Annotated in this window: 60 protein-coding genes (1 of these 60 cut by a window edge); 32 read left to right on the top strand and 28 right to left on the bottom strand. The window is 67.7% G+C overall.

Annotated elements, in window-relative coordinates; all coding sequences use genetic code 11:
• Positions 1-1,258, top strand: the 3' portion of a protein-coding gene (gltX, locus tag JHN45_RS15970) for a glutamate--tRNA ligase (protein WP_236583730.1). 110 nt of this gene lie to the left of the window's left edge; 1,258 of the gene's 1,368 nt are visible here — the last part of the coding sequence; the start codon falls outside the window, past its left edge; the stop codon is at positions 1,256-1,258.
• Positions 1,259-1,284: 26 nt separating this feature from the next.
• Here the strand turns inward: gltX and JHN45_RS15965 are convergent, their stop codons facing one another.
• Genes JHN45_RS15965 through JHN45_RS15930 form a run of 8 tightly spaced genes read right to left on the bottom strand, consistent with a single transcriptional unit; the run spans position 1,285 to position 10,014 of the window.
• Positions 1,285-2,262 (bottom strand): glycosyltransferase, encoded by a 978-nt coding sequence (locus JHN45_RS15965; protein WP_201049467.1) that lies wholly within the window; start codon positions 2,260-2,262, stop codon positions 1,285-1,287.
• A complete protein-coding gene (locus JHN45_RS15960; protein WP_201049466.1) occupies positions 2,259-2,870 on the bottom strand; it encodes an HD domain-containing protein in 612 nt (203 codons plus the stop codon). Before JHN45_RS15960 ends, JHN45_RS15965 begins: the two co-directional genes overlap by 4 nt.
• Positions 2,867-4,594 (bottom strand): carbamoyltransferase C-terminal domain-containing protein, encoded by a 1,728-nt coding sequence (locus tag JHN45_RS15955; protein WP_201049465.1) that lies wholly within the window; start codon positions 4,592-4,594, stop codon positions 2,867-2,869. The genes JHN45_RS15960 and JHN45_RS15955 overlap by 4 nt, the downstream gene beginning before the upstream one ends.
• A gap of 23 nt (positions 4,595-4,617) precedes the next feature.
• Positions 4,618-5,442, bottom strand: a complete 825-nt coding sequence (locus tag JHN45_RS15950) for a radical SAM protein (RefSeq protein ID WP_201049464.1) — start codon at positions 5,440-5,442, stop codon at positions 4,618-4,620.
• A 16-nt stretch (positions 5,443-5,458) separates the two neighbouring features.
• Positions 5,459-6,559 (bottom strand): hypothetical protein, encoded by a 1,101-nt coding sequence (locus JHN45_RS15945; protein WP_201049463.1) that lies wholly within the window; start codon positions 6,557-6,559, stop codon positions 5,459-5,461.
• On the bottom strand, positions 6,556-7,677 hold the full coding sequence (locus JHN45_RS15940) for a radical SAM protein (protein ID WP_201049462.1): 1,122 nt from the start codon (positions 7,675-7,677) through the stop codon (positions 6,556-6,558). Before JHN45_RS15940 ends, JHN45_RS15945 begins: the two co-directional genes overlap by 4 nt.
• Positions 7,664-8,656 (bottom strand): D-2-hydroxyacid dehydrogenase, encoded by a 993-nt coding sequence (locus JHN45_RS15935; protein WP_201049461.1) that lies wholly within the window; start codon positions 8,654-8,656, stop codon positions 7,664-7,666. The genes JHN45_RS15940 and JHN45_RS15935 overlap by 14 nt, the downstream gene beginning before the upstream one ends.
• 2 nt (positions 8,657-8,658) lie before the next feature.
• Positions 8,659-10,014 carry a glycosyltransferase family 4 protein gene (locus JHN45_RS15930; RefSeq protein WP_201049460.1) on the bottom strand — a complete coding sequence of 452 codons (1,356 nt, stop codon included), beginning with the start codon at positions 10,012-10,014 and terminating at the stop codon, positions 8,659-8,661.
• Between the two features lie 495 nt (positions 10,015-10,509).
• Here JHN45_RS15930 and JHN45_RS15925 point away from each other — a divergent pair, with 495 nt between their 5' ends.
• A complete protein-coding gene (locus JHN45_RS15925; protein ID WP_201049459.1) occupies positions 10,510-11,970 on the top strand; it encodes a carph-isopro domain-containing protein in 1,461 nt (486 codons plus the stop codon).
• Positions 11,967-12,917 (top strand): FAD-dependent oxidoreductase, encoded by a 951-nt coding sequence (locus tag JHN45_RS15920; protein WP_201049458.1) that lies wholly within the window; start codon positions 11,967-11,969, stop codon positions 12,915-12,917. The genes JHN45_RS15925 and JHN45_RS15920 overlap by 4 nt, the downstream gene beginning before the upstream one ends.
• Positions 12,918-13,216: 299 nt before the next feature.
• Here the strand turns inward: JHN45_RS15920 and JHN45_RS15915 are convergent, their stop codons facing one another.
• Positions 13,217-14,254, bottom strand: coding sequence for a radical SAM protein (locus JHN45_RS15915; RefSeq protein ID WP_236583727.1), 1,038 nt, complete (start codon positions 14,252-14,254; stop codon positions 13,217-13,219).
• Positions 14,255-14,304: 50 nt separating this feature from the next.
• Complete coding sequence (locus JHN45_RS15910) at positions 14,305-14,985, bottom strand: hypothetical protein (protein WP_236583718.1); 681 nt, start codon at positions 14,983-14,985, stop codon at positions 14,305-14,307.
• 356 nt (positions 14,986-15,341) lie between these two features.
• Here JHN45_RS15910 and JHN45_RS15905 point away from each other — a divergent pair, with 356 nt between their 5' ends.
• Positions 15,342-15,992, top strand: a complete 651-nt coding sequence (locus tag JHN45_RS15905) for a DUF6886 family protein (RefSeq protein ID WP_374195620.1) — start codon at positions 15,342-15,344, stop codon at positions 15,990-15,992.
• An 11-nt stretch (positions 15,993-16,003) separates the two neighbouring features.
• Here JHN45_RS15905 and JHN45_RS15900 read toward each other — a convergent pair whose 3' ends face one another.
• Positions 16,004-16,738 carry an HAD family hydrolase gene (locus tag JHN45_RS15900; RefSeq protein WP_201049454.1) on the bottom strand — a complete coding sequence of 245 codons (735 nt, stop codon included), beginning with the start codon at positions 16,736-16,738 and terminating at the stop codon, positions 16,004-16,006.
• Between the two features lie 356 nt (positions 16,739-17,094).
• Between JHN45_RS15900 and JHN45_RS15895 the strand changes: the two genes are divergently transcribed.
• The 12 genes from JHN45_RS15895 (at position 17,095) to JHN45_RS15840 (ending at position 29,351) form a co-directional block, all read left to right on the top strand.
• Entirely contained in the window at positions 17,095-18,402 is a 1,308-nt protein-coding gene (locus JHN45_RS15895; RefSeq protein WP_236583717.1) for a helix-turn-helix domain-containing protein, read from the top strand.
• A gap of 108 nt (positions 18,403-18,510) precedes the next feature.
• Positions 18,511-18,951: a hypothetical protein gene (locus JHN45_RS15890; protein WP_201049453.1), complete on the top strand. Its 441-nt coding sequence runs from the start codon at positions 18,511-18,513 to the stop codon at positions 18,949-18,951.
• Positions 18,951-19,145, top strand: a complete 195-nt coding sequence (locus JHN45_RS15885) for a hypothetical protein (protein ID WP_201049452.1) — start codon at positions 18,951-18,953, stop codon at positions 19,143-19,145. Before JHN45_RS15890 ends, JHN45_RS15885 begins: the two co-directional genes overlap by 1 nt.
• A gap of 202 nt (positions 19,146-19,347) precedes the next feature.
• Positions 19,348-20,349, top strand: coding sequence for a hypothetical protein (locus JHN45_RS15880; protein WP_201049451.1), 1,002 nt, complete (start codon positions 19,348-19,350; stop codon positions 20,347-20,349).
• Between the two features lie 174 nt (positions 20,350-20,523).
• Complete coding sequence (locus JHN45_RS15875) at positions 20,524-21,963, top strand: amino acid permease (RefSeq protein ID WP_201049450.1); 1,440 nt, start codon at positions 20,524-20,526, stop codon at positions 21,961-21,963.
• On the top strand, positions 21,963-23,387 hold the full coding sequence (locus JHN45_RS15870; protein ID WP_201049449.1) for a glutamine synthetase family protein: 1,425 nt from the start codon (positions 21,963-21,965) through the stop codon (positions 23,385-23,387). The genes JHN45_RS15875 and JHN45_RS15870 overlap by 1 nt, the downstream gene beginning before the upstream one ends.
• Before the next feature lie 285 nt (positions 23,388-23,672).
• Positions 23,673-24,557, top strand: coding sequence for an aminoglycoside phosphotransferase family protein (locus JHN45_RS15865; protein ID WP_201049448.1), 885 nt, complete (start codon positions 23,673-23,675; stop codon positions 24,555-24,557).
• Positions 24,558-24,658: 101 nt separating this feature from the next.
• Positions 24,659-24,949 carry a hypothetical protein gene (locus tag JHN45_RS15860; protein WP_201049447.1) on the top strand — a complete coding sequence of 97 codons (291 nt, stop codon included), beginning with the start codon at positions 24,659-24,661 and terminating at the stop codon, positions 24,947-24,949.
• Positions 24,950-24,954: 5 nt separating this feature from the next.
• Positions 24,955-26,001 carry a phosphotransferase enzyme family protein gene (locus JHN45_RS15855; RefSeq protein WP_201049446.1) on the top strand — a complete coding sequence of 349 codons (1,047 nt, stop codon included), beginning with the start codon at positions 24,955-24,957 and terminating at the stop codon, positions 25,999-26,001.
• A 156-nt stretch (positions 26,002-26,157) separates the two neighbouring features.
• Complete coding sequence (locus tag JHN45_RS15850; RefSeq protein WP_201049445.1) at positions 26,158-28,131, top strand: ATP-binding cassette domain-containing protein; 1,974 nt, start codon at positions 26,158-26,160, stop codon at positions 28,129-28,131.
• A gap of 102 nt (positions 28,132-28,233) precedes the next feature.
• Positions 28,234-28,884, top strand: coding sequence for a Scr1 family TA system antitoxin-like transcriptional regulator (locus JHN45_RS52980; protein ID WP_236583716.1), 651 nt, complete (start codon positions 28,234-28,236; stop codon positions 28,882-28,884).
• Positions 28,866-29,351, top strand: coding sequence for a DUF6082 family protein (locus JHN45_RS15840; protein ID WP_201049443.1), 486 nt, complete (start codon positions 28,866-28,868; stop codon positions 29,349-29,351). The genes JHN45_RS52980 and JHN45_RS15840 overlap by 19 nt, the downstream gene beginning before the upstream one ends.
• 38 nt (positions 29,352-29,389) lie before the next feature.
• Here the strand turns inward: JHN45_RS15840 and JHN45_RS15835 are convergent, their stop codons facing one another.
• Positions 29,390-29,722, bottom strand: coding sequence for a hypothetical protein (locus JHN45_RS15835; protein ID WP_201049442.1), 333 nt, complete (start codon positions 29,720-29,722; stop codon positions 29,390-29,392).
• A gap of 344 nt (positions 29,723-30,066) precedes the next feature.
• Between JHN45_RS15835 and JHN45_RS15830 the strand changes: the two genes are divergently transcribed.
• The 3 genes from JHN45_RS15830 to JHN45_RS15820 all read left to right on the top strand — a co-directional run bounded on the left by JHN45_RS15830 (position 30,067) and on the right by JHN45_RS15820 (position 31,380).
• Complete coding sequence (locus JHN45_RS15830; protein ID WP_201049441.1) at positions 30,067-30,207, top strand: hypothetical protein; 141 nt, start codon at positions 30,067-30,069, stop codon at positions 30,205-30,207.
• Between the two features lie 124 nt (positions 30,208-30,331).
• Positions 30,332-30,667, top strand: a complete 336-nt coding sequence (locus JHN45_RS15825; protein ID WP_201049440.1) for a helix-turn-helix transcriptional regulator — start codon at positions 30,332-30,334, stop codon at positions 30,665-30,667.
• Positions 30,658-31,380 carry a cation transporter gene (locus JHN45_RS15820; protein ID WP_201049439.1) on the top strand — a complete coding sequence of 241 codons (723 nt, stop codon included), beginning with the start codon at positions 30,658-30,660 and terminating at the stop codon, positions 31,378-31,380. The genes JHN45_RS15825 and JHN45_RS15820 overlap by 10 nt, the downstream gene beginning before the upstream one ends.
• A 69-nt stretch (positions 31,381-31,449) precedes the next feature.
• On the opposite strand, the gene JHN45_RS15815 is transcribed toward JHN45_RS15820, so the two are convergent.
• The 3 genes from JHN45_RS15815 to JHN45_RS15805 are packed head-to-tail and all read right to left on the bottom strand — an operon-like array spanning position 31,450 to position 34,517.
• Positions 31,450-32,649: an MFS transporter gene (locus JHN45_RS15815; protein ID WP_201049438.1), complete on the bottom strand. Its 1,200-nt coding sequence runs from the start codon at positions 32,647-32,649 to the stop codon at positions 31,450-31,452.
• Between the two features lie 7 nt (positions 32,650-32,656).
• Positions 32,657-33,121 carry an ArsI/CadI family heavy metal resistance metalloenzyme gene (locus JHN45_RS15810; protein WP_201049437.1) on the bottom strand — a complete coding sequence of 155 codons (465 nt, stop codon included), beginning with the start codon at positions 33,119-33,121 and terminating at the stop codon, positions 32,657-32,659.
• A gap of 28 nt (positions 33,122-33,149) precedes the next feature.
• The gene (locus tag JHN45_RS15805; RefSeq protein ID WP_201049435.1) at positions 33,150-34,517 is read right to left on the bottom strand and encodes an NAD(P)-binding domain-containing protein; all 1,368 of its coding nucleotides are present in this window, start codon (positions 34,515-34,517) and stop codon (positions 33,150-33,152) included.
• A 146-nt stretch (positions 34,518-34,663) separates the two neighbouring features.
• Between JHN45_RS15805 and JHN45_RS15800 the strand changes: the two genes are divergently transcribed.
• Positions 34,664-35,041, top strand: a complete 378-nt coding sequence (locus tag JHN45_RS15800) for a helix-turn-helix transcriptional regulator (protein WP_201049433.1) — start codon at positions 34,664-34,666, stop codon at positions 35,039-35,041.
• Between the two features lie 57 nt (positions 35,042-35,098).
• Here the strand turns inward: JHN45_RS15800 and JHN45_RS15795 are convergent, their stop codons facing one another.
• Complete coding sequence (locus JHN45_RS15795; RefSeq protein ID WP_201049431.1) at positions 35,099-35,914, bottom strand: sulfite exporter TauE/SafE family protein; 816 nt, start codon at positions 35,912-35,914, stop codon at positions 35,099-35,101.
• A 242-nt stretch (positions 35,915-36,156) separates the two neighbouring features.
• Positions 36,157-36,546 (bottom strand): metalloregulator ArsR/SmtB family transcription factor, encoded by a 390-nt coding sequence (locus tag JHN45_RS15790; RefSeq protein WP_201049430.1) that lies wholly within the window; start codon positions 36,544-36,546, stop codon positions 36,157-36,159.
• Between the two features lie 95 nt (positions 36,547-36,641).
• Here JHN45_RS15790 and JHN45_RS15785 point away from each other — a divergent pair, with 95 nt between their 5' ends.
• Positions 36,642-38,636: a heavy metal translocating P-type ATPase gene (locus JHN45_RS15785; RefSeq protein ID WP_201049428.1), complete on the top strand. Its 1,995-nt coding sequence runs from the start codon at positions 36,642-36,644 to the stop codon at positions 38,634-38,636.
• Positions 38,633-39,040, top strand: a complete 408-nt coding sequence (locus tag JHN45_RS15780; protein WP_201049426.1) for a (2Fe-2S) ferredoxin domain-containing protein — start codon at positions 38,633-38,635, stop codon at positions 39,038-39,040. Before JHN45_RS15785 ends, JHN45_RS15780 begins: the two co-directional genes overlap by 4 nt.
• Here the strand turns inward: JHN45_RS15780 and JHN45_RS15775 are convergent.
• From JHN45_RS15775 to JHN45_RS15765, 3 genes are read right to left on the bottom strand one after another with little or no spacing between them, the layout of a single operon-like run.
• The gene (locus tag JHN45_RS15775) at positions 39,000-39,221 is read right to left on the bottom strand and encodes a hypothetical protein (protein WP_201049425.1); all 222 of its coding nucleotides are present in this window, start codon (positions 39,219-39,221) and stop codon (positions 39,000-39,002) included. The two genes, JHN45_RS15780 and JHN45_RS15775, sit on opposite strands and share 41 nt — an antisense overlap.
• 16 nt (positions 39,222-39,237) lie before the next feature.
• Entirely contained in the window at positions 39,238-40,017 is a 780-nt protein-coding gene (locus tag JHN45_RS15770) for an MIP/aquaporin family protein (protein ID WP_201049423.1), read from the bottom strand.
• Positions 40,014-40,322: a helix-turn-helix transcriptional regulator gene (locus tag JHN45_RS15765; protein WP_201049422.1), complete on the bottom strand. Its 309-nt coding sequence runs from the start codon at positions 40,320-40,322 to the stop codon at positions 40,014-40,016. The genes JHN45_RS15770 and JHN45_RS15765 overlap by 4 nt, the downstream gene beginning before the upstream one ends.
• Positions 40,323-40,413: 91 nt before the next feature.
• On the opposite strand from JHN45_RS15765, the gene JHN45_RS15760 reads away from it, so the two are divergent.
• The 7 genes from JHN45_RS15760 (at position 40,414) to JHN45_RS15730 (ending at position 45,167) form a co-directional block, all read left to right on the top strand.
• Positions 40,414-40,827: an arsenate reductase ArsC gene (locus tag JHN45_RS15760; RefSeq protein WP_189150973.1), complete on the top strand. Its 414-nt coding sequence runs from the start codon at positions 40,414-40,416 to the stop codon at positions 40,825-40,827.
• Entirely contained in the window at positions 40,824-41,819 is a 996-nt protein-coding gene (trxB, locus tag JHN45_RS15755) for a thioredoxin-disulfide reductase (protein WP_201049420.1), read from the top strand. Before JHN45_RS15760 ends, trxB begins: the two co-directional genes overlap by 4 nt.
• A gap of 16 nt (positions 41,820-41,835) precedes the next feature.
• Positions 41,836-42,159, top strand: coding sequence for a thioredoxin (trxA, locus tag JHN45_RS15750; protein ID WP_201049418.1), 324 nt, complete (start codon positions 41,836-41,838; stop codon positions 42,157-42,159).
• 132 nt (positions 42,160-42,291) lie between these two features.
• Positions 42,292-43,005, top strand: a complete 714-nt coding sequence (locus JHN45_RS15745; protein ID WP_201049417.1) for a helix-turn-helix domain-containing protein — start codon at positions 42,292-42,294, stop codon at positions 43,003-43,005.
• A complete protein-coding gene (locus tag JHN45_RS52975; RefSeq protein WP_201049416.1) occupies positions 42,998-43,660 on the top strand; it encodes an arsenate reductase ArsC in 663 nt (220 codons plus the stop codon). Before JHN45_RS15745 ends, JHN45_RS52975 begins: the two co-directional genes overlap by 8 nt.
• A gap of 410 nt (positions 43,661-44,070) precedes the next feature.
• Entirely contained in the window at positions 44,071-44,394 is a 324-nt protein-coding gene (locus JHN45_RS15735) for a hypothetical protein (protein ID WP_201049414.1), read from the top strand.
• A gap of 293 nt (positions 44,395-44,687) precedes the next feature.
• Positions 44,688-45,167, top strand: a complete 480-nt coding sequence (locus tag JHN45_RS15730) for a hypothetical protein (protein ID WP_307783114.1) — start codon at positions 44,688-44,690, stop codon at positions 45,165-45,167.
• Positions 45,168-45,309: 142 nt separating this feature from the next.
• On the opposite strand, the gene JHN45_RS15725 is transcribed toward JHN45_RS15730, so the two are convergent.
• The 5 genes from JHN45_RS15725 to JHN45_RS15705 all read right to left on the bottom strand — a co-directional run bounded on the left by JHN45_RS15725 (position 45,310) and on the right by JHN45_RS15705 (position 47,867).
• On the bottom strand, positions 45,310-46,044 hold the full coding sequence (locus tag JHN45_RS15725) for a DUF6082 family protein (protein ID WP_201049412.1): 735 nt from the start codon (positions 46,042-46,044) through the stop codon (positions 45,310-45,312).
• Positions 46,041-46,199 carry a hypothetical protein gene (locus JHN45_RS15720; protein WP_201049411.1) on the bottom strand — a complete coding sequence of 53 codons (159 nt, stop codon included), beginning with the start codon at positions 46,197-46,199 and terminating at the stop codon, positions 46,041-46,043. The genes JHN45_RS15725 and JHN45_RS15720 overlap by 4 nt, the downstream gene beginning before the upstream one ends.
• Before the next feature lie 17 nt (positions 46,200-46,216).
• Positions 46,217-46,717, bottom strand: coding sequence for a DUF6879 family protein (locus JHN45_RS15715; protein ID WP_201049410.1), 501 nt, complete (start codon positions 46,715-46,717; stop codon positions 46,217-46,219).
• A gap of 1 nt (position 46,718) precedes the next feature.
• Positions 46,719-46,874: a hypothetical protein gene (locus JHN45_RS54390; RefSeq protein WP_307783113.1), complete on the bottom strand. Its 156-nt coding sequence runs from the start codon at positions 46,872-46,874 to the stop codon at positions 46,719-46,721.
• A gap of 552 nt (positions 46,875-47,426) precedes the next feature.
• On the bottom strand, positions 47,427-47,867 hold the full coding sequence (locus JHN45_RS15705; RefSeq protein ID WP_201049408.1) for a PPOX class F420-dependent oxidoreductase: 441 nt from the start codon (positions 47,865-47,867) through the stop codon (positions 47,427-47,429).
• Between the two features lie 820 nt (positions 47,868-48,687).
• Here JHN45_RS15705 and JHN45_RS15700 point away from each other — a divergent pair.
• Genes JHN45_RS15700 through JHN45_RS15690 form a run of 3 tightly spaced genes read left to right on the top strand, consistent with a single transcriptional unit; the run spans position 48,688 to position 51,439 of the window.
• Positions 48,688-49,101, top strand: a complete 414-nt coding sequence (locus JHN45_RS15700; RefSeq protein ID WP_307783112.1) for a hypothetical protein — start codon at positions 48,688-48,690, stop codon at positions 49,099-49,101.
• A gap of 3 nt (positions 49,102-49,104) precedes the next feature.
• Entirely contained in the window at positions 49,105-50,220 is a 1,116-nt protein-coding gene (locus tag JHN45_RS15695; protein WP_201049406.1) for an MAB_1171c family putative transporter, read from the top strand.
• A gap of 22 nt (positions 50,221-50,242) precedes the next feature.
• Positions 50,243-51,439 (top strand): amidohydrolase family protein, encoded by a 1,197-nt coding sequence (locus JHN45_RS15690; protein WP_201049405.1) that lies wholly within the window; start codon positions 50,243-50,245, stop codon positions 51,437-51,439.
• Positions 51,440-51,479: 40 nt separating this feature from the next.
• On the opposite strand, the gene JHN45_RS15685 is transcribed toward JHN45_RS15690, so the two are convergent.
• From JHN45_RS15685 to JHN45_RS15675, 3 genes are all read right to left on the bottom strand, one after another.
• Positions 51,480-52,382: a helix-turn-helix transcriptional regulator gene (locus JHN45_RS15685; RefSeq protein WP_201049401.1), complete on the bottom strand. Its 903-nt coding sequence runs from the start codon at positions 52,380-52,382 to the stop codon at positions 51,480-51,482.
• 713 nt (positions 52,383-53,095) lie between these two features.
• Positions 53,096-53,653 (bottom strand): transposase, encoded by a 558-nt coding sequence (locus JHN45_RS15680; protein WP_236583720.1) that lies wholly within the window; start codon positions 53,651-53,653, stop codon positions 53,096-53,098.
• Positions 53,650-54,189: a winged helix-turn-helix domain-containing protein gene (locus JHN45_RS15675; protein WP_201049398.1), complete on the bottom strand. Its 540-nt coding sequence runs from the start codon at positions 54,187-54,189 to the stop codon at positions 53,650-53,652. Before JHN45_RS15675 ends, JHN45_RS15680 begins: the two co-directional genes overlap by 4 nt.
• Positions 54,190-54,253: the final 64 nt, after the last annotated feature.

The following is a 54,253-nucleotide window of genomic DNA, read 5'->3' as shown; positions in this document are numbered from 1 at the left end:
GCCCGAGTGGATCGACGGGATCATCAGCGCGCTCGCGTCCATCGGGATCTCCAAGGACGACCCCGCGTTCGAGGGCCCCTACTTCCAGTCGCAGAACGCCGACCGGCACAGCGAGGCCGCGCAGCAGCTCTACGCTCAGGGCCGCGCGTACTACTGCGACTGCACCCGTGAGCAGGTGCAGGAGCGGACCGGCTCCCAGCACCTCGGCTATGACGGTTTCTGCCGGGACCGGGGCCTTGAGTACGTCGAGGGGCGGGCGCTGCGGTTCAGTACGCCCACCGAGGGCGAGACGGTTGTCGTGGACCTGATCCGCGGGGAGCCGTCCTTCCCGAACTCGGCGATCGAGGACTTCGTCATCGCCCGCGGTGACGGCTCGCCGGTCTTCCTGATCGCCAACGTCGTCGACGACCTCGACGAGGGGATCACCCTGGTCATCCGCGGCGACGAGCACCTGTCGAACACGCCCAAGCAGCAGCTGCTGTGGGAGGCGCTCGGCGCGAAGCCCCCGGTGTGGGCGCACCTGCCGGTGATCGTGAACGAGAAGCGGCAGAAGCTGTCCAAGCGTCGCGACAAGGTCGCCCTTGAGGACTACCTCGCCGAGGGCTTCCTGCCCGAGGCGATGACGAACTATCTGATGCTGCTCGGCTGGGGCCCCGGAGACGACGTCGAGCTTCTCCCGTACGAGGAGCTGGAGCAGAGGTTCCGCGTCGAGGACGTGAACACCTCCCCGGCCTTCTTCGACATCAAGAAGCTGACCGCGTTCAACGGCGAGTACATCCGCGCGCTGCCGGTGGAGAAGTTCATCGAGGCCTGCGAGCCGTGGCTGCGTGCCCCGTACGCCAACTGGGCGTCCGAGGACTTCGACCAGGCCGCCTGGGAGGCCATCGCCCCGCATGCCCAGACCCGCGTGGCTGTCCTGTCGGACATCACGGCCAACGTCGACTTCCTGTTCCTGAAGGAGCCGGTGGAGGACGAGGCGTCCTGGACCAAGGCGATGAAGGGCGACCCGGCGGCCCTCCTGACCACGGCCCGCGCCAAGCTGGAGACAGCCGACTGGACCAGCCCCGAGTCCCTCAAGGAGGCGGTCCTGGCCGCTGGCGAGGAGCATGGCCTGAAGCTGGGCAAGGCCCAGGCTCCGGTGCGCGTCGCCGTCACGGGCCGCACGGTCGGCCTGCCCCTCTTCGAGTCCCTGGAGGTCCTCGGCAAGGACCGCACGCTGGCCCGGATCGACGCGGCCCTGGCGAAGCTCGCTGGCTGATCACCTCGTGATCAAGGTCCCGTCGCCTACGTGAGGAGGCGGGACCAGGCGTCGCGGAAGTACGTCGTGTCAAAGCGGGCCAGCGTCTCGTACACGGTCTTCGACTCGTCCGGCGCGGTGTTCGCCCGCTCCCGTATCTGTTGGGCCAATCGACGCGGGTCCGGGGACGGCTGTGTGGTGAGGTTCGCGAGGTCACCGAGGCCGGCGATCGGCTGGAGGAGGCAGGGCACAGCGAGGAGCAGCGCCTCCGCGGCGCACCGGCTCCACCCTTCCTGCATACGCGGTGTGAAGACCCCGACGTCGCAGGCCCGCAGCAGTTCGAGGTACTGAGGGCGCGGCAGGTCGAAGTGGCGTCCCGGGGAGCCGACGGTGTTACTGCCGGTCGTCACGAGGTGGAGTCCGGGCGTGCCCTGGATGGCGGCGGCGACTGTGTCGATGCCCTTCCAGTGCACGGCTTTGCCCGCGTACACGGAGATCTCGTCCCGCGGGAGACCGAGCCGTGCCTTGCAGTCGGCCGGGTCCAAGGCGCGTACCTTGTCGATCTCCGCGAGGTCGAAGGCGTTGTAGATCACCTGGACGTCACGCACGCCGTGGGCCCGGAGGAAGGCCGCCCAGAACGGAGCGACACAGACGACCGCGCGGCACTGGGCCAGGGCCGTGAAGAGTCTTCGCCACAGCAGCGGTTCGATGGGCCAGGAGTCGAACTGTAGTGGTTCGTAGTGGTGGAAGACGAAGACGGTCCGGGCCCGCATCTCCGGCGTGAACAGCAGGATGCTGAGGTCGTCCCAAAGGAACGTGCCCGGCTCGGTCTTGAGGTCGCGGATATGAGGTGCGAGGCGGGCGAGGTGCCGCAGTTTCCGTCCCCGACGGACGGCGTACGTCCGTTTGTAGTCCGGCAGCGTACGCCAGTCGATTCGGTCGGCCGTGACCTCGTGGATCATGCGGAGATAGACGCGGCCTCCGGTACGGCCTTGCGGCGACAGGGAGTGGATGACCGGCCTCACGTGGCCGCCTCCGCTTCCGCATGCCGCTGATGCTCGGCGGTGAGCAGCTCCCAGGCGGCCCGCAGCGGCGCACTCACGTCGCGGGACTCCGCGGCGAGCGGCAGGTAGGTGCGGGTCAGGCTGTCGAGGAAGCGTGCACGGCGGGCTGGGTCCGGCGAGTGCCGCAGGTCGCGCAGGTTGTCGATGCGGTCGGCGAGACGGACGAGCAACTCGTCCGGGCCGAGGGCCAGGACCTTGCCGTGCCAGGCGTCGGCGTCTTGTGGCTGCTTGGGGCGCCTCTCCAGGCGGTGGTCGGGGGTCATGGAACGCAGCCGCTGTGCGAACGCTCCGCCCAGGCCGGATTCGATAAGGGGCTCAGCCGAGGGGGAGATCTCCAACGCGTCGTGCAGTAGGCCGAGGATGAGCAAGTCGGGGTCGGTGACGCCGAGTTCGTTCCTCAGGATGGTCACGACGCGCACCGGGTGGTTGATGTAGGGCGTGCCTTGGTCTCGGACATGACCGGCGTAGATCCCTGTGGCGAGGCCCACGGCACGCCGGCCTCGCTCGCATTCGGGCTCCGGCCAGTCCTCGAAGCCGAGTTCGTCCGTCGCGGCGGGGGTGTTGGTCATGCGAGATCCGTTCCGGAGGCGGCCGACAGGACTGCGTCACCCCGCACGTGCGGAGCGAGGACCAGCGTGTCCTCGACAACCAGGGCGTCGAGGCCGAGCTCGACCGCGGCGTCAAGGGCCTGTTCGGCGGTGCGGAGGATGGGGGTCCCCTTGAAGTTCAGAGAGGTGTTGAGGAGCACGGGCACGCCGGTGAGCCGGTGGAACTCCTCCAGGAGCGGGCGGACTCCCGAGTGGCTGCGGCTCACGGTCTGCAGACGGGCGGTTCCGTCCTGGTGGACCACCGCGGGCATACGGTCGGACTTGCAGTGACGGGCTCGTACGACGCGGTTCATGAACGGGTCGGCGTTTCCGAGGAACCAGGCGCTGGCCTCCTCGGCGAGCGCCAACGGCGCCAGGGGGCGGAAGTCGGCTCGTTGCTTGAGGGCGTTCAGCCGGGTCTTCGTGGCCTCCTTGCCGGGGTGGGCGAGGATCGAGCGGTGGCCGAGGGCCCTCGGCCCGAACTCCATGCCGCCCTGTATCCAGCCGATGATGTGGTGGTCCGCGAGAAGTGCGGCGACCGTGGGGATCAGTCGGTCGCCGAGGTCGGAGACGCGTCGGTAGCCGCCCGCGAGGGCACCGTCGGGCAGGGCGCCGGGAGGCGGGCCCCAGTCGGTGTCCTCGGGTGTCGGCAGGAGGGGTTGCCCAAGGACGTAGTTCCAGGCGTAGAGGGCGGCGCCGACCGCGGTGCCGGCGTCGTGCGGCGCCGGGGCGACAAACAGGTTCTCGAAGCCGGACTGCTCGGCGAGCGTCCCGTTGAGGTGGGAGTTCAGGGCACAGCCACCGGAGAAGACCAGCGTGCGGGCGACCGTGAGATGGCGCAGGTGGCGTGCCACGTGGACGACTGCTTCAGCGAAGACCCGCTGTGCTGCGGCGGCCAGGTCGGCGCGCGCGTCGAGCGGCTTCGATTCGGCGGACCACGCGCTCCACACGGCGTCTTCGACGCGGAGTGGGGTGTCGGGGTCGTACGAGCCCCACGGTGCCGCGATGTGTACGTGCCCGCTGTCGCCGAGATGGACGAGGTCGCGGAGTTCCTTGTAGTAGCGGTCCGGGTCGCCGAACGCGGCCAGGGCCATCATGCTGCCCTCGGCTTCGTTGCCCGGCGGAATCACTCGGAGCGCGAGGTTGCGGTAGAAGTGGCCGAGTGAGGGGTGGGTGTGCTCGGGTCCCGACGGGCCGGGGGTGATGGTCGGTGTGGCCTGGTGGATGCGGTCGATGTGGTTCGGGCTCAGGTCGTAGCCGGTGATCCGTTCGCGTCCGGTCGCGATGTCCGCGCCGAGGGCGGAGCCACCCGCGTCGATGACGAGTCCGGCCGCGTGCTCCTCACCGGAGAGCAGATAGCCGGCGAGGACGTGCGCCGTGTGGTGGGAGATGAGTTTCAGTCGCTTCCCGAGTGCCTCGGGGAGCATGGCGGCGAGTTCCGCCCGTTCGGTGGACACCCAGGATCCGTGTCGGGGGGTGGGCCGCATGGACGGGGTCCACACGTGGTCGATGTCGTCGACGGTGATGCCGGCGGATCGCAGGCACCAGTCGAGGGCACGGGTGGGGGCGGTGAGGATGGGCTCGCGCGTGGTGCGGTTGTGCTTAATGCCGCTCCATCGTTCCTCCTCGGCGGCGTGGATACGGCCGTCGACGATGAGGCAGGCGGACGTGTCGTGGTGGAAGTTCAGGCCGAGCACTGCGGACATGGGGACCTCCGGGCAGAGGGTGGTCAGACAGAAGCCGTGCGGCGGGCGGGGACGGCGGGAGCGGGAACGATCTGGAGACCCGAGTCCTTGTACTCGTGGCACTTCAGGCAGAAGTCGTAGTGCTTGCGACGCGGCGCGAAGACCTTGGTGGCGAAGTCGTCGTCCCAGACCGTGAACTCGCTGTCGTTCTTGGCCATGGCGTTGAAGCACCGGTAGCAGTCACCGTCGACCTCGATCATGAGGTGCTGGTCGACGTTGCGGTCGCAGAGTCCGCCGAGTTCGTTGGCCGGCTGGCCGACGTCGATGTGGTGGACGTGGTTGGTGACGTGGATGGCTCCGTACTCGTCGCACAGCGAGGCCAGCTGCTTGAGGCGGTCCGGGGCGATGGCCTCCAGCACGCTGTTGATGACGACGGTCTTTCCTGCCTCCCGAAGCACGGGGATGACGGCGCGGACTTCGTCGTAGTTGTCGTGTTCCTCGTCGCAGCCGATGAGGACCTGGTCGTAGTACGCGAGGGTCGCCGCGAGGAGGCGCTCGTTGCGGGCGAGGGTGATCGCGTTGGAACCGAGCACCATGACCTGGTCCGGGAAACGGTCACGAGCCAGGCCGCTGAGGCCGCTGAAGTCGCGGTGGACGGTGGGTTCTCCGCCGTTGATGTGCAGCTGCCGGAACGGGATCTGCTCAAGTCGGTCGAGGACCTGGGTGAACGTGTCCATCGGCATGTTCTCGCCCTGGCCGCCTTCGGCGAATATGCAGAAGTCGCAGTGGCGGTTGCACTTGGTGGTGATCTTGATCTTCGCGGTCTTGAGGGTCCTTTGCGCACCGGACAGCACGGAGGACGACGTCATGGAGAGCCCCCTTTGGTCACGTGGAGTGGGCGGAGAGGAAGTCTTCGACGACGGAGCGGTGACGACCCCACAGGGCGAGGAGGTCGGGAAGGGTGCTCGCCGTGGTCGGGCCTGGTGGCAGCAGTGCCGTCATGGCCTTCACGAGCGACGCGTCGTCGCCGGAGAGTCGGTCGGCGAGGCGGGACAAGGTGTTCCGAGCGGAACCGAGTTCCTTCTCCTCGCGAGCGATCAGATAGCCGGTCACGGTCTCCGGCGGGGGGTTCAGGTAGTAGATCCAGCGTGCGACGCGTACGCGGAGCATGCCCGCGGTCGTGGTCCAGGCCGCCTTGTCCGTCCCGGGTGCTTCCGGCAATGACCTGGGGTGCGGTGTGCGGCGCAGCACGGCGTCCACGGTCGCATGGGCCGTGCGCAGTACCTGCGTGGGAGAAGGTCCCGGATCCGAGGTGGCGGCGGACAGCCGGAGGAACTCCTCTGCATGGGCTTCGAGTTCGCCGGGGTGCCACTGGTTGAGGGCCGCGGATTTTCCGGGGCAGCGGGTACGTGTGGCGAGGGCCGCGGACGCGAACCAGCACGGTGCCACGTAGTGCCAGGCGACGCAGTGCCTCCGGTAGCCGTCGAGGTCGTGGTGGACGTTGTCGGTACTGTCCTTGTCGAGCTGGTAGCGGCCTCCGATCCGTGCGTCGAGGATTCCGCGATAGAACCTCTCGTCCGCACGAGTCCACGACATCATCTGCGCACGGGATTTCCACCGCTGGAGAGTGGTCGCGTTGCCCGTGGCCAGGCTCCAGGTGGAGATTTCAGCCGGCGAGACGAGGTTTTGGTCGAGCTCACTGACGGTGAAGGCGAATCCAGGAGGATGTTCGAGCAGTCGACTGTGGGCCGGGTCCAGGAGCACCGCCTGGTGATGGGCGGTGGCCAGCCGCTCGTTCCACGCCCACCACGAGTCGGGGGCCTGGTCGAGGATGACGCGGATGTCGATGTCCGAGTGCGGTGCGATGAGGTCGCCGGCCTGCCACTTGTGCGTGAGCATGCCTGCCGCGACACCTTGGGCGGCCAGCTGATCGGCGTAGACGACACCGAGTCGCGCGTACGACGTGGTGGAGCGGGTCGTGGTCACTCGCTCTCCCCATCGGGTCCGCGGAGCGAGCAGGCACCGCCCGTACCGCTGCCCACGGGCAGAAGGGGAAGTACCGGCACACCCTGCGGCCGCTCCATGCGGTCCCACCGCAGGTCGTAGTCGACGTAGTGGAAGCCCTGCCAGGCTTCGTTGCCGTCGCGTTCGAGCATGGCGCGGAAGAGGTGGGCGTAGGCGTCAGCCATGGTGCCGTCCGCGAGGTGCGGCTTCAGGGGGATGTCGCGGTTGTGGAGGATGCATGGCCGGGCGATACCGGTGGGCGTGATCTTGATGCGGTTGGCGTCAGAGCAGGTGGCGCAGGAGGAGTTGGAGATGAACCCGATGGAGCCGGCCCAGCCGGGCGGTTGGAGGTAGCGTCCCGGGCTTCGCACGCCCAGCTCGGTTCGGGAGATCTCGCCGGCCTTCTCGAACCAAGCGTGGAGGCGTTCGCGGACCTCTGCTTCGGGCACGAACTCGGTGGGGAACAGCGCTTCCGCCGGTCCTATGCGCTGCAACTCGATCAGCCTGACAGCGATGGGGAGTTGTTTGGCGAGTTCGGCGACGCCGAAGGCGTCGTCCAGGTAGGACCGCTGGAGCACACAGTTGATCTTGACCTTGAGGCCGAGTTCCAGTGCTCGGTCGATCGTGGCACGGGAGACGCGCGGATCGCCGCCGCCCATGATCTCGGAGGATCGTGAGGGGTCGAGGCTGTGAAGGCTGATGTTCAGGTACGTGAGTCCGGCGTCGCGCAGTGTGTCCACGGTCAGGCCGCGGCGCAGGTTGCCGTGGCTGGTCATGCCGACGGTCGCCGTGTCGCCCAGACCTTCGGAGAGCGCCCCGATGATGTCGAGGATGTCGGCACGCAGCGTCGGCTCCCCGCCCGAGCAGTGCGCTTTGCGGATGCCCCAGAGCCCGGCCTCGTTCGCGATGCCCGCGTAGTCGGAGACGGTGAGCGTCTTGTCCTTGTGCCCGTAGTCGGGCATGCACCGCGGCTTGCAGAAGACGCAGTCGAGGTTGCAGATCGAGTTCAGCGTGAACGCCAGGTAGGGGTGGTTCCGACCGGTCTCGGTGAACTGCCGCAGCAGGTCGGTCCTGGACAACTGCTGGTCAGTGGGAGTCATGCGGCCCTCCGTGAGTTGGGGTTACAGCACCGTTGAGGGGCTGGCCGGCGAGGAAAAGCCGAAGGTTGTCGCGGAAGAAGGCGACCGCCTGGTCCATGTACGCGTGGCTGAAGACCGCGGTCTTCGGCGTGAGCACGATCCGTGGATGGTGGCGGAGCGGGTCGTCGAGCTCAGGTGGCTTGTGCGGCTGTACGTCGAGTGCGGCGCTGGCCAGTTCGTCCTGGTCCAGGGCGTCGAGGAGCGCGTCGTGGTCGACGGTGCTGGCCCGCCCCAGGTTGATGAAGACCGCTCCAGGACCGCATGTCTTGAAGGCGGTCTTATCGAAGAACCCGCGCGTCTCGTTGGTGGCGGGGAGCAGGTTGACGATGGCGCGTGAGCGCGCGAGTGCTTCGTGAACACGATGCGCGGGCAACCATTCGATCCCGCCGGGTTCAGAGTGAGGGGGTCTGCGTCGCACGCCGATGACGTGCATGCCGAGGGCTTGTGCGACCTCGGCGAGGCGGATACCGACAGAGCCGCACCCGACGATCGTGAGGGTCTGTCCGTACAGGTCGAAGAAGCTGTCGGCGAGGTCGTCCTTCCACCAGACCGACCGGGCCTGAAGTCTGCTGCTTTCGAACAGGCCACGCGAGAAGCCGAGGAGCAGCCCGATCGCGTGCTCTGTCATCGGTTGACCGTGGTAGCCGTAACCACGCGTGAGCATGATGCCCGCTGCATCGAGGGCGGCGACCGGCCAGTGGTCGACGCCTGCGGACGGGGTGGCCGTCCAGCGCAGCCGTGTCGGGGCCTTCAGCCATTCCGTGTCGAAGGCCCAGCCGAAGTAGACATCAGCGGCACGGATCTCGACAGGGACGTCGCGCTCCGTCGTGATGCGGAAGCGGATGTCCGGGAACGCGGACTGTAGTTGTTCCGCATGCCGGTTGGAGAACTGCCAGAAGGAGTACGGCGAGTTGAGCGATATCAGCGCGGTGGTCGTCATGCTCAACTCCTCTCAGCGGCGCTGAGCGTCATCGCCCAAGGGGTGTACTGGCACAGGTAGGAGCGGATCGTTGCCTCGTAGTCGTGCCGCGCCATGAGCAGCGCCCTGCCGCGAGCACGCATCTGCTCACGCTCTCGGCCACCGATGTGAAGCGCTCGTCTGATCGCATGGGCGAGGCCCATGGGGTCACGGGCCTCTGCCGTGAATCCGGTCAGCCCGTCGACGACGGTCTCCGTGAGTCCGCCCGCCCGCGTCGCGACCACCGGCGCCGCCCCTGAGACGAATGCTTCGAGAGGGATCCTTCCGAACGGTTCGGCACGGGAGGGCACCACCACGGCACGGAGGGCTGGACTGCGCAGCCAAGAACGGTAATCGGGTGAGAACCGCGACAGAAGCGTCGCGTCGATCGCGTAGTCACGGACCATCGCCTGGAGCCGCCGCTGGTAGTCGGTGAGATCTTCCGTGTGCGTTGTGGGCGCGAGCACAAGGTGCGGCAACCGTGTTCCACGCCTCTTGAGGAGGTGGAGGGCTTCCAGTAGGTCTTCGAAGCCCTTGCTCTCCACCGCCCGGCCCATGGCCAGCAGGAAGCCGGCTCTGGCCGGTAGTGGGAGCGGAGCAGGGGGAACGTCTTCGTGGTCGCTCAGGAGCAACCCGTTGGGGAGGTCGACGACGGCATGCCGTGGGATGTCGTAGACCTGCTCAAGGTGGCCGCGCATGTGGTGCGAGATGGCGGCAACCCGTGCGCCGCCATTCACCGCGCCGGCCAGCCCCCTGTGCTCCCAGCGGATGCGCCGCCGGTCCTCGGGTGAAGCGAGTTCGCTCGTTGACCGGGGGACGAGAAGGAGACCGAACGGATCGTCAGTGCCTTGATGCGGACCGAGGCCAAGGAAGGGGATGTCCAGGCCGATCAGTTGAGCCATGGGCGCACGGGCAAGGCGGTCCCGGGCCACTTCCATCACGCGCTCACACAGGGTTTCGCAGCCCGAGACGGTAGCGGTCGCCGCGCGACCGCCCGGCACCGGAACGACCTCGGCCTCAGCCCGCCGCACGATCCTCTCCGTCTCCGCCACCCATGCCGGGTCGTAGCTGGGATCGGAGCGTGGGATGCGAACGGGCATGACCAGGAGGCGCCCCGGGGGCAATGTCCGTGTGAGTACCTCGAGGAACGCGCGGTTGCTGAATCCCGTGCCTGACGTGCAGCCGTAGTAGCCGTCGTGCAGCGCGACGGCGATCTTCGGCTGAGTCGTGCCTAAGGCGTGCCCGACGAATTCCCCTGTGTCGCTTTGCCGTTGGAGGGTGATCGCGTCGCCGGTCGGAACGTGAATCACGTCCTGCGAGCTGCGTTGATGCGCTGCCATGGGGGGACACCTCCAGTGGGGGAGCGGTGGCTAGGGCAGGGGGAGTTGCCTGGATCGCGTCTGAGCGGCGTGGTCTATCGGAAGCTCGTGCAACGGAGCGTGAAGAGACGATTCCACTGGGAGAGTGCGGGGCGCGGACAAAGTGTCCGTAGGAATTCGACGACAGATCCTTGACAGCAACGGCCGTTCCTGTAAGGCAAGTTGAGGGGGAAGTTGTCTGGGCGTCGGGTCACGTCACCAGTGGTCGCGCCTGGGCCGTTCTTGCGGCGCCGCTGTACCCGGGCCCGAGCTCTCACGGCACACGCTCCTCCGGTCGTGGGGCCCGAACGGTGACCCCTCCGACCTCCAGAACACCGCACGCACCGGTGTCCGGAGGAGGCGATAGATCGGTCAACTGGGTCAACTGGGAAGGGTGTTGCACGATCTTGGTGAAGCCTGGGAATGCCTGAGTGTGAGGTACGGACCGCGAGTAGGCCAACCCAGGAGTGGTACGGCATGCCGAAGGCACCCGAGAGGCGCAACGAGGTCCTGTCGGGCTGTCTGGACGAACTCGGCTGGAGTCCCAAGCTGCTCGCGCGCAAGCTGAACCGCGTGTTCGGGGTGGGGACCGTCGCCGAGTCCGCGCCGTACCACTGGCGGGACGCGGGAGGCGTTCCTCGTCCTCCCCTGCCGACGATGGCGGCGTACGTCCTGTCGCAGGAACTGGGTCGCGTCATCTCCGTCGAACAGCTCTGGCAGGGAAAAGCCGCGGATACGCCCATGTTGATAGCCGCGGACGCGAGTCTGGGACACTCCTGGAACGTCCAAGGGCTCGGTCACATCGTGGAGGACTGGGTGATCGGTGGGTTGCTCGATCGACGCCGCTTTCTGGCCATCTCGGGCTCCGGGCTGCTCGCCGCTGTTTCCCACTACCTGGACGGAACGGCCGGCCGCGGGGCGTTCAGCCCCAGAATCGCCGACGCGGGGCATGCGGACCCGCTCGTCACGCTGGTCGAGCAGAATCTCCCCCTGCTGCAGCTCCTCGACGACGAGAACGGCGGCGCTCGTCATCTTCCCTACGTCGGAGCCCAGTTCAGAGCGGTCGGGCTCCTGCTTCACGAAGGCGCTCACTCGGGCACAGCCACCACACGACTCATTCGCGCCCTGGCCGAGATCGGACAGCTCGCCGGCTGGATGGCGTTCGACTCGGCGGACCACGGTCTCGCCCAGCGGTACTTCGTCACCGCACTGCGCGCCGCACACCAGGTCAACGACCGTGCGCTGTGCGCCCACATCCTGGCCGACATGTCCTTCCAGGCGGCTACCCGCCAGCATCCCGCTGACGCGATCGCCCTCGGCGAGGCTGCTCGTCGTGCGAGCGATGGAGGGACGGCAGGCGTGCGTGCTTCGGTGCTCTCGCGCCTGGCCCACGGATATGCGACGGCCGGCCGCGGTGCGGACTTCGAGCGGACAAGCGAACTGGCCCGTGAGCTGATCGAGCGGCGGTCGGACACCACACCCGAGCCCCGGTGGATGTACTTCCTGACTCCCAACCACCTGGAGTGTCAGGCCGGATACTCGTTGATCGGCCTGGGCCGCTCCAGCCTGCACCAGGGAGGCCGCTCTGCCGGGCGGGGCTTCGTACGCCGGGGCGAGGCGCTTCTGGAGACAGGAGCGTATGCCGTGGAGAGAGGAGATCCAAGCCAACGCAGGGCGCTCTTCGAAGGGGCGTGGCTCGCTCTGGGGTACAGCGCCTCAGGCGAACTGGAACGTGCCTGCGAGATCGCCAGAACGGCCGCTTCCAGGCTCGCGACCGTGCGCTCGCCGCGAAGTACCGCGCTCCTTCGGCAACTGGCCGTCGAACTGCGCCGCAAGCAGAGAAACCCACACGTCGGCACTTTCCTGCCCGAGCTTGAGGAGCAGTTGGCGAAATACGCGGGTTCGGCTGCGGGACCTCCGGATACGGTCAGAGTATGACCACAACCGGCAAGATCGTCATTGTTGGCGGAGGCGTCACGGGTCTGACCACAGGGGTGGCACTACTGGAAGCAGGCTTGCCCGTAGAGCTGGTGGCAGCGGAGATCCCCGGCCCGACGTCGGTCGCCGCGGGCGCGATGTGGGGCCCATATCTGGTCGAACCGTGGTCGAAGGTACGGCGGTGGAGCCTTGTCTCGCTCGACGTCTTTCGAGGGTTGTCAGGCGACCCCGCGAGCGGCGTTCGGATGGTCAGCGGCGTCGAGGTCGCTCGAAACGCGGTGTCCGCCCCGGAGTGGAGCACCTTGCTGCCCGACTTCCGTGAGTGCTCTCCTGGCGAACTGCCAGCCGGATTCGAGGGCGGCTATCGCTTTACGGTTCCCCTCATCGACATGCCCGTCTACCTCCAGTACCTTCTGCGGCGGTTCCGGGAGGCCGGCGGCACGATGCGGCGGCGGTTCGTCAGTTCGCTCGACGAGATCGACGACGCGTCCGTGGTTGTTAACTGCGCCGGGCTGGGCGCCGGCGATCTCGCCGCGGATGACGGTGTGCGACCGATTCGCGGCCAGCACGTGGTCGTGGAGAACCCGGGCATCACGGAGTTCTTCTCCGAGGACACGGGTCTGTCGCCGGACCTCGTCTGCATCTACCCGCACGGCGAAACGGTGGTTCTCGGGGGCACGGCGATCGACGGCGAGGCGAGTCTCCGGGAGGATCCGGTCGCGGCGAGAGCGATCGTCGAGCGATGTGCGGCGATCGATCCGCGGCTGGCGAAGGCCGCCATCGTCGCGCACCGAGTGGGAGCGCGGCCAACGCGCTCCGAGGTCCGTGTCGAGGCAGATGTCCGCGGAGATGGGGTCCCGCTGATCCACAACTACGGCCATGGTGGGAGCGGCGTCACCCTCTCATGGGGCTGCGCGCGCGAGATGGTCGGGCTTTTGCCGTCCTGAAGTTGGCGCTTGTGGCTGTGGCGGCGCCATTTTGGGACCACCGAGGCGCCTCGAAGCGGCCCCGATCTGTGAAGATCGCCGCTGGCTGAGACGGACTGCGCTGACCACACCTGGGCCTTACGGCTGCTTATTAGTGGGGCCAATGCAGGTAAGGCAAGGCTGGGCCGCGAATGAGGGCCTATTGGAGTCGCCCCGGTGGAGCCTCACGAAGTCGCCGTAGCCGGTGTCGGCCTACCCACGGTAAGCCAGAACCCTCGGAGAATTCTTTTGCAGTACTCCTTGCCTCGAATTTGATCGAGTTAGCACCCATTTTTCTTGCTTACCTTCTTATGTAATGGCGCGGCATCGCTGGACGGTGTCCTCATCTCGTGGATCAGCCATTCAGTGAAGAGTACATCCGGAATCTTTTCCATGTATCTCTCTCGGATGACCTTGCGTATCGCTTCGTCCTTGTACAGTCGCAGGCAAGCCTGGCACCGGTGAGCGTACATGCCCTCCCAAGAAATGGACTCATCATGGCCAGCAGCCCAGGCAATTATTCGTTCAGGACCTTCGGCTCGAATCCATCGTTTGAGCAAGTCCTCCTCGGCGGTGCGGATAGCATCGGCCATTGGGATCCGGCCGATCTGCCCGAGGTTTAGTTCGGGTATCAGACTTAGCCCCAAACCGCAGCATGCGCCCATTTTGCCATCAGCCTGAACAGTCAATGTTTGAAGGACGCTGTCGCAGCCGCGGCGGGCGGCCACGTTGTTGTTGTCGACAGCAACCCCAGGCGGATACTCATGCCTTCTTTTTGTATTGAGTGGCATCCACGGGCTTTCCGTGATCGTCACCATTTGGTTTGGGAACAAGCTAAGCGTTTCCCGATAGTAGGGATGCTGTTCAACGGTTTCCCGCGAAACATTACAGCCTTCGATCATCTCGACCATGACAGCTGGCGAGTAGTCAAACTTGAGGGCCGCCCGAATGGCACGCAGGACGCGAATAATTGGGACGAAGCGAGTGTGCTGGTCTCCCGTACTAAAGTTGATCTCGGTGAGGCCCGCCTCACGCAGGGACCGCAAAGTCGCCAACGATATTTCGTCACCCATTGCCCAGTGGCAATTGGTGACGACGCGAGTCAACATGCCGAGAGAGGCGGCGAGGTCGATCGAAGATAAAAGGATGTCCAGCGCCAACGTTGGTTCGCCACCCGTGAAAACCGCAATGCGTATCCCCAGGTCGGCGCCTTCGCGGATAGCTGCGTGAATCTGTTCGGATGTGAGGCTGTCTGTAGCCCTCGGACTGGAGAGTGTGCCGCAATGTTTGCACGCAGCGGTACATCTGTTAGTTGGCATGATGGACAAGACTCGATGGCGTTCAACCGGTCCGAGAGTCACGATGCCCCTTACTCTCCAACGGTAGGGGGTAGTTTCGTCAAGGTGCCAGATTCTCGGAGAGTGGCTCCTCTACGCCGCAGATCGTTGGTTAGTTGCAACGCGACGCTACTCACATCGAGGCGGCTGAATCCAGTGGGCAGGCCCGTAGAGAGCGGCAACCCGACAAATACAGCGAAGACTGCAACGGCGTACACAACGAGGGCGATCTCGACGCAGACCCAGTCGCTGATGTCAGGTCCATCGGGGTGGCGGTCATGGTCGCGATCGTCCCTCCAGTGCAACGAGGCCACAATGGCAGGATCGGCGACTCTTGCCACCTCCACTACCAAATCTTCAAGCATGCCGGAACGGCCGCTGAGCGCTACGTACGTTCGTAATGCCTCATCTGGATCTTCGCTCAAACCTGCTGACGTTGCCTCATCAAGGAGTTGTTGGTGGTATTGTCTCGCCCACGCCACAAATCGTTCGTTCGTCAGAAGCGAGAACAGTAACCTGTTCCCGCGGCTCGCTTCCGCCGCTTTTACGTTTGCCCCAGGAAACGCAATGGCAACAATCACCTCGGTTGGGTTCCTAATGTAGAGTTCGCGAAGCCCTCGATCGGCGGCTAAACGGTCGTTAAGTGCGGACAGTCGTTCTGTGATTTCCGGCGCCTTGAGGATAAGCAGATCCCGTGCGTCCATCGGCGTCACTCCGATGCCTTCAGATCCCAGCTATCAGCGGCTAAGGTTAGATTCTCCTAGGGCCCCACACTCCTCTTCGTTGCGATGCCTGGCAAGCACCTTCCGCCTCACCATCAACGAATCTCGATCGGACAGTCACGGCAGCTATAGTTCGTGATCATGGTGCGGCGGTGACCTCGTTTCAGAGGCGATGGCAGGCGGCGGCTCGGTGCTGGTGGCGGCGTCGCCAGTGGGAGGCAGTTGCAGAACGGACGCGCCCAGACGTGGCAAGCCCGAACAGCAACCCTCAAGATCAAGCCAACTCCGACCTGGGCCCGGAAAAATGCGGAAGGCGAGCACTGCGCATGTGGGCTTAGCATGCCCCGATGCGGCCAGAACCTGGACAGGTACTGCACTTCTCCGAGGATCCAACGATCACCCGCTTCGTCCCGAGGGTTTCCCCGACGTCGAAAGACCCAGGAGCCTTTGTCTGGGCCGTCGACGCGGTCCGCGCCCCCGACTACTGGTTCCCGAAGCAGTGTCCCCGGGCCATGGCATGGGTGACACCCGACACTTCCCCGTCAGACCGCGAGCGGATCATCGGCCCAGGCGGGGGTGATCGAGTACACGCGATCGAGTACGACTGGTTGGAGGAGATCCGAAATGTTCGCCTCTACGTCTACCGGTTCGAATCCACGTTCTTCCGCCCCATCGGGGAGCCCGTCCCGCGCGCCCACGTCGCGGAGGAACCCGTCGAGCCGCTGGGTCCACCCGAGCTCGTCGGCGATCTTCTTGCCCTGCACGCCGAGGCTGGCATCCAACTGCGGGTTCTGGACATCCTGTGGCCGTACTGGGAGACCATCACCTCCAGCACCTGCGGTTTCAACGGTATCAGGCTGCGCAACTCCCTCGGGCACCCCGCACATCGGCCCGAGGCCCGACCACGAACGCTCCTCGGCCAAGCGGGCTCCGGTGGAGCGGCCGTGGGCCGGCAGCGAGAGGGGAGCACAGGACAACGCGGGGAGTCGTACCACTGATTGCTTGGCTGTCAGCTCCTGATGGAAGAACGCATCACTGTCGTGATCTCGTCCAAGAGCCGCGGTACGTCCTCAAGACTGTCGAGCACGACGTCGGCTCCTGCTGAGGCCAGTTCGCGAGCGGTGGTCTTGCCGGAAGCGATTCCAATCACTGAAGCGCCGCCTTCGACGCCGGTGCGGACATCTTCGAGGGAGTCTCCGATGATGACGGTGTTGGAGCGAGTGAAGGCTGCCCCGAGCTTGGCCTGAGCTCGCTTTTGTGCGACGGCGACGAGGGCAGGACGGTGCTCGTCGTCGGAGGCGTACCCACCGATTTCTGTGTCCAGGAAGGCGTCGAGGTCGAACGCTGCGAGCTTCAACAGTGCGTTGGGCTTGAGGTTCCCCGTGACGACGGTCGCCACGCAGTGCGTCTGCTCGTGCACGGCCTTCAAGGCTGACAGCGCACCGGGCATGAGGACACCCTGCTCACGCAGGTCTTCCTCGTGCGCGGCGAGCCGCTGCGGTAGGAGTTCAACCATGCGTGGAAGTAGTTGGGGGACATCCGATGCCGGCACGCCGTTGTCCAGGAGCAGGGATCGGGTCGCGAGGGGCATAGTGACGCCGGTTCCCCGGGCCGGAAGTCGCACTACGGGGCGCCCAACGATCTCGGCGAAGGTCTCGCGGTAGACCTGCCGATCGATCTCACCGACGTACAGCAGCGTGCGGTCGATGTCCCACAGCACGAGGGACCGTTCGGCTTCAGCCACTCCCGACTCCTTGCCTGCGGCTAGGGCGGCACCGCCCTGTGGCTTCGAACGTAGTGGGTCCGCACCAATCCATCATGGTGACGCAAGCGCTCGGCTACTTTCCGCGATCGGCCGGCAGGCACGGGTTTGCAGTACGTGCAGGAATCGCGCGGACAATCTGTCCGTAGGTAGTTCGACGTCTACCTCTTGACTGGGGAGTGAAGGCCCTACTCAATCGGCGTCCGCATTGTGACAAAAAGTCCCGCTTTAACCGCTCGGCCCGAGGTTCGGTGAGGGAACTGCTATGTACCGCAGACCCGTTCGGTGCCTTCTCGTCGCGTGCGCGATGCCATCGGCTCTGTTAACAGTTGGCGACCATGGGCGCAGGCTTGGACATTATCCGTACTCTGATCGAAGTGCTTCATCGCGAAGGGACAGTTCCACCGATGAGTGAAAACACGACGCTGGGAGACCGTCTCCGTATCGCTCGCAGGACACGGAAACTGTCTGCCGCGCAACTGGCACAGAAGGTCGCCGTCTCCCCGAGCTACGTGCAGAAGCTGGAGTCCGGCGCACGGAAGGCTTCTCCGTCCCTGGTGCTGGCGCTCGCCAAGGCGCTGCGCTTCGGCCCCGAGGTTCTGACCGGCCAGCCGTACTACGGTGAGCCGGAGGCCGAGGACGGCGTCCACGCTGTCATCCCTGAGCTCCGCCGCCTCCTGCTCTGCTACGACAGCCCTGACGACCTGGAGATCGCCCCCAGGGCGCTTCCGGTGCTCGCCTCGGAGGTTGACCAAGTAGCGGCTCTGCGCCGCGACGCCCGCTACGCGCCGATGGGCCCCTTGCTGCCACCGATCATCACCGAGTTGACGCATGTGGCGCTCGGTGGTGGCAACGGCGACCAGAGCAAGGCGTTCTGGCATCTGGCGCGCGCCTATCGAGCCGTGAACTCGCTGGCACACAAGATGGGCCACCACGATCTGTCGAACACGGCGCTGGAGCGGGTCCGCTGGGCGGCTGATCGCTCCGGCGACCCGCTGATGCAGTTCACGGCCGGCTACCTGGTGGCGGGGGCGATGCTCCGCCAAGGCGCCTACTTGCCTGCTCGGCGCAGGCTCCTCGCCCTGCGGACCGAGTTGGAGAGATTGCAGCCGGAGCGTTCCTTCACGGACGACGCGCTCGCTGTCGATGGCGCGCTGCTGTTGAAGCTGGCCGTCATGGAAGCCCGTGAGAACAACGCCGACCGTGCGGACGCGTACCTGCGGGAGGCCGAGCAGGTGGCAGGCATGGCGGGCAACCGTGACTCACTGGCGTACGAGATGTCGTTCGGTCCGACGAACATCCGCATCCACGAGATACACGCGATGATCGACATGGGAGACACCGAGCAGGCTCTCGCCCGCCTCACCGAGTGGTCTCCGGCTCCTGGCGGCGAGTGGACGCCGCCGGCCACGACCGTCGGCGAGCGGTCGAGTCACCACTTCATCGACGTGGCTACCGCGAAGCTCGCTGTGGGCGACCGGGCTGGTGCGTTCAACGATCTCAAGCGTGCTCGGAAGGTCGCTCCGAACCACACGCGGTTCCACCCGTCCGTGCGCGAGACCACTGCGGCATTGCTCAGGGTGGATGCCCACCCCTCCAACGAGCTTTCTGCGTTCGGTAGTTGGGCTGGCATAAGCACAACTTGAGCTTCTGTCAAGGGGGTTGGCGAGTAAACCCCACGGACAAGCTGTCCGCGCACAGAACTTGCTGAGTGGAATGGTCTCCTTACACATAGTGGTGAGGAGGCCGTTTCCATGTCCGACGCCAATCCAGCAGCTCGTGCGATACCGCCGCGCTGGATGCCCATCGGTGAAGAGCCCGAGCTGTGCTCCGCGGGCGAATGGTGGGATGCCGTACGCGCCGTGGAGGCCGTGGGCCAGCGCGCGATCGAGATCCTCAACGAGGGTGACCAGCCGGTCGGCCCGGTGATCCTGGACGCCGGCGGGCCGGAGCCTCGGTTGTACTTCCTGGTCCCCGTGGGCACCGCCACCCGCTGGGAGGAGCCGGGGACTGTCGCGCTGGGAAAGAAGTGCCACGTCGTCGTCCCGCCTACCGAGAGCACGACACCTCCGGGGATGCACTGGCATGTCCTCCCGAGCGGCCCTCGATCGCTGACCCCGCCCGACGCGCTCCGCCGTGCGCTGAGTCAGGCGCGCAGGGAACGGCGAAGGTCCGCGGAGGAAGCGACCTCCTGATGGCCCTGAGCATCTCCCTCGTCCTGGTGTTCGGCATCCTCGTGGTCGTTCTGATCCGTGGGAAATCCGTGAAGGCCGGGCCCGCGATCGTCTGCGTGCTCTTCGGGTTCTTCCTTGCGAGCACGTCCGTGGCCCCGAACATCACCCGCTTCGTTACCGGCGTCGCGGACATGATCGGCCAGATCCGTTTCTAGGGCGGCCGACTCGGTACCGAGGTTCCCGCCGTTCAGACAGCGGTTCGCCCGTGCCCTTCGCTGAGCCCCATCCCCCCACCTGCCTAAGGCCCCCGATGACATTCACATCCGTCCCAGAGGGCGCGCCACCTCGTACGGTCCGAGCGCGTCAGAACAACGGCCCCGAGCCCGAGCGTCGCATCGTCCCTGGTGAAGGTCTCTGATGCGTCTCGTGTATCACCCGGCCGGCCATGACGACGACCTGCGCGTGGCCCTTGTCGAACTGGAGGCGGGGCGCTGGAAAACGGCCCGGGAGCTGCTGTTACAGACGGCCGGGCATTGGGCTCTGCGAACGTCACGCACTCAGTTGCTCGCGGTGGCGGCCGCCCGATCGGATGTGGTCGGCGTCTGGCTCGAAGAAGAGCCTGACAGCTACGACGCGCAACTCATGAGCGTGCGCGTCGCGGTCGAGCGGGCGCTGCGCGCGCACCGCCAACAACATCCGCAGACCCTGGAGTTCGAGATCAAGGCGCGACGCGATGCCTTGCTGGCAATTCGTCGCGCGCCGCACGATCCCGTGCCGTGGGTGTGTCTGGTGGCTTTGGCGCAGATCGACACACGGCAACTGCGGCGTGAACACCGCCTGGTGTCCGCCGAACCGATGCTGCCGAGTGGCCCGTGGGGACTTCTCTACGAAGTCAACCAGCGCGATCCGTACAACCGCGAGGCCTACCACCGGGTACTGCAGTTCATGCTCGCCCTCGATGGCCTACGGGCCGCCTCCCTGGCCTCGGTCGTCGACTTCGGTTGGTCGGTGGCGGGGCAGCGGCCTGTCGGATCGCCGCTGCTGCTTCTGCCGGTGTACGCCCTGATCGAGCAGCGTCGGGCCCGCGTGGATCCGCTGTGGCGGAGACAGTGGGCGGAGGAACCCGCGCTCAACTACACGCTCAACGCCTTCCATGACTGGTTCCAGAAGGCGCCACCTGGGCCGCGTTCGGTGGCCGATCTGAACCACCTGGCCTATGCGCTGTGGGCGGGCCACCAGTACCTGGAGGCGGCCGAGGTCTTCGAGGCGATGGGTCCGTACGCGGCGCGCGAACCCTGGGCGTCGGTACACGACGGTGCCGCAGCCGCAGACCCCGGCGAGGCAACTCTCCTTCGAGCACGCGCGGAGTCCCTCTCCTTCGCCCGCAATCACAGGGCGCGCGCTGGACCGCATCCGTGATCGTCAGCAGGTGTCCATAACCTCAAATTGGCATGCCCCTGCCATTACTCCTCTCCTCAATCGCCTGGAGGTAGTTCAGTGACCCGCTCAGATCCAACCCGTCGTGCCACACATCGGAAGTCTGATGACGCCTACCTGCGGGAGCTCGGCTATGAGCCCGCCCTGACCCGGCGCATGGGACCGTTCGGGAACTTCGCGCTCAGTTTCTCCATCATCAGCGTCCTGTCGGGCTGCATGACGCTCTTCGGATTTGGGCTCATCACCGGTGGACCGGCCGTCATGTTGTGGGGCTGGGTGGTGGTCGGTCTGATGGTGCTGGCCGTCGGCGCCGCACTCGCCGAGGTCACCTCCGCCTACCCCGTCAGCGGTGCCCTGTACTTCATGGCCAGCAAGCTCGGCGGCCCCCGCTGGGGTTACGTCACCGGCTGGCTCAACCTGCTTGGTCTGCTTGGCGGCATGGCCGGCGGCTGCTACGGGATCGCCTTGTTCACCGGGGCCTGGCTCAACCTGCAGTGGGGCTTCACCCCCACCCCGGAGCGGACTCTGGGCATCTTCGCGGTCATCCTGCTGCTGCTCGCCACGCTCAACCTCTTCGGCGTACGCCTGGTCAGCATCCTGAACTCGATCAGCGTGTGGTGGCACGTCACCGGTGTCGCGGTGATCGTCGGCGCGCTCGCCCTCGTACCCTCCCACCACCAGTCTCCCGGCTTCGTGTTCGGTGAGTTCAGCAATCACACCGGCTGGAGCAACCCGCTCTATGTCGGGCTGCTGGGCCTGCTGTTGGCGCAGTACACCTTCAGCGGCTACGACGCCTCCGCGCACCTGTCGGAGGAGACGGTGCACGCGCAGGTAAGTGCAGCCCGCGGCATCGTCCGCTCGATCTTCTGGTCGTGGGTCGTCGGCTTCGTGCTGCTCGCTGGGATGCTCTTCGCGATCCAGGACTACGCCGGCACCGTGGGCAGTGCGACCGGCGTCCCCCCGGCCCAGATCTTCCTCGACGCGCTCGGACCCACCGCCGCCAAGGCCCTGCTGCTGGTTGTCATCGTGGCGCAGCTGTTCTGCGCGAACGCGGGGCTCGCGTCCGCGTCGAGGATGGTGTTCGCGTTCTCGCGGGACGGCGCCCTGCCCTTTTCCAACACCTGGAGGCGCCTGAGCCCTCGTACCAAGACGCCCGTCCCGGCCGTCTGGCTCGCAGTCGTTGTCCCCTTCGTCCTCGCCCTGCCCTCGCTGTACTCCACCACCGCCTACACCGCGATCACGTCCATCAACGTCATCGGGATCACCCCCGCCTACGCCATCCCGGTCTACCTGCGGTTGCGCGCCGGTCGGCGGTTCGTGCGCGGCCCCTGGCACCTGGGCAAGTGGAGCAAGCCGATTGGCTGGACAGCAGTGGGCTGGGTCGGCTTCGTGACCGTGCTGTTCTGCCTGCCGCAGAACCGGCCGGAGGGCGGTGGGTTGGTGTCCGTCGACACGTTCAACTACGCGTCGATCGCGCTGGTGTCGGTTCTGGCCCTGGCCTGGATCTCGTGGCGTTTCAAGGGGCGACGCTCGTACGAGGTGCCGGTCCAGAACTTCGATCGCTCGGCGAGCACGTACGAAGACGAGGTCGTCTGATGACGGGGAGCGTGATCGGCAACGGCACCGTGGCACGCCTCGCTACGGCGTCCACTTCCGCTTCGGATGGGCACTCCGGAAAGGCCTTCTCGCTGACTGACCTGCGGAACCTCGTCAAGGCGGGCGCGATAGACACGGTGCTGCTGGCCGTCCCCGATCTGCAGGGACGGTTGAAGGGGAAGCGGTACGACGCTGATCACTTCCTCAGGCGTGTCGCGCATCACGGCGCCGAGGTGTGCGCGTACGTCCTGGCTACCGATGTCGACATGAGCCCGGTGGAAGGCTTCGCGCTGACCTCGTGGGACGCCGGCTATCAGGACCTGTCCGTGCAACCGGCGCTGTCGACCCTGCGCGTGGTGCCGTGGCTGGCGCGCACCGCCATCGTGCTCGGCGACGCCGTGCACCAGGACGGAACACCCATCGACATCGCGCCCCGCCAGATCCTCCACGAACAGCTGACCCGGCTGGCCCGGCACGGCCTGCACCCCAAGCTGGGGATCGAGACCGAGTTCGTCCTCTACAAGGGCACGTACGCGGACGCGGAACAGGCTGGCTTCCAGGGCCTGCATCCGTTGACGACGGAGAACCTGGACTACGCCCTCGATCATGATCCGGTATCCGCCCGGTTCTTCCGTCGCCTTCAACGTGCGCTCGCCGGCGCAGGGATGCCGGTGGAAGCGATCAAGACCGAGGCGGGACCTGGCCAGGTCGAGGTGACCTTCCCGTACGGGTCCGCGCTCACCGCCTGCGACCGGCACCCGCTGTTCAAGCACGCGGTGCGCACCCTGGGGTCACGAACGGGTCTGGCGCCCACGTTCATGGCAGCCCCGGAGACGGGTTGGGCCAATGGCCTGCACCTGCATGTATCGCTGTGGTCGAAGGGCATCAGCCAACTGAACGAGCCCAACGGCGGACTGTCCCAGGTGGGTCGGTATGCCATCGCGGGCCTGCTCGACGGATTGCCGGAGCTGGGTCCGATGTACGCGCCGAACGTCAACTCCTACAAGCGGTTCACGCCCAGCGCATGCGCGCCGACCACGTTCAGCTGGGGCCACGACAACCGGACATGCGCTATTCGCGTCGTCGGCCACGGTGACGGCCTGCACTTGGAGATCCGCGTGCCGGGCGCGGACGCCAACCCGTATCTGGCCCTCGCCGCTGTCCTGGCGGCCATCGACCACGGCATCGAACAGAAGCTCACCCTCGGCCCGGGGGAGACCGGAAACGCCTACAGCGGAGGCGGCGCGCCTGTGCCGCCGACACTCGCCCATGCCCTCGCGGCCTTCCAAGGCGGCGCCTTCGCGGAAAGGGCCTTCGGCATGGATGTGGTCGAGCACTATGCCCGCCTGGCCCAACTGGAACTCGACCACGACCAGCGTGTGGTCACCGACGGAGAGCGGCAGCGGTGGCTGACGCACGCCTGAGCCCTCCTCTTTCCCCAAAGGATCTACAGCCTTCGATGGGCAAAGACCCGCACCTCGTGACGCTCGGTTGGAGGTGCGGGGTGCCCGGCGAGCCCCTCACCGAGAGGGCTTCAGGCACGGTCCATCTCGTCACGGCGTGCAGACGTCCAGGTCAGAACGCATTGTCAGTGGCTCTTGGCAAGCTACCCACCCGCACATGCACACCACCGAACGTATCCAAGTGGTCACTTCTTGTGGCACGGCTGGATGGCTCGGCGAACGGAAGGGCGCACCAACGTGACCGACATGCCCAGCGCACTCCGCCAGTTGGTGGGGTCAGTGGCCGACACGTACGACGTGGTCGCGGAACACCCTCGGCCCGGCGATATGCGGCCGTCCCTGTGGGAGGTCAACGGCACTGGCGGCGAACGGTGGTTCGCCAAGCAGCACGTGGGCCCCAAACTTCACAGGCGCGAGGTCGACGCGTACCGGAAATGGACGGTAGCCCTCGGCGCGGGCCGCGCTCCGGAACTGGTCGCGGCGAACGGGGAGGCGCGCACCATCCTGGTCACCGCCGTCGCCGGGCTCACTCTCGACCGACTGCGTCTGCCGACTGAGCAGCAACGCAAGGCGTACGCACAGGCCGGTGAACTGCTCGCCCGGCTTCACGCCGCGGCAGGCGACGGGCCGACATCGGAATCGGCAGAGGAGGAGTGGGGGCAGGCGGTCAACGATCTCCTGGACCGCACCGCGGCGTACGCACCGGAACACGACGTCGCGCTGGTGCGCTCGCTCACCCGACACACGCCGCCGCGCCTGCCCCGGGTGGCCAGCCACGGCGACTACATGCCCAAGAACTGGATGTGGGAGGAGACCGAACAACTGCTGCGGGTCATCGACTTCGAGCGAGCCGAACTCCGACCTGCCGCCTATCGGGACATGAGCCGTTTGCGATATCGGATCCTGCACCACCATCCCGACCTCGACGCCGCTTTCCACCACGGGTACGGCCGTCGCCTGACCGAGGAGGAACAGGCCGCGTGCCGGGCGTACGCCGCGCTGGACGCTCTGGACTCGCTGTCCTGGGGGAGCCAGCACCGTGACATCGGCCTGATCGACGAAGCGCAGACAATGTTGGAGAACCTGCGCCTGGAGAGCGGCAAGCGTGTGTGGGGCGGGTGGCGTGCGTGAACGCCTTCGCCAGCACCTCCGCCTATTACCGATGGACTCGCCCAGGTATCCCTGTCGCCCTTTTCGATCAGGCGGCGCCCACAGGCAGTGTGCGCCGCCTCGTGGACATCGACAGCGGGCCGGGACGAGTTGGTCGCGCGCCGCTGCCGTCCTTCGACGAACTGCTCGGGGTCGGTGTCGAGCCAGGGAGGCGTACCGAGGCCGAAGCAATGTTCAACCCTCCGCTCGACACCGCCCACAGGCCGCAACTCCGTCACGGTGATCACCGCGACGCCTTCGAGCTGGCCGTCACCAACGCAGTCACCCCCCTCACCCGCAGCGGAGTGCTCACGGTGGACAACACGTTCAGCGTCCTCACGGCCGGCCGCCCCTCCGCACACGAAAGCTGGTGATCCAGATGAACGGAGCAGGATGGGGCGAGCAGCTAACCGCTAACGTGCTGGAGGACCGGTACGGGCTCGTCGCCGATGTCGTCGAGCCGGTGCACATGGGCACGGACACGATCAACAGGCGGGTCCTCACCGTCGACGGGCTGCGGTTGTTCGTCAAGCAGTACCCGGCGATGGCCGACCTGGACGAAGTGCGCAACGCGTGGGACATGGCGGAGTACTGCCGGGCCGCGAAACTCCCCGTTCCACGTGTGTGGCCCGACGTCGACGACAAGCTGCTCACCATCGCGGAAAACAACGCGTGGGCCGTGGTCGACGAAGCTCCCGGCCGGGTGGCTACATCGGCGATGACGGTCCCTCTCGCCGAAAACCTCGGCGTCGTCATGGGGCGCATGCACCGTGCGCTCGCCGCGTACCCGCTGCCCAAGCGCGTGCAGCACACCCGCTGGCGGACGGCATCCGTCGAGAGCGCGGTAGCGAAGTGCGACACCGTGATGGCCAGGGCCATACGGCAAGGTCACGACCGTCTTGACCAACTGCGTGTCGACCTCGACCAGCGGCGTGCTGACCTGCGCACCCACGCTGCCGGGCTACGGGGGCATCTGCCCGAGACACTGGTGGAACAGGCGCTGCACGCGGATCTCACCCGCACCAACGTGATTACCCTCGCCGATGCCGTCACGGGCATCATCGACTTCCGCTGCGCCAGCGCGACGCCGGCCTGGGAGCTGGGGCGAGCGGCGTTCGACCCACGCACGGTCGCGACCAGCACCGAGTGGACCGCCTGCGCTTTGGCCATGGTGAGCGCCTACCACTCGGAGCACCCCAGCCTCCCGATTCAAGAGGTCCGGGCCTGTGCCCGGATCGCGCTGCTGTACATGCTGTTCAGCTTCTACGGCGCCACCACCGCCGAGTACGACCTGCCTCGGGAGGCGGAGGTGGATCTGAAGCGGTACTGGAGCGAGCGTCAGACCGCCATCAGCCGCCTGCTCGGTGACCTTGAGGGCCTCGAAGACGAACTCGCCGCCCTTGGGGCGAGCGGAGGCACCTCATGAACAACCCGCTGCTTTCAACTGTGATGCATCCAAAGGGCGTTGAGCGCCAACCTCAACCGCGTACGGCATACAGGGGGACATCTTGGCGTATCGAACAGTGATCAGCATCGACGATATTCGGGCTAGGCACCGCGTGTCGGTGGAGGGCTGGAGTTGATGACCGCCATTCCGAAGCCCGCTGCCACGACCGCGCCGGCCGACGAGGCGGAGGCGTCGGATGAGGAACTGAGGTTCGTCATCCCCGGCGACCGCCGCATCGAGGCCGCCAACGCGATCACCACCCGCTCGATGGCCCAGCGCCTGCCCCAACTGATCCGCCGATCCCTTGCCTTGGGTTGGCAGGTCGACCGCTCCGCAGTCATTGCCCTGCTCGGCGTCCAGCTCCTCTCGGGGGTGCTGGAAGCGTTCGGGCTGATGGCCACCACCGGTGTGATCAAGCCCCTGATCGCCTCCCAGAACATCAGCAGCGACCAACTCCGATCCGCCGTACCGTCGCTTGTCGTCCTGTCGGTCGCCATCGGTCTGCGTGCCCTGCTCGGCATCGCCTCCAGCGCGCTGTCGGCCCGACTCGCACCGCGTATCGCCCGGGAGGCCGAACTCGAACTCCTCGACGCGGCGACCAAGGCGGAACTGGCCGCGTACGACAACCCCGGATACAACGACCGCTGGGACGCCGCCGACCGAGGTGTAGAGGTCTCCAGGGACCTTCTCACCCAAGCCCAGTACATCCTCGCGGCATCGGCATCGTTGATCGCCTCGGCATGTGTTTTGACTGCCGTGCACCCGATCCTTCTGCCGCTTCTCCTCCTGGCGGCCCTGCCGAAGGGCCTGGCCAGCGTGAGGGGGGCGCGTATCAGCTACATCGCGTCGCTCGCCACGTCGAAGGATCGGCGGCTGCTGGGCATGCTGCGCTGGTACATGGTCGACAAGACGACCGCCGACCAGATCCGCTCCGGCACCATGGCACCGTTCCTGCTCGACAAGTACCGCACGGCCGGAGCGCGGATCGACGCGATGACCGACCAGGCCACCTGGCGCTCCGCGAGAATCTCCCTCGTGGGTGGGGCCGCGGGAGGCCTCGCCCACGCCGTCGTGTGGGTGGCCCTGGCGCTGCTCGTGTCCGCCGGGCAGATCTCGGTCGCCGCTCTCGGCACCGCGTTCCTCGCGCTGAGCCGAGTCAGCGCCGGACTGGACGGGATCGTCGGCTACGGAGCCCAACTCTTCCGTACCGGCATGTACTTGGACGACTGGGCGGACTTCATCGACGAGGCCGGCGGACACCGCATCGGCCGAGGCCCTCAGGCGCCGGCCGCGCCAACCGTCGTACGCGCCGAGAACATCACCTTCCAGTACCCGAGTGCCGACCGCCCCGCCCTCGACGACGTCTCCCTGGAAGTCCGGCGCGGCGAAGTCGTCGCACTGGTGGGCGAGAACGGATCCGGCAAGACCACCCTCAGCAAGATCCTTTCGGCTCTCTACCTTCCCGATCACGGAGGAGCCGTCACCTGGGACGGCACCGACACCAGGGACCTGGACGCGCACGCCACCTGGGCACGTGTCGCCGTCGTACCGCAGTCCTACGCGAACTGGCCCCTGTCAGCGAGGGAGAATATTAACCTCGGCCAGGCCACCGAGGACGGGGACGTCGCGGTGCATGCCGCAGCGCATGCCGCAGGCGCGGACGAGGTCATCGACGAGCTGCGTAGCGGCCTCAACACCCTGCTGGCCAAGGAATGGTGGGGAGGACAGGAACTGTCCGGCGGGCAGTGGCAGAGGATCGCACTCGCCCGCGCCTTCCACAGACCAGCCGGACTGCTCGTCCTGGACGAACCGACCGCCGCCCTCGACCCCAGGGCCGAGCACCGCATCTTCACCGGCCTGCGCCGCCTCGCTGCCGACCGCGCGGTCGTCCTGGTCACGCACAGGCTCACCAACGTCACCGTCGCGGACCGCGTCGTTGTCTTGGACAAGGGGCGTGTGATCCAGCAGGGCACCCCCGACGAACTGCTGGCCCAGCACGACGGCTTGTTCCGAGAACTGTGGGATCTACAAAACGAACGCGCCGGCCGCGTACCCGCCCCGGCCGACTCCGAAGAGAACGTGCCGCTGAACCAGCCAGCCCTGTTCTGAACGATTCCCCACCACCGAGAAGGCTCCAGAGATGAGCAGAGACGACGTCGTACGAGACAAGTGGAAGCCCGGCCCGCCTGGCCCTGACGGACAGCGGTCGCGATGACAGCCAGCGCGCGACACGGGAACCGCCGGAGCACGAGCGTGGCGAGGCCGTCGTCAGCTTCGGGCCTGCCCACCACCTGGGGAGTGCCATGGCATGGGGCACGGCGCATCCAGATTTACGCCTCCACTCTGGTACCGGGGCCCTTGCAGGTCTACGGGTACCGGGAGGCCGTTCGTTCCTATCCGCTCGCCCGGGAGTGCGGTCATGACGAGGCCGTTCTTCCGAGCGGCTTACCCGTCACGTTCGTGCTTGAGGAATCGGTGCTCCACCACCAGGTCGGAGGGCACGACGTGATGTGTGCCCAGATCAGCCATCTGCTGGGAGTCGTCCACCCAGCGACGAACCACTCCGTGTCGCTGATTCCCTTGCACGCGGCCCGCACGCCGGAGGAACTCCCCATGGAGCCCTTCGTGATCATCGACAGCCGCCAGGTCGTCCTCCCTGTCACCCCGGTGCCACTCGTCCTTGAGCACCGTGAGCAGACGTCCCGTTACACCGCCGCGTTCGCCCGTCTCCATCGACTCGCCATCACCGGATGCCCGGCCTCTCAACACCTGGCCGGGCTCCTGAGCACACTCGAACCCACGCCCGCGGGCCGGACCGACATCAGGGAAGGAAGTGATCTCCCATGCGCGGCAACCGCGTGACGACCGCCGCGTTGCTCACCATCGCGGGCACGGGCATCGCCCACCTGGTCCTCAGCGAGCGACGACATCGGGACCGAACCGTGCTGGAAAGCGCGCGGATACACCAGCAGCTGCTCGCCGCCCAGGTCGAGCGTCCCGGACTCCGAGCGATCTGGGGCAGCCTGACACCGCTCGACCCCGGCGAACGCCGCCTCCACGTGCACCGCAACGCATGGGTCTCCGCCTGGGAGGCGCTGTACCGCGTCGGTGCGTTGTCGGCCGACGGTGTGCATGGTGCGGCGTGTGCCCTGTTCGCCGCGCCAGAGGGCCTGGAGTGGTGGGTCCGAGTGAGGGAAGAACGGGCTCGCGCGGCCGGCGATGAACGCGGTCGTCGCTTCCACGCGCTGATGGAGGCGGCCTACCAGGACGAAACGGGAACCGTTCTGCCGACGCTCGGCACGGGTACCGCACAGGCCCGCGGCCAGTAGCCGTCCTCCTGATGCTGCACCAGGCACTGAAGCACCATCTATACCGGTTGTGTGCGTTCCCGGAGGCCGAGGTACCCCAGCCACTCCAGAGCGAGCATCAGCGGCATCCGGAAGTCCGGGGTCCACATCGCTGGCAGGTCCGGCACCTCGAAGGACTCGGGGGTCGTCGTCAGCGAGGCGATCAGACGGTTGAGCGGGCTGCCCTCGTGAGGGGGCAGCCGCTCGGCGAACAGCTCGCACGCGGCAGTGGCGGCGTCCTTGGTATGCAGGTAATCGGCGCCCGTGGTTCGCACGTACGGCGTGACCGCATCGCGGGCCGCTAGATCATCAAGCCGCTCCTCGCGGTCGAGCACGTAGAGGAACAGCGCCAAGGTCTGGAGGGACCAGGTAGGAACCGCAGTAGGGTCCTCGGCTGGCCACCTTCGGGCGATGAGCCGCGCAGCCCGGCGTACGGCAGCGTCCCATACGGGATCGCCCTCACCGCACGCCGTTACCTGGTCGATCGTCCGCCGCAGACTCGCTTCCATATGCGCAAGGTATCCGCTCGGCAACGGCCGCAACACTTTGATCAACAGATTCCGTACGGGGATCAACTCCCGTACGGAGTCCACGTTATTGGGCCGCCACCCGTCGCTCGGAACACAGCCGGCGTCGTCGTCCTGGTGCAACGAGACACGTGAATGTCTCCGGGCTGATGGACAGTAGGGTCATCGGCATGGGAAGCGACAACCGCTGGCAACGGCGGGGCAGCCGGGTGCTCTTCGCGGGCGGACCGCAGGGCCGTATCCGGCTCACGGTCGACGAAGCGGTACGAGACCGTCGCCTACCCGTACGTCGCGACGCCGGACTTCTCTGAACTAAGGGTGCTTTGAGTCGGCTTGCGCTCTCAGAAAGACGTCACTTGAGAGTCCTGCGCCCCGTTATCGGCACGTTGAAGGTCCATGATTTCCTGAATTCAGGATTTCCTGTACTGTCGCGGTGTGCTGACTGCTGCCTCCGACATCGACGTGCTGGCCCGGTTCGGCCGCGCGCTCGCCGACCCGATCCGCTGCCGCATCCTGCTCGCGCTGCGCGAGGCCCCGGCCTATCCAGCCGATCTTGCCGACACGCTCGGCATCTCGCGCACCCGGCTCTCCAACCACCTCGCATGTCTGCGCGACTGCGGCCTGGTCGTCACCGTGCCCGACGGCCGCCGCACCCGTTACGAACTGGCGGACGATCGCCTCGGGCACGCGCTGGACGACCTGCGTGCCGCTGTGGTGGCTGTTGAGACCGACCGCACCTGCGCCGAAGCCGACGAGAAGGGATGCTGCTGATGACCGCGATATCCCTCGGCCCCTCCGCAGCCCGTCGAGACGTGCTCGCCCGCCGGATACGTCTGCTGGTCGCGGCGACCATCACCTATAACGTCATCGAGGCGGCCGTCGCCCTCACTGCCGGCACCCTCGCCTCCTCCACCGCTCTGATCGGCTTCGGCCTGGACTCGGTCATCGAGGTCTCCTCCGGCGCTGCGGTGGCCTGGCAGTTCTCCGCCCGTGAGCACGCCGTGCGCGAGGCGCGAGAGAAGACAACGCTGCGGATCATCGCGCTGTCGTTCTTCGCGCTCGCCGCCTACGTCGCTGTCGACGCCGTCCGCGCGCTCATGGGCACGGCGGAGGCCAAGAGCTCCATCCCCGGCATCGTGCTCGCCGCATTCTCCCTCGCGGTCATGCCGTTCCTCTCGGCGGCGCAACGCCGCGCGGGCCGTGAACTCGGCTCCGCCAGCGCGGTCGCCGACTCCAAGCAGACCCTGCTGTGCACGTACCTCTCCGTTGTGCTCCTGGTCGGCCTGGTCCTCAACGCCACCCTCGGCTGGTCCTGGGCCGATCCCATTGCCGCCCTCGTCATCGCAGTCATCGCCGTCAAGGAAGGCCGCAACGCCTGGCAGGGAAAGGGCTGCTGCGCGCCCTCCGCAGTGGCGGCCCCGACCGTCGACACCGAGGCGGACGGCACGTGCGGCTGCCGCCCAGACTGCGATTGCTGCAACTGACCGTCCGGAGAAACCCAGAGGAGGGACGTGGCTGACCGCGAGAGGCCCCCCAACTCTCAGTGAACTTCGTCAGCTTCCCAGCGCGAACAGGGCCGCTGCGGCGGACACCAGCGCGAGCACAACGAACAGGCCCGGAAAGCCGCCGAGAGGTCCGGCCAACGCGGCTCCCGCGAACGGCGCCAGGGCAGCAGCGATGGTGGCCGGGGCGGCCAGCAGTCCGGACAGGCGACCGTAGTGCGTCGCGCCCCACCGGTCGGTGACGGCGGTGGCTTGGAGCAGGGTGAGATTGCCGCGCACCATGCCGGCCGCGATCGCGACGCCCACCAGGAGCAGGAACGGGCCGGAGAACACCGCGAACGTAGCGGTGGTGGCCCCACCCACGGCGATGAGCATGACGGTGCGGGTCCTGGCGCCGGTGCGACGGGCGAGAGTGGCGTACAGGGTGCGGCCGAGGGTCTGTCCTGCGCCGCCCAGGCCGAGGGCCCAGGCTGCGGCGGTGGGGCTGGCGCCGCGCGTGATCAGCAGGGGCACGAGGGCGATGACGACGGCGTACATGGCGAAGCTGTTCAGCGTGAGCGCGGTGGCGAGCATCAGGAACGGTCGACTGCGGGTCACCGAGCCACTGGGGGTGTGCCGTTGGGAGGGCGGCTTCGGCGCGGGCGGCCAGGGTCCTCGAAGCGCCAAGGCGTGAGCGGGGACGGTTACGACGGCCAGGATCAGCGCGAGTACGACGTACGTGCTTCGCCAGCTCAGGTACTCGGCGAGCGTGGCGGTCAGCGGGGCGAAGACGGTGGAGGCCAGGCCGCCGGCGAGCGTGACGATGGTGAGGGCGCGGATGCGGTCTCTTCCCCACCAGCGAGTGAGGGCAGCGAAGGCGGGCTGGTAGAAGGTGGCGGCCATGGCCACGCCGGCCAGCAGCCAGGCGGCGGTGAAGGCCGCGAGGCTGTGCGCGTAGGCGATGGCCAGCACGGCGACGACGCCCAGCACGGAGCCGGTGGTCATCACGGCGCGCGGGCCGCGGCGGTCGAGGATCCGCCCGACGGGGATGCCGGTGAGGGCGGAGACCAGGAGCGCGCCCGAGAAGGCGGCCGTGGTAGCGGTGGCTGACCAGCCCGTGGCCGCAGTGATCTGCGGATTCAGAACGGGGAAGGCGTAGTAGACGACGCCCCAACTGGTGATCTGGGTGGCGCACAGGGCGGGCAGAGCGCCGCGAGGCCGTGACCGGTCCCCTGCTCCGGTCACGGCCTCGCTGGCACAGAGGTCGGTCATCGGCGGATCAGCAGCAGCCGCCCGCAGCAACCGGTTCCTTCGCGCCGGTGCCGGCCTCGACCGGGCCGGCGCAGCAGGTGCTGCCCTGCTGCTTGGCCAGGGAGTCGGCGTCGGCCTTGACGACGTACACCTCCCAGGGTTCCTGGCCAGGGCCGTGGACCCAGACCTTGTCCTGGACGGCGTAGCAACAGGTGGTGTCGTCCTCGACGTCGGTGACCAGGCCCGCCTCGCCCAGGCGGGCGGTGGCGGCGTGGACCGCCTCGGTCGTCTCGACCTCCACCCCGAGGTGGTCCATGCGGGTCGCCTCGCCCGCGGCGCCTTCGATCAGAACGAGCTTGAGCGGGGGTTCGGCGATGGCGAAGTTGGCGTAGCCGTCGCGGAGTTTGGCGGGCTCGGTGCCGAACAGCTTGCTGTAGAAGGCCACGGATGCGGCGAGGTCGGGGACGCGCAGGGCGAGTTGTACGCGGGACATGGCGAACCTCCTTGGAAAGGTGGGGAGTTCAGCAGCCGCCGGACGCGGTTGCGGGGGTGCCGATGCCGATCTGCAGGGTGGCCGGGGCGGCGCAGCAGCCGCCGCCTTCACTGCTCTGGGCGGCGTCGGGGTCGTCGAACAGGCCCGCGCCACCGCACACGCCCGTCTCCGGGAGGGTCAGCTCCACGCGCTCGGCGGCTTCCTGGTCGCCGGCGAGTGCGGCGGCGATGGAGCGGACCTGCTCGTAGCCGGTCATGGCGAGGAACGTGGGCGCGCGGCCGTAGGACTTCATGCCGACCAGGTAGACGCCCTGCTCCGGATGAGAAAGCTCGTTTACGCCGTGTGGGTAGACCGTGCCGCAGGAGTGGACGTTCGGGTCGATGAGCGGGGCGAGGGCGGTGGGGGCCTGGAGGCGGTCGTCGAGGCCGAGGCGGAGTTCGGAGAGGAAGGACAGGTCGGGGCGGAAGCCGGTCAGCACGATGACCTCGTCGACCGGGTCCAGGCGGCGCCTGTCCTCGGCGACGAGAACCAGCTGGTCGCCGTCGCGCTCCACAGCCTGTGTACGGAAACCGGTGACCGCGCTCGCGTGGCCGGCCTCGACTGCTTCCTTCGCGCGCAGACCCAGTGCGCCGCGTGCGGGCAGTTCGTCCGCCTCGCCACCGCCGTAGGTGCTCGCGCCGATGCCCCGGCGCAGGATCCACGCGGCGTGGGTCCCGTCCGCCTCCTTGGCCAGGTCGGCGAGGTAGGCGAGGGCGGTGAAAGCGGAGGCGCCCGAGCCGATGACGGCGGTGCGCTTGCCCGCGTAGCGGGAGCGTACGGCTGGGTCGCTCAGGTTCGGGACCTGGTAGGAGATGCGGTCGGCGGCTGTCTTCTCGCCGAGGGCGGGCAGGCCGTCCGCGCCGGCGGGGCTGGGGGTGGACCAGGTGCCGGAGGCGTCGATGACGGCGCGGGCGGTGAGCAGTTCCTCGCGGCCGTCGGCGGACTGGAGGTGGACGGTGAAGGGCTGCTCGTCGCGGCCGGAGTCCACGATCCGGTCCCGGCCCGCGCGGGCGATACCGGTGACCGTGGCGCCGTAGCGGACCCTGTCACCGAGGACGTCGGCAAGCGGCTGCAGGTACTTCCCGGCCCAGTCGCCGCCGGTGGGGTAGGTGGCGGAGTCGGGGCGGACCCAGCCGGTCGGGGCGAGGAGCTTCTCGGCGGCCGGGTCGACGACCTCGGCCCAGGGAGAGAACAGGCGCACATGCGACCAGGCCCGCACCGCGGTGCCGGCGGCCGGCCCGGACTCCAGGACGAGCGGTTCGAGCCCGCGCTCGACAAGGCGGGCGGCGGCGGCCAGACCGACGGGGCCGGCCCCGATGACCACGACGGGCAGCTGGTCGATGGTGGGCGCGTTCACGAGGTTCCCCTTTGTTTTGACGTTTGTCGATGTCTTCTCCGCCCAGGGTGACACCTGATTAGATGGCAGTCAACATAGACATTCATCGAATCTGAATGGGCGACACGCTCTCGCCAGGCTGGTTCGATGTATGTCAACATAGATGCATGTCGAATACGAAACTGCTGCCACTGCTGGAGCCCGAGGTCTCCCAGACCGTGGTGCCGTGCTGCCCTCCGCTGACCGAGCGCCCCTTCACGGCCGGTGAGGCCGAGACGGCCGCGCGGATGTTCAAGGCGCTCGGCGACCCGGTGCGGCTGCGGCTGTTCTCGTCGGTGGCCTCGCACGAGGGCGGTGAGGCGTGCGTGTGCGACATCTCCGACGTCGGGGTGTCCCAGCCGACCGTCTCCCACCACTTGAAGAAGCTCAAGGAGGCCGGGCTGCTCTCCTCGGAGCGGCGTGGCACGTGGGTGTACTACCGGGTGGAGCCGGCGGTCCTCGCTGCGATGGGTCAGCTGCTGACCAAGGCCGCGCCAGCCACCTGACCTGCGTGGATCAGCTCGCCCGCATCCTGAGATTCCACAGCTTGCCGGTGCGTGGGATCAGTCGTGGCGGGCGAGCTTGACCGCGGAAACAAGCAAGATCAGGGCCAGTACTGGAATGAGCACCAGGTCCGAGAGGACGCCGATCAGCAGGACGCCCAGCATCGCACCGGCGACCGAACCCGCGGCCATGACCCCGGTGAAGCGGCGGTTGGCACCCAGCACGGCGAAGCTGCCGTCACGGCTGTAGCGGGCGAAGGCCACCAGCATCGTCGGCAACGACACCAGCAGGGACAGGCTGCCCGCGGTCTTGATGTCCACCGCGAACAGCAGCACGATCGTCGGGATCAGCAGCTCACCCCCGGCCACACCCATGACCGCCGCGACCACCCCGATCCCGAAGCCCGCCACGACCCCGCAGGGCACCCGGGCCCGCAGCGGCAGCACGAGCGTCTCCACGGTCGTGAGGTGCGTGGCCATCAGGGCGGCAGCCATGAGCACCATCAACGCCGCCAGCACCTTGTACAGGGTGGAGCTGCGCATCCGCACCGCCCACGAGGCCCCGGCCCAGGCGCCCAGCAGACTCCCGGCCAGCAAGTTGACCGCGACGGACCAGTGCGCGGCCACTTCAGAGGCGGAGACGGCTGCCAGGCGGGCGGGCAGCGCGGCCAGGACCACGACCAGGCTCATCGCCTTGTTCAGGATGACCGCGGCGAGCGCGGCGAACCCGAACAAGCCGATCAGCAGCGGCAGGCGGAACTCCGCGCCGCCCAGACCGATCATCCCGCCCAGCACGCCGATGCCTGCTCCCGCGCCGAACACCAAGGGCGTCGCGTGTATCGAACGTGCGGGAGCGAGATCCCTGCCGGTGGTCATGATGGGCATCTTTGCTGGCAGCGACCCCTGCCCGCTACGGCGCCTACTCACCTTTCAGGGAAAGACACCAGCCGCACTCCGCGCGGTGGAGGGCTTCGAACCGGCTCGCCAGCTCCTGGCGGGCGGTCGAGGCGTATCCGATCCGGTTTCGAGAGGACTTCCGCGAACGGCGACCTGTGGAAACGTGATCACTCCGGGGCCCGCGCGCCCGTCCCGTCCCGGGAGTCGCGGAACATGACCGCTTACTGCCGGACCGCGGCCGGCGCCGCTTCGGCCGCGGGGGCGTCGCGCAGGCCGAGTCGTAGGTGCTCGACGTGGAAGAGGGCCTGTTCCAACAGCTCGGCGACGTGGTTGTCGTAGAGGGCGTAGACGATGGAACGGCCGTGGCGTTCTCCGGTGACGAGTCCGAGGTTGCGCAGCAGGCGGAGCTGGTGGGAGCAGGCGGAGGCTTCCATGCCCACGGCCTCGGCGAGGTCGCCGACCGCGCAGGGCCCTTCCTGGAGGCGGGCCAGGATGTACAGCCGCGAGGGGGTGGCCAGGGCCTGGAGGGTGGCGGCGACGTCGGTGGCGCCCGCCGCGTCCAGGCGTTCGCGGGGGGTGGCGTGGTTCTTGTCGTCGGCTCCGTGACCCATGCCGCCCATCCTACCGACCACATGTGAAGACCTGTTCAGATATTCCTGTACGGTGGATGTGTCGCCGCCTTCCGCCCCTGAAGGGTTGTTTTGTCATGTCTTCTGACCTGCTCCAGCGCCCCGAACGGGCCGCTCCGGCCGCCTCGCGTACAGCGCCGAAGCGCCGTACCCGGGTGTTCGCGCTGGCCGAGGCGCGCTGGGCTGCCGCGGCGCTGGTGCTGTTCCTGATCGCGCTGCCGCTCCAGCTGGCCGGCGCACCCGCCTGGGCGTGGGGTCCGCTGTACGCCGCCGCGTACGTCACCGGCGGGTGGGAGCCGGCCTGGGCGGGGCTGACGGCGCTGCGGGAGAAGACCCTGGATGTGGACCTGCTGATGATCGTGGCCGCGATCGGGGCGGCCTCGATCGGGCAGGTGATGGACGGTGCGCTGCTGATCGTCATCTTCGCCACCTCCGGCGCCCTGGAGGCGCTGGCGACCGCCCGCACCCAGGACGCGGTGCGCGGGCTGCTCGACCTCGCCCCCGCCACCGCGACCCGGCTGGCCGATGACGGGAGCGAGGAGAGCGTCGCGACCGGGGACCTGGTGGTCGGCGACATGATCCTGGTCCGGCCCGGGGAGCGGGTCGGTGCGGACGGCCGGGTACTGGACGGGGCCAGCGACGTCGACCAAGCCACCATCACCGGCGAGCCCCTGCCGGTCGCGAAGGAGATGGGGGACGAGGTCTTCGCCGGGACGCTGAACGGCACCGGTGCCGTGCGGGTCAAGGTCGAGCGGGACGCTTCGGACTCGGTGATCGCCCGTATCGTGGCGATGGTCGAGGAGGCTTCCGCTACCAAGGCGCCCACCCAGCTGTTCATCGAGAAGGTCGAGCAGCGGTACAGCCTGGGCATGGTCGTCGCGACCCTGGCCGTCTTCCTGATCCCCCTGGCATTCGGCGGAGATCTCACTGGCTCGTTGCTGCGGGCGATGACCTTCATGATCGTGGCCTCGCCGTGCGCGGTGGTCCTGGCGACGATGCCGCCGCTGCTCTCGGCCATCGCCAACGCAGGACGCCACGGCGTCCTGGTGAAGTCCGCCGTCGTCATGGAGCGTCTCGGGCAGGTCGACGCGGTCGCCCTGGACAAGACCGGCACCCTCACCGAGGGCACTCCCCGCGTCACCGACATCCGCCCCCTGGACGGCTCCGGGCTGGACGAGGGCACCCTGCTTATGCTCGCGGCTGCCGCCGAACACCCCAGCGAACACCCCCTGGCCCGCGCTGTCGTCGACGTCGCCCGCGCCCGGGGCCTGGCCATCGCCGACATACGGGACTTCACCTCCACTCCCGGCATCGGTGTCACCGCCACCGTCGGCGGCCACACGGTTGCGGTCGGCGCCCCCGGCCGCCTCCTCGACGGCCGCGACCTCGGCAGCGGCTCGGCTCGCGCCGCAGAGGTCGCGGCCGAGCTGGAGGACGGCGGCCACACCGCCGTCCTGGTCCTGCGCGACAGCATCCCGGTCGGGGTGTTGGGCATCGCCGACCGGCTGCGTCCCGACGCCGCCACCACGGTCGCTTCCCTGACCGCGCTGACCGGCAGTACCCCGATACTGGTCACCGGCGACAACCCCCGCGCCGCCACCCGTCTCGCCGCTGAGGTCGGCATCACCGCGGACGACGTCCACGCCGGCCTCCTGCCGCAGGACAAAGTCGAGGCGGTACGCCGCCTGGAGGCCCGAGGGCGCAAGGTGCTGGTCATCGGCGACGGTGTCAACGACGCCCCCGCGCTGGCCGCCGCCCACACCGGCATCGCCATGGGCCGCGCCGGCTCCGACCTCGCCCTGGAGACCGCCGACGCCGTCATCGTCCGCGACGAACTCGCCACCATGCCCACCGTCGTGAGCCTGTCGCGGGCCGCCCGGCGCCTGGTGGTGCAGAACCTGGTCATCGCCGCAGTGTTCATCTCCGGCCTGGTCATCTGGGACCTGGTGGGACACCTGCCGCTGCCGCTCGGTGTGCTCGGCCACGAGGGCTCGACCGTCATCGTCGGCCTCAACGGCCTGCGGCTGCTGCGCGACGCAGCCTGGAACCGCGCAGCGAAGGACGTGCAGTGAGCCGCCGCGCCAAGAAGGCCGCCCCCAGCCCGGGGGCGGCCCGGCCGACCGTCACCGTCTGCCGCGGCTGCTGCTGCGGCACCCCGGCCAAGGTGCCGCGCCTCGACCACGAAGCCCAGCTCACCGACCCGCGCAGCCAGCTGGCCGCAGTCGCGATGGTCCGGCGAACCGACTGCCTCGACGCGTGCGAGCGTGCCAACGTCATCGTCATCCAGCCCTCGGCCGAAGGCCGCAAGGCCGGCGGACGCCCGGTATGGCTCGGGCAGGTGAACGACCCCGGCGCCGCTGCCGACATCGCTGCCTGGGTCAGGGACGGCGGCCCCGGCCTCGCCGAGGCGCCCGGCATCCTCGACCTCTACACGTTCAGCCCGTCCCGACGCGTCCGCCACGAACTCGAAGACTGACCCGCCCCTGGCCGGGGCGCTGTCGCATCCAGCCACGCGCAGTAATCTTCGTGTCCTGCCCGGTGCTCTCCAGCCGCTGCGTCATCTGCTTCCGCGCCGCGTCCAACGCGCCGACCAGCGCGGCCACGTGCTCCTCGACGGGCACGTCCAAGCTCTGCCCGGCCAGGACGTCCTCCCACACGGCTTGGTCCTGTCGGTCACTCGGCCGATCGTCCGGGCATGAAGATGAGCGCGACCAGAGCCAGCCCGACCACGCCGCCGACGATCTGCATTCCGATGAAACCCAGGACCGAGCCGGGTGCGATGCCGGCGAAGGTGTCGGTGAAGGCACGGCCGATGGTCACGGCCGGGTTGGCGAAGGACGTCGACGAGGTGAACCAGTAGGCGGCGCCGATGTAGGAGGCGACGGCCACGGGCGCGTACTGCAGGCGGTTGGCGCGGGCCAGGCCGAAGATCAGCAGGATCAGACCCGCGGTGGCGACGACTTCGCCGAGGAGCAGGTGTCCGGCGGAGCGGTCGTGGGTGGACCACTTCACGAGGGGCTCGGCGAACATCGCGTCCGCGAGGATCGCGCCCGCGATCGCGCCGATGATCTGCGCGGGTACGTACACGGCCACCTCGCGCGGGGTGACCCCGGGACCGCCGCGTCGCGCTGTCCACCACTCGGCCAGCGTGACGACCGGGTTGAAGTGCGCGCCGGAGACCGGGCCGAGCAGGAGGATCAGGATGCCGAGGCCGAAGACGGTGGCCGTGGAGTTGGCCAGCAGTTGCAGGCCGACGTCCTTCGTCAGTTCGGTGGCCTGGATGCCGGAGCCGACCACGATCGCCACCAGCAGGGCGGTGCCTATGAGTTCGGCGGCGGCCCGGGCGACCAGGGGAGTACGTGGCGGGGTGGCACCCGGCGCGGACCCGACGGAGCCGGGTGCTGGAGCGGTTGTCGCGGACTCCGCGGTCGGGGCGGCTTCGGCGGCGGTCATGGGCAGGCCCTCTTGTTCTCGGCGGCGGCGCGGGCGGACTCGGCCAGGTCGGCGAACTGGCCGGCGAGTGAGGCGATGACCTCGGGCTTGAGCCGGTAGTAGATGTACCGGCCGCACGGCTCCGTCTCGACGACCCCGGCCTCGCGCAGCACCTTCAGATGGTTGGAGAGGTTGGTCTGCCGAGCGCCGGTCTCCTCCACCAGGTGGGTGGTGCACAGCGTCTCTTTGGCGAGCAGGGTCACGATCCGGAGCCTGAGCGGATCGGCCAGAACCCGGATCAGATCAGTGTCGACTGACGTCATCATGGACTGATACTGTCACATCAGTGGTGGCTGACACCACCAGGTGCTGACATCAATCGCACCTGATGCCGTCGTGAGACAAGAGAGACCTCTGATGTCCGACAAGCCCTCCGTGCTGTTCGTCTGTGTCCACAACGCCGGCCGTTCCCAGATGGCCGCCGCGTGGCTGACCCACCTGGCCGGGGACCGCGTCGAGGTCCGCTCCGCCGGCTCCAACCCGGGCGCCGGCGTCAACCCCGCCGCCGTCGAGGCCATGGCCGAGGTCGGCATCGACATCTCCGCCGAGGTCCCGAAGATGCTCACCGTCGACGCCGTCAAGGAGTCCGACGTCTGCATCACCATGGGCTGCGGCGACACCTGCCCCGTCTTCCCCGGCAAGCGGTACCTGGACTGGCAGCTGGAGGACCCGGCGGGCCAGGGCGTCGAGGCCGTCCGCCCGATCCGCGACGAGATCAAGGTGCTCATCGAGGGCCTGATCAAGGAGATCGCGCCGGAGCCCCAGGCATGAGCACCGCGACCGGCACGACCGGGGACATGCGCAACGTCATCGTCATCGGCTCCGGCCCCGCCGGATACACCGCAGCCCTCTACACCGCCCGCGCCTCGCTGAAGCCGCTGGTCTTCGAGGGCGCGGTCACCGCCGGCGGCGCGCTGGTGCAGACGACCGAGGTGGAGAACTTCCCCGGCTTCCCGGGCGGCATCATGGGCCCGGACCTGATGGACAACATGCGGGCCCAGGCCGAACGCTTCGGCGCCGAGCTGATCCCCGACGACATCATCGAGGTCGACCTCACCGGCACGGTCAAGACCGTCACCGACAGCGCGGGCACCGTCCACCGGGCGAAGGCCGTCATCGTGGCGACCGGCTCCCAGCACCGCAAGCTCGGCCTGCCCGGCGAGGACGAACTCTCCGGCCGGGGCGTGTCGTACTGCGCGACCTGCGACGGCTTCTTCTTCCGCGAGCACGACATCGTGGTGGTCGGCGGCGGCGACACGGCGATGGAGGAAGCCACCTTCCTCTCCCGCTTCGCCCGCTCCGTGACGATCGTCCACCGGCGTGACACCCTGCGGGCTTCCAAGACCATGCAGGACCGCGCGCTCGCGGACCCGAAGATCTCCTTCGCCTTCCACCGTGAGGTCGCCGAGATCCACGAGGACGGCGGCAAACTCGCCGCTCTCACCCTGCGCGACACCGTCACCGGCGAGACCTCCCACCTCCCCGCCACCGGCCTCTTCGTCGCCATCGGCCACGACCCGCGCACCGACCTGGTCACCGGCCAGCTCGACCTGGACGACGAGGGCTACCTCAAGGTCGCTGCCCCCTCCACCCGCACGAACATCCCCGGCGTCTTCGGCGCCGGCGATGTCGTCGACCACACCTACCGGCAGGCGATCACCGCAGCCGGCTCCGGCTGCGCGGCAGCCCTCGACGCCGAGAAGTACCTCGCCGCCCTCAGTGACACCCACACCGCAGACGAACCGGCCGTAGCCGCCGTCTGACGCCCGGAGGAAGACCATGGCTCTCAAGAACGTCACCGACGACTCCTTCGCGCAGGACGTCCTGGCCAGCGACAAGCCGGTCCTAGTCGACTTCTGGGCCGCCTGGTGCGGCCCCTGCCGCCAGCTCGCCCCCTCGCTGGAGGCGATCGCCGCCGAGCACGGCGACAAGATCGACATCGTCAAGCTCAACATCGACGAGAACCCGGATACGGCCGCGAAGTACGGCGTGATGTCCATCCCAACGCTGCACCTCTACCAGGCTGGCGAGGTCGTCCAGACCATCGTGGGCGCCAAGCCCAAGGCTGCCCTCGAACGCGAACTCGCCGACCACCTCGCCTGACGACGCGATGCGGGTGGGGCACCCGCAGGGGGCTCCGCCGAGGTCGTATTCCTCCGAAACCGATGCCCGTGCCGCACGGCGGCACGGGCATCGGCATTGACAGGCGACATTGCCTCAATGAAAATTGACTTAATGAACACTGAGTGGTCTGCATCGGTGATGGCGCGAGCGCAACGGCACGCGGCGCTGGGGGAACCCGCGCGCCTGGCGATCATCGACCGGCTGCTGCTGGGCGATGCCTCGCCCGGCGAACTCGGCCAGGAGCTGGGCCTGCCCAGCAATCTCCTGGCCCATCACCTCAAGCTGCTCGAACAGGTCGGCCTGATCGAGCGGTCCCGCTCCGAAGGAGACCGCAGGCGCACCTACCTGCGTCTACGCGTGGAAACCCTGGCCGACACCATGCCGGCACCCCTGCGGACGGCTCCCCGCGTGGTGTTCGTCTGCACCCACAACTCCGCCCGCTCCCACCTCGCCGCAGCCCTCTGGAAGCGCCACAGCACCATCCCGGCCGCCTCGGCGGGAACCGAGCCCGCACAGTGCGTCCACCCCCGCGCCGTCGCGACCGCACGCAAACACGGCCTCTCCCTGGCCCACGCCCGCACCTCCCACATCGACGAGACCTTGCGCCCCGACGACCTCGTGGTCGCCGTCTGCGACAACGCCCACGAACAGCTCGGCCCCCGGGTCCCCGACCGCTTGCACTGGTCGGTCCCCGACCCCACCCGCACCCGCACCGGCACCGGCACCGGCACCGACGACGCCTTCGCCGACGCCCTGAGCGATCTCGCCGACCGGATCGACCGGCTGGCACCCGCCGTCCGCCCTCCAGGAGGCACCGATGACTGAGACCGCGCCCACCCCGCACCGCAACCTGAGCATCGACCAGCAACTCGCCCTGCGCACCGCCGCCACCCACCTCAGCCGCGAGTTCGACGGGATCTTCGGCCAGGAGACCATCGAACGCTTTCTCCACAGCAGTTACGACCAGTTCGCCGGCCGCAGCACCATCCCCAACTTCCTCCCGCTCATCGCCGAACGCTTCGCCCGCCAGCGCCTGCGCGCCCTCGCCAAGGTCGAAGGCCACCACACCGACGGCAAGCCCGTCGTGCTCTTCCTCTGCGTCCACAACGCCGGCCGCAGCCAGATGGCCATGGGCTTCTTCCAGCACCTGGCCGGGGACAACGCCGTCGCCTGGTCCGGCGGCTCCGAACCCGGATTCGAGGTCAACCCCTCGGCCATCGCCGCGATGAGCGAGCGCGGCATCGACATCTCCCGCGAGTTCGCCAAGCCCTGGACCGACGAGGTCGTCCGCGCCGCCGACGTCGTCGTCAGCATGGGCTGCGGCGACGCCTGCCCCGTCTTCCCCGGCAAGCAGTACCTCGACTGGACCCTGGACGACCCCGCAGGCCAGACCGTCGACAACGTCCGCCCCATCCGCGACGACATCGAACGCCGCGTCCGCGGCCTCCTCGACGACCTCGGCGTCCCGGCACAACACTGACAGCTCACCGGGCGTACGGAGGCCGGATCCACGCGACACTGGCGGCCCGGGATGGGACGACGCCGCGTCCTCGGCAGTGAGGTCGGGACGGCCTCGGCCAGTTCACGAGGCGGGCGGCAACAGGGGTGGGAGGGAGGCCCCGGCCATGGCTTCCAACTGGTCCAGCAGGGGCAGGAGTTCAATGAGGCGGGTGGCAGGTCGGCTGTCCCAGTGAGCGACGGCATCCCGAACGTGCTGGACCAGCTGAGGATCAACAGCGCCGAGCACTGCCTCGTGAGACGGTCCATCTCTTCCTCGCCCACGGTTGCATCCCGGGCGTCGCGTCCCCGGACCCAGGCGAGGCGGTGCGTACGCAGTGGCGGCTGTGGCATGAAATCGACGAAGCCAACATCAGGGCTGTACAGGCTGCGATGCCTGCCGCGCTCGCCGACGCCGCCTCCCTCGCAGCAGTGCATCGTGCCGGAGCCCTGTTCCACGCGGTCGGCGGGGTCTTCCCGGCTGCCGACGCCGATCTGCCGAAGGCCGCGTGGGCGGCGTACACCGTGGCCGGTGCGCGCGATGCGATCATGGACGAGCGGCTCAGCCTCGTGTGGTTGGACGTCGCGGTCGGCCGGTGCACGGAAGGCGCCGCCATCCTCTCGGAGTTGGAGACGTCGTACGAGGGCATGGATGGCGAGGCAGCGTGGATGCGGGTCGCCGACCGGTACGCCGCACTTGCCCAATCACCCGCCTGAGCAGGAGAACGAAGCCCAAAGGCTCTCATCCGCCGCAACGCCTGAGGTGGCAGCGGTCACAGATCCTGTTCGGGGATACTCGGCCAGCAGGCGCGCAGCCGGACTCGCCGCAGCCTTGTGCGCGGGCCCGGGCCGGCTGCTGACTGACGATCACTGCGGCCCCGTCCTCAACAGGTGCCGCCTTTGCCGTCCACTCCCTGAACCTGTGGAGGACTGATCATTGCCGCCGACGGCTGATGATCAGTATGTTCGTCTCGCCGAGGGCTGGGACGTCGGGGGCTTCAGGGGGACTGGTGCTGGACACGCTCGTGACAACGGCCGCTGGTGCGCTTGCCGCCACAGCGGGCGTGCTGGTCGGCGGGATCGTTACACGCCGTGCTCAGGATCGCCAGTGGATACGTGACCAGCAGCTTGCCGCCTATCAGGAGCTGTTCAGCCATTACGCCAAGTTCACGATGGAGCTCAGGCGAGCGCATGGCGAACGGCGCGGCTGGGACTACGACTGGGGTGAGTGGAGCGCGGCCCTGATGCACGTAAGCCTGGTCGCCCCCACGGAAGTTGCTGTGGAGGTCGACGTTTTCGGTCGCGCCATCGACTCCTTCCTGGACCAAGTGGAACGAGGGGAGCGCACTCCCGTGCGCAACCCACTGAGCCCGGAGGAGTTCGAACAAGCCCGGCAGGCCCCCGCCCAGGCACAGGTGAGGCTCGTCAACGCCATACGGCGCTCACTGAGCAATGATCACAAGGGGCTGCTCTTCGGGATCGGTGGATAAGGCCCCGTCTCGTCCCCTGGCCCACCGCTCAGTGGAGGCTACCGCCCACCCCGGCGCTCCATTGGCGTGGCCCGACCCGGTGAGCAGGCAGATTCGAGAGCCGGACACCTCATTCCGCATGTCCGCCTGTTACGCGACGAGTTCAGGACTGGTCTTGATCAGCCGCGCGCGGGGGCACGACTCCGGGCACCCCGAGATCCGGCAACGCCGGCTCCGTGCGGGGCGGGGTGTCGAGCGCCGCCTCGTACCGGGTGTCGATGATCTGGTTGAAGTGCTTCATCCGTCGTGTGGAGGCGGTCGAGATACGTGCTTCACGGGTCCGCGCCCAGAAAGAGCGGCCGATGTCACCGGCGAAGATCTCGTCGCACATGGACGCCAGCCAGTGCTCCGTGAGGTCTCCGAGCTCGAACCACATCTCCCAGTGCGACACCACCAGGTTGACGTACATGTGCTGGCGGCGGAGCAGAACCGTCCGGGAAGCGTCCGGGCCACCCCAGCAGTCGAGGTACTCGGAGTTCTCCATGGCCAGCTGGGTGAACTCCATGTGCATCGTGCGGGTGTTCTGCACTCGGGCAGCCTTCGCCTCGCGAGCCTGAAGCACCAGCGAAGCCGCCACGCCGACGACGGCCAGGCCGGACAGGAGCGCGGACACGGCGCCGTACGCCTGGGCGATGTCGCCGATCCGCTCCCAGTCCTCCCCGTTGCCGTCCAGCGCGGGAAGAGCGAGGGGAGACACGACGACGAGTCCCATCGCACACACGATGGCGAGCACGGACAGCGCCAGCGTCGCCGCGTGTGAGCGGTACCAGGGGCGTCCGTGCGGGCTGCGCCCGGTGCGGGAGGCGGCCGAGGGGGTGGGTTCCGGAGGTGGTGTCATGCTGACGCCTCCGCGCAACGGGTACGCAACAGCGGTCCGGTGACTCGGTCGTGGAACGACGAGAAGTCTTCACCCGCGCCGTAGAGCTGCTCGAAGTCCGCGCGGCAGGCCTCGATCAACTGGGCGTCGTCATGCTGATACGCGCCGGCCAGCACGCCGTCTGGTGTGTACCTCAGTTCATAGAGACGGATGGTCCCGAGAATGACGAGTTCGGAAAACCATCGGGGGGGGGTGCCTGGAAGCTGGGTCGGCCCTGGCCGACCACGACGCGGATCCGCTCGCCCCGGCTGACCCGCTCGCGGAGCACGGCCATCTCCCACACGAGGTAGTCCGACGGCGGCAGCTCGACATAGCGGGCTCGCCGCAGCACCAGACCACGGGACTCGGCGTCGTCGAACTGGCGCTTGATCGCGGGCTGTGCCTCTTGGACCAGGTCGACGGACTCTCGCCAGGCCCCTCGGTTGAATGCCTCCCACGACGAGAAGCCAGGTTCCTGGAAGTGCTGCCCACACTCCAACTTGTCGAAGGCCGTCACCTCGGGACGGGCGTAGTCCGCGCGGAATGCCTGAAGGTATTCCTTGACAGTCAGGAACGGGCTTCGAGCCTCGGGTGGCGACGCGACGAGCGCGCTGATGCTGGGCGCGCGGACGCCAGGTGTCTCGGCCCTGCTCATATCAGGCATCGGGCATGTCCGGCTTCGCGGCGGCGAGAAGGCTCCTCGGAATGATCACAAGGCGCTCGTCGGCACCGACGGAGACCCCCTCGGGGAGACGCTCGGCCACGAGCGCGGTCACGTCACGGCCGATCACCGCGACGTCGCCGTTGTCCATCTCCCAGATGTCCGGACAACTCTCCGAGCCGCTCGTCAGTCCCAACTCCTGTGGGGACCGACCGAGGCGACGTACGAACCCGGCGTCGGCATCCGCTTCCCACGGGCGACCTATCGCCATCTCCCCAGCCCCAAGCCGTAGTTGAATGCCTACACCACGTGAAGATCAATCCGAGGCTAACAACCAGGCCGGGCACCCGCAATGACGTCCGGATCCTCATCCCAATCGTGCGGGGGACATGGGTGCAGATTTCATGCTCTGCCACTCCAGTTCAGGTCTATCGCCGCTTCCGCTCCTGTTGGCCACGCCGAACATGCTCTCGCCCTTGCAGGCGACGCCGTCACGGTGGCTCTCTCGGCTTTCGACCCGGAGCAGGGCATCGCGTTCGGCTACGTGATGAGCCACATCATCGAGGGCCCCGCGATGTGCGCGCCACGTCCCTGGTCGACGGGGTGCGAGCGCTGCCGGCGTAACTGATCGAGGCTGACCCTCGACGACTGGCCTCGGCCGACCTTCAGGGTGGCCAGGCCCCACAGCGAGTCCAGAAGTTCGTCAGGCCGCAGCATTCGCGGTCATGGACTTGGGTATATCGACATGCCCCATGGCCCGGTCGATCGTGATCTCGATGACCACACGCTCCGGGTCCGGAGCCGGGGTTCGCCCGTACCGCTGCCCATAGCGCGTCACGGCGTCGTCCACCGCGTCTGGGTGCATGCGGACCTCAGCCGTGCCCTCCAGCGTCGCCCAGCGTCCCCCGTCCACTTGGCAGACGGCGACGCGCGCTTGGCCGGGCGGTGCCGTCTGAAGGTTGGCGACTTTCCTGCTCGATTTGCGAGTGATAACCCGAGCGATTCCAGCTTCGGCGTCCACGGTGACCCCGACGGGCACGACGTGTGGGCGGCCGTCCGGCCGAAGTGTTGTCAGAGTGCACAGATGGTACTCGTTCCAGAACTCCAGGTAGCCGTCACCTTGGCGGCTTATCTCGGTACTCATGGCCGGGAAGCCTAATCGCGAATGATGTCCAGGCTGTCCGAAAGTGGTCAGGGCCACACCTCGCCCATCGGTACAGAGGTCACAGAATTTGGCAGTGATCGCGAAGTTTGCCCCATGTATTCATGGTGAAAATATCTCGGCTTGATAACGAACTTAGCGCCCCTTATGAAGTTTGGCGTGGGCGCGTCAGGTGCGAGAAGTGCCAGCTCAAGGACATGATCGACATCTCGAAGGGATGATTTGGTGCGTTTTATTGCTTGGGTGCCGTGGTGGCCCGTGGGGTGACTTCCAGCCAGATCCTTATGGGGGCTTCGCGTAGTGTCCGCTGAAGTTCCCGGAGCCCGTCGAAGGTGCTCGATGTAGCGCATTGCTCGTTCGCGCTAGCGACCTTTCGATTACGGAGAGCCTTGGGTGCGCACCGCCGCGCGCCCTGGTCCGGGGTGTTCGCGGTCTGGATCAACCCACCGCCCTCGATGCCCGTGATCACCTTTTCGGCTGCGTCGTGCAACGGAGACTGGACCTGATTCGAAACGGGCGCGGTCGTCGCCTGGCTTCGTGGACGAGCCACCCATGGCTGGTACGAAGGGGATTACTGATGTGTTCGGGAAGAAGTGACCGCGACGCGGCTGAACCCAACGTCTCCGCGCAGGGCGGGGTGAGCCGCCGACGCTTGGGTCGGTGGCGTACCGCTCAGAAGCGGACGGTGGAGCGGGACCTGCACCGTCGCCTACGGCGAGAGCTTCAGGACCTCGGCGTCCAACCTCCGCTTGACGTGGAAGAGCTGTGCCGACTGGTCGGCGAGAGGCGCGGGCGCCCGATCGTGCTTCGAGCCTTCCCGCTGGAGAAGCCGGGCCCCTCCGGGCTGTGTATCGACACGCCGCAGATGGACGTGATCCTCTACCAGCAGGAGACGACCCGTCTGCATCAGATGCACATCATCCTGCATGAGCTCTTCCACATCCTCGTAGCCGAGTGGGAGGACGGCGAGAAGCAGGAGGCGCCGGACGACTTCGTCGAGGGCTGGGCGACCCTGATCCCCGTACTCGACCCCAAGTTGATCCGCCGGGTCGCCCGCCGGTGCTCCTACGAGGACGGGGAGGAGTGCCAGGTCGAGCTCGCGGCCACGATCATCCTGGAATGGTCGTCGGTGCTTGACCACGTCACCCCGCTGTCCGAGGACCCCTCGGTCCGACGTGTTCAGGCGGCGCTGGGCGACCGGCGAGGGTGGCTCTGACCAGTGACCGGAGTAATTCTCCTGGGCCTTGCCGCCGCCGTCGTCTGGAAGCTGTACCAGTGGTCGAGAGCACCCCGTGACGCGCCACTCCGCTCCGTCACGCTCTGTCTGTTGAGCGCCGCGCTGTCCTATCCGCTGGCCATGCCCGGCGGAGCCTCGGGCGTCGACACCGTGGCCGGGCACGGCACCGCGAAACTGATCCAGAACGTGCTGCTCCTGCTCACGGTCTACTTCCTCATGTGCTTCTACCTGTATTCGGCCGACGAACGGGCCGGGCGGCTCCGCGCCAGGAGGGAAGCCCTCGTCGTGGCAGCCGTGGCGGTGGCGATCACGGTCGCCGCGCTGTCGGTTCCGCACGACGTGTTCGCCGGTTCTTTCAGCACGGCGGACATGACGATCCCGCAGATCGCCTTCTTCTACGGCGGCGCCGGTCTGTACCTCATGTACGCCCTCGGCGTCGCCGGTCGGTGGACTCACCGCTATGCCCGCATGTCGCGGCGCCCACACGCCACGGGTCTGTGGATGGCCGCCATCGGCCTCGGCGTGATGGCGCTGGCCTGCGCCGTCCGCGCGGTCTTCGTCGCCATCCGGTGGAGTGGCGGCACCGTGCCGCAGGCGCTCATGACGGGTGTCGCGTTCCTTCTTGTGGTGTCCATTCTGCTGTTCTTCGTGGGGGTCACATATCCGGGGGCCCGCTCGAGGGTCACGTCGGTGCGGCTCTGGCTGCGGCGCCGCCGTCACCACCGGAGGCTGGCCCCGCTGTGGCGACTGCTCGCCGAGGCCTATCCGGAGAACGTGCTGCGGCCAGCCTCCTCCGGGCTATGGGACCGGTGGCGGGCGCGTGGCGTGCACCGCCGCTACCACCGACGGATAGTGGAATGCCGTGACGGACTGGTTGATGTCAGCCCATACCTGGCCGATGCATCGGAGGATACCGAAGTGCTCGACCTCCCCCCTGCCGTGTTGGCGGACCGCCTTCGGCACGCCGTGGAGATGATCGGAAAGGGAGCCCTCGCGACACGTCCGGCGGTACCGCTGGCCGTGCCCAAGGAGGACAACCGGGAAGCGGATGTCCGTCAGCTGATCGCGGTGTCGGACGCACTGCGCCTGTCCGCGTAACCACCGAAGTCAAGGAGATCAGATGCTCATCACCGCAGGCCGAGTCCTCGTCGACTCCGGAACGTACCTGGACGACGGCGCGGTCCTCATCAAGGGTGACTCGATCACGGCGGTGGGACCGCGTGCGCGGATCGAGGAGCAGGCGGACACGGACGTTGAGCACGTCGCGTTCCCTGGGGGGACAGTCGTGGCCGGCCTTATCGACGCGCACGTCCACCTCGCGTTCGACGGAGGCGTGGACCCCGTGGCCGCGCTCCACGAGTCCAGCGACGAGACCCTGTTGAAGGACATGCGGCGCCGTGCGGAGCAACTCCTGTGCAGTGGCGTGACGACGGTCCGAGACCTGGGCGACCGCAACGGCCTCGCCCTGCGCCTGGACGAGGAGATCGCCGGCGGCACGACCCCGGGCCCTCGGGTCGTCTCGGCGGGGACGCCAGCGACCCCGCCCGGGGGACACTGCCACTTCCTCGGGGGCGAGGTCTCCGGCGTGACCGAGGTCCGTGATCTCGTACGACGCAACGTCTCGGCGGGTGCCGGTGTGATCAAGGCGATGGTCACCGGAGGCGGCCTGACCAAGGACGGGCCGAAGAGCTGGCAGAGCCAGTTCACCCCGGAGGAACTCCAGGCTCTCGTGGACGAGGCCCACCAGGCCGGCCTACCGGTGGCCGCCCACGCGCACGGCACGGACGGCATCACCGCGGCCGTGGAAGCCGGCGTCGACACGATCGAGCACTGCACGTGGATGACGAACGACGGCTTCGACCTCCGCCAGGACGTCCTGAAGCAGATCATCGACCGGGGCATCGCTGTCTGTCCCGCGGTCAGCCCCCACTGGGAGATGCTTCCCCGCTTCTTCGGCGAGGAGCGGGCGGCGGCCATGTTCGATCTCGTACGGCAGATGGCCGACGCCGGCGCCAAGCTCATCGCCGGCACTGACGCCGGCGTCCAGCGCGCCGGGTTCGACGGCCTGGTCCCGGCTCTTTCCTTCTACGCTCACCTTGGCCTGCCGAACAGCAGGATCCTCGACATGGCGACCACCGACGCGGCCGACGCGCTCGGGCTGGGCGGGACGACGGGCCGGATCGCTCCGGGATTCCGTGCGGACCTGCTGGTGATCGACGGAGACCCCCTGGAAGATCTCAGCGTCCTGAAGACGATCCGGGCTGTGGTCGCCGCCGGTCGCCTCCACGAGCCGGGCACGACAGCGGAGCAGCGGTAGCCATATCCCCTGTCCGCAGCCCGTGAGCTGCGGACAGGTGCTACTCGTTCGCGTCCGTTTGCTTCTCCTCCAGCTCCGCCACCAGCTCGTTGACGAGTTCCATCGCCTTCGGCGACAGGCCCTGCGAGCCCATGCCACGGGCCTTCACCCGGCCCACGGCCCCCTTCTTGGCGGCTGCCAGGAGCTGGAGTCCTTCATAGACCTGAGCGGCCACGGCGTCGTCCGGCTCGAAGTACATCCGGGAGACGCCGACGACCGCAGCCAGTGCGTCCAGGACCGCGGGGGACGCGGTCTCGGTAACGCCTGTGCGGAGATCCCGGAAGTCCTCTTCGGTGAGGATCGGCGCCCCGGCATGGGCGTTCACCGCGTTCGCCATCTCCGCGTCCGAGGGCGGACCTTGGGGGCCGGGATACGAGCTGTCCAGGAGCAGAGTGATCTTCTCGGCCAGTGATTCGGGAGGGGCTCCAGGAACGGAGGTCCTCCCCGCTCCCGATGGTGCGGGTTCTTCAACCTGCACACCCTGTGTCTTGGCGATCGACCGGGCTTCCGCCCGCCGCAGGTCCTCCTCGCTGACCCCGTACGCCGTCGCCAAGGCCGGGACGTACTTGTCCTTGAGCTGTCGCTCTCCGCGTTCGGCCGCCGCGACTGGTCCGGCGCTCTTGGTTCCGATCAACGCGGCTGTCTCGTACTGGTAGTAGCCGGCATCGCAACGCAGATCGGTGAGATCGGGCGGCCCGGACCGGGGGAACAGTACGTCGACATCGCTTCCGAGAGCGCGCGCCAGCGCGGACAGTTTCTCCGGATCGGGAGTCTGGGCACCGCCCTCCCAACTGGCGACCGCCGAGTCCGACACGCCCAGAGCCTCGCCCACGGCGGCCTGGTAGATCTCGGCGGCTCGCCGCACCGCGCGCAGACGGCTTCGGTCGAAGTGACGAGCAGGCATCGGACCCTCGTTTTTTATGGAAGCTGGAGTAGATCCAGTGTGTTGACTTTTTCTTCAGGCGGGAATAGCTTCAGCTTAGCGAAGAGCGAGCGGGGTTGCACCCTTGCTCGATCTTCGTCTTCGCGCTCTGTCGAGGCTCTCGGGCTGAGGGAGGGGGTGAGCGGGGTGCGGCCGCGGTGTCCTGTGCGCGGAGCGCTCTCGGAAGGAATCGGTGCCGGGGAGTTCGTCTCTCGGGCGCCAGAAAGTGCGCGGCTTCGGCCCGGAGAGGCGCGAGGTCGTACTTCGGTCACTCCTTGCCCTTGAACGGTACGCGCGGGTGGCTGTCGCGTTAGGAGTGTCGTATGTCTCTGCTTCATCGAACGGTCATGGATAAAGCCGTTCAGATCGAATGCCCGGTGCCTGCAGAGATTCCGTCGTGCGTCAGCGCCGCGCACCCGCTGATCCTCACGCACTGCGACAGCTTAGAAACCGGGCGCGGCTGCCGAGTTCGGTCTAGGCACGTGTCCTGAAGCCCACCAGTCCAGCGATATATGTCGAGTTGGCGTCGAATCCGCTCAGCACCCGCTGCCCGCTGGAGTGTTGACCGCCGTCTGCATATGTTGCTGCTCCCTCGGCGGAACCGCCGAACCCGAACCCCTCAAGGGAGAAACGCGAAAACCACATCCAACGTCAAGTCCGCGGTTCCCAAAGGGAAATGAGACGGCGCCCAGGAGTTACTGACCTTTTCGGGTTGGCTTCGGCGGGTCTGAAGTGAGGGTCAGTCCGGTTTCGGTGAGGCAGCCGTCGATGAGCTCGGGATGGCGCTGGATGTGGGCGAGTCCTCGGCGGAGGGTGCGGGTGAGGTGGTCGGGGTCGGTGAACGCGGTGTTGGCCATCGGTCCGCGCCGTAACCACGACCAGATGCCCTCCACGGGATTCAAGTCCGGGCTGTAGGAGGGAAGTTGGATGATGGTGAGCCATTCATGGTCGGCCGCGTACTTCCTCATTCCGGCGGCACGATGGGTGTTCAAGTTGTCCCAGACGACGACGATCGGGGCGCCGAGTTGCAGGTGCGCGCGGACCAGGAGGTCACGGTAGTCCTGCCAGGCAAAACTCTTGCGTGCTCCTTTGAGTAGCAGGTGGAAGCGGGGCCGGTAGAACATCCGGGACCTTTCCCCGGGCCGGTAGCAGCACATCGCGGCGATCGAGATCCGTCGCCGCGACCGTCCCCGCACTCTCACCACGGGCGTCTGCCCGCGTCGGCCCCACGTGCGGGCTCGTGGCGGCGTCATCGCGAACCCGGCCTCGTCCTCGAAGACGATCCAGGCATCGAGCGCCGCCGCGGTCCTTCCACCTGCGGCCACACATCCTTCTTCCAGAGCTCGACCGCGCGTTCGTCACGTTCCAGTGCACGACGGGCAGGGCTCTGCCAGGACCAGCCGTGGCGGTGCAGGAGCCGCCACACTCCCGCGATCGAGCAACTGACCTTGAACTGGCGGCCGATCAGCGTTCTGACGCGTTCCAGGGTCCACCGCTGATCTTCCCAGCCATGCGCGGCCGGCCCTTTGGCCAGCTCCTTTTCCAGCAGGGCGAACCGCTCATCCGACAGCTTCGGCAGTTTCGCGGGTCCCTTCGACTTCAGACCCTCCATGCCGCCCTCACGCCAGGCCCGGCGCCATTGCTCCACCGAACGCTCGCTCACCCGCAGGTCCTTGGCGATGTCCGAAGTCCTGTCACCTCGTGCGAACCTCTGCCCGGCCTCCAGCCGGATCCCTTCACGCACAGCCCGCCGCTCAGCAGTCAGGCCCCCACCATCCGCGTACCGCATAACACCGGCATACCGCAGGAATCACCCAACGTCACCACCCGAAGGCAACCCGAAAAGGTCAGTA

The sequence above is a fragment of the Streptomyces sp. MBT53 genome (genome assembly GCF_016654115.1).
In the GTDB taxonomy this organism is placed as follows: Bacteria; Actinomycetota; Actinomycetes; order Streptomycetales; family Streptomycetaceae; genus Streptomyces.
This window is presented reverse-complemented; position numbering and strand designations above follow the sequence as displayed.

What these genes read in the sequence shown, in the direction of transcription:
- JHN45_RS15930 (WP_201049460.1), bottom strand. Translation starts at nt 10,014, where the DNA reads ATGGCAGCGCATCAACGCAGCTCGCAGGACGTGATTCACGTTCCGACC.
- JHN45_RS15865 (WP_201049448.1), top strand. Translation starts at nt 23,673, where the DNA reads ATGCCCAGCGCACTCCGCCAGTTGGTGGGGTCAGTGGCCGACACGTAC.
- JHN45_RS15760 (WP_189150973.1), top strand. Translation starts at nt 40,414, where the DNA reads ATGTCCGACAAGCCCTCCGTGCTGTTCGTCTGTGTCCACAACGCCGGC.
- JHN45_RS15690 (WP_201049405.1), top strand. Translation starts at nt 50,243, where the DNA reads ATGCTCATCACCGCAGGCCGAGTCCTCGTCGACTCCGGAACGTACCTG.
- JHN45_RS15795 (WP_201049431.1), bottom strand. Translation starts at nt 35,914, where the DNA reads ATGACCACCGGCAGGGATCTCGCTCCCGCACGTTCGATACACGCGACG.
- JHN45_RS15905 (WP_374195620.1), top strand. Translation starts at nt 15,342, where the DNA reads ATGCGGCCAGAACCTGGACAGGTACTGCACTTCTCCGAGGATCCAACG.
- JHN45_RS15820 (WP_201049439.1), top strand. Translation starts at nt 30,658, where the DNA reads ATGCTGCTGATGACCGCGATATCCCTCGGCCCCTCCGCAGCCCGTCGA.
- JHN45_RS15880 (WP_201049451.1), top strand. Translation starts at nt 19,348, where the DNA reads ATGCGTCTCGTGTATCACCCGGCCGGCCATGACGACGACCTGCGCGTG.
- JHN45_RS15935 (WP_201049461.1), bottom strand. Translation starts at nt 8,656, where the DNA reads ATGACGACCACCGCGCTGATATCGCTCAACTCGCCGTACTCCTTCTGG.
- JHN45_RS52975 (WP_201049416.1), top strand. Translation starts at nt 42,998, where the DNA reads ATGACTGAGACCGCGCCCACCCCGCACCGCAACCTGAGCATCGACCAG.
- JHN45_RS15790 (WP_201049430.1), bottom strand. Translation starts at nt 36,546, where the DNA reads ATGGGTCACGGAGCCGACGACAAGAACCACGCCACCCCCCGCGAACGC.
- JHN45_RS15685 (WP_201049401.1), bottom strand. Translation starts at nt 52,382, where the DNA reads ATGCCTGCTCGTCACTTCGACCGAAGCCGTCTGCGCGCGGTGCGGCGA.
- JHN45_RS15815 (WP_201049438.1), bottom strand. Translation starts at nt 32,649, where the DNA reads ATGACCGACCTCTGTGCCAGCGAGGCCGTGACCGGAGCAGGGGACCGG.
- trxB (WP_201049420.1), top strand. Translation starts at nt 40,824, where the DNA reads ATGAGCACCGCGACCGGCACGACCGGGGACATGCGCAACGTCATCGTC.
- JHN45_RS15715 (WP_201049410.1), bottom strand. Translation starts at nt 46,717, where the DNA reads ATGAGCAGGGCCGAGACACCTGGCGTCCGCGCGCCCAGCATCAGCGCG.
- JHN45_RS15890 (WP_201049453.1), top strand. Translation starts at nt 18,511, where the DNA reads ATGTCCGACGCCAATCCAGCAGCTCGTGCGATACCGCCGCGCTGGATG.
- JHN45_RS15810 (WP_201049437.1), bottom strand. Translation starts at nt 33,121, where the DNA reads ATGTCCCGCGTACAACTCGCCCTGCGCGTCCCCGACCTCGCCGCATCC.
- JHN45_RS15800 (WP_201049433.1), top strand. Translation starts at nt 34,664, where the DNA reads ATGTCGAATACGAAACTGCTGCCACTGCTGGAGCCCGAGGTCTCCCAG.
- JHN45_RS15840 (WP_201049443.1), top strand. Translation starts at nt 28,866, where the DNA reads ATGCGCGGCAACCGCGTGACGACCGCCGCGTTGCTCACCATCGCGGGC.
- JHN45_RS15875 (WP_201049450.1), top strand. Translation starts at nt 20,524, where the DNA reads ATGGGACCGTTCGGGAACTTCGCGCTCAGTTTCTCCATCATCAGCGTC.
- JHN45_RS15785 (WP_201049428.1), top strand. Translation starts at nt 36,642, where the DNA reads ATGTCTTCTGACCTGCTCCAGCGCCCCGAACGGGCCGCTCCGGCCGCC.
- JHN45_RS52980 (WP_236583716.1), top strand. Translation starts at nt 28,234, where the DNA reads ATGACAGCCAGCGCGCGACACGGGAACCGCCGGAGCACGAGCGTGGCG.
- JHN45_RS15855 (WP_201049446.1), top strand. Translation starts at nt 24,955, where the DNA reads ATGAACGGAGCAGGATGGGGCGAGCAGCTAACCGCTAACGTGCTGGAG.
- JHN45_RS15675 (WP_201049398.1), bottom strand. Translation starts at nt 54,189, where the DNA reads ATGCGGTACGCGGATGGTGGGGGCCTGACTGCTGAGCGGCGGGCTGTG.
- JHN45_RS15850 (WP_201049445.1), top strand. Translation starts at nt 26,158, where the DNA reads ATGACCGCCATTCCGAAGCCCGCTGCCACGACCGCGCCGGCCGACGAG.
- JHN45_RS54390 (WP_307783113.1), bottom strand. Translation starts at nt 46,874, where the DNA reads ATGGACAACGGCGACGTCGCGGTGATCGGCCGTGACGTGACCGCGCTC.
- JHN45_RS15745 (WP_201049417.1), top strand. Translation starts at nt 42,292, where the DNA reads ATGAACACTGAGTGGTCTGCATCGGTGATGGCGCGAGCGCAACGGCAC.
- JHN45_RS15680 (WP_236583720.1), bottom strand. Translation starts at nt 53,653, where the DNA reads ATGACGCCGCCACGAGCCCGCACGTGGGGCCGACGCGGGCAGACGCCC.
- JHN45_RS15940 (WP_201049462.1), bottom strand. Translation starts at nt 7,677, where the DNA reads ATGACTCCCACTGACCAGCAGTTGTCCAGGACCGACCTGCTGCGGCAG.
- JHN45_RS15915 (WP_236583727.1), bottom strand. Translation starts at nt 14,254, where the DNA reads ATGCCAACTAACAGATGTACCGCTGCGTGCAAACATTGCGGCACACTC.
- JHN45_RS15725 (WP_201049412.1), bottom strand. Translation starts at nt 46,044, where the DNA reads ATGACACCACCTCCGGAACCCACCCCCTCGGCCGCCTCCCGCACCGGG.
- trxA (WP_201049418.1), top strand. Translation starts at nt 41,836, where the DNA reads ATGGCTCTCAAGAACGTCACCGACGACTCCTTCGCGCAGGACGTCCTG.
- JHN45_RS15955 (WP_201049465.1), bottom strand. Translation starts at nt 4,594, where the DNA reads ATGTCCGCAGTGCTCGGCCTGAACTTCCACCACGACACGTCCGCCTGC.
- JHN45_RS15895 (WP_236583717.1), top strand. Translation starts at nt 17,095, where the DNA reads ATGGGCGCAGGCTTGGACATTATCCGTACTCTGATCGAAGTGCTTCAT.
- JHN45_RS15765 (WP_201049422.1), bottom strand. Translation starts at nt 40,322, where the DNA reads ATGATGACGTCAGTCGACACTGATCTGATCCGGGTTCTGGCCGATCCG.
- JHN45_RS15925 (WP_201049459.1), top strand. Translation starts at nt 10,510, where the DNA reads ATGCCGAAGGCACCCGAGAGGCGCAACGAGGTCCTGTCGGGCTGTCTG.
- JHN45_RS15830 (WP_201049441.1), top strand. Translation starts at nt 30,067, where the DNA reads ATGGGAAGCGACAACCGCTGGCAACGGCGGGGCAGCCGGGTGCTCTTC.
- JHN45_RS15770 (WP_201049423.1), bottom strand. Translation starts at nt 40,017, where the DNA reads ATGACCGCCGCCGAAGCCGCCCCGACCGCGGAGTCCGCGACAACCGCT.
- JHN45_RS15870 (WP_201049449.1), top strand. Translation starts at nt 21,963, where the DNA reads ATGACGGGGAGCGTGATCGGCAACGGCACCGTGGCACGCCTCGCTACG.
- JHN45_RS15920 (WP_201049458.1), top strand. Translation starts at nt 11,967, where the DNA reads ATGACCACAACCGGCAAGATCGTCATTGTTGGCGGAGGCGTCACGGGT.
- JHN45_RS15735 (WP_201049414.1), top strand. Translation starts at nt 44,071, where the DNA reads ATGCCTGCCGCGCTCGCCGACGCCGCCTCCCTCGCAGCAGTGCATCGT.
- JHN45_RS15705 (WP_201049408.1), bottom strand. Translation starts at nt 47,867, where the DNA reads ATGAGTACCGAGATAAGCCGCCAAGGTGACGGCTACCTGGAGTTCTGG.
- JHN45_RS15950 (WP_201049464.1), bottom strand. Translation starts at nt 5,442, where the DNA reads ATGACGTCGTCCTCCGTGCTGTCCGGTGCGCAAAGGACCCTCAAGACC.
- JHN45_RS15960 (WP_201049466.1), bottom strand. Translation starts at nt 2,870, where the DNA reads ATGACCAACACCCCCGCCGCGACGGACGAACTCGGCTTCGAGGACTGG.
- JHN45_RS15885 (WP_201049452.1), top strand. Translation starts at nt 18,951, where the DNA reads ATGGCCCTGAGCATCTCCCTCGTCCTGGTGTTCGGCATCCTCGTGGTC.